Genomic DNA, 57,025 nt, shown 5'->3' on the forward strand with positions numbered 1-57,025 from the left:
CTCGACTTCGCGCGGTTCTCCTCCGACGCGCTGAAAGACCACCTGCGCGCGGAGCGGGACATCCTGCGCGAGCTGACCCCGGACGTCCCCGTGACCACGAACTTCATGGTCATGGGCGAGACCAAGGGCATGGACTACGCCGACTGGGCCCGGGAGGTCGACTTCGTCTCCAACGACCACTACGTGCTGACCGGCCCCCAGGCTCAGGACGAGCTGTCCTTCTCGGCCAACCTCACCGGCTCGCTCGCCGGCGGCCGGCCGTGGTTCCTGATGGAGCACTCCACCAGCGCGGTCAACTGGCAGCCGGTCAACCTGGCGAAGCGGCCCGGCGGCATGGCCCGCGACTCGCTCACCCACGTCGGCTACGGCGCCGACGCGGTCTGCTTCTTCCAGTGGCGGCAGTCGGCGGGCGGGGCCGAGAAGTACCACTCGGCGATGGTGCCCCACGCCGGCACCGACAGCGAGGTGTTCCGTTCGGTCGCCGACCTGGGCGCCACGCTGGCCGCCCTCGCGCCGGTCGCGGGCACCCGGCGGCGGCGCGCCCCCGTGGCGATCGCGTTCGACTGGGACTCGTGGTGGGCCAGCGAGCTGGACTCCCACCCCACCTCGCTGCTGCGCTACCGCCAGGAGGCCCTCGACTGGTACACCGCGTTCCTCGACGCGGGCGTCCGCGCGGACGTGGTCGGCGTGGACGACGACCTCAGCGGCTATCGGCTGCTCGTGGCCCCGATCCTGCACGTCGTGCCCGCCGCCCTGGCCCGGCGGCTGGAGGGCTACGTCGCCTCCGGCGGCCACCTCGTCACCACGTACTTCTCCGGCATCGTCGACGAGAACGACCACGTGTGGCTCGGCGGCTACCCCGGCGCCCTGCGCGACCTGCTCGGCATCAGGATCGAGGAGTTCGGCCCCCTGCTGGACGGCGAGTCCGTCGAGCTCGACCTCGGCGTGTCCGGCACGCTGTGGACCGACCGGATCGACATCATCGACCCGGCCGCCGAGGTCGTGGCGACGTACAAGACCGGCGACCACGCGGGCCGCCCCGCCGTCACGACGCGCCGTACGGGAGCGGGCTCGGCGTCGTACGTCTCCACCCGCCTGGGCCCGGAGGGCCTGGGGGTCGTCCTTCCTCACCTGCTGGACGTCGCGGGGGTCTCCTCGGAGCTGCCGCCCGAGGCCCGCGGGCTCGTGGACGTCGCCGTCCGCACCGACGGGACGGACGACTACTGGTTCGTGATCAACCGCACCGACCGGCACGTCGACGTGTCCGCGATCCCCGGCGACCCCCTCCGCGGCCCGGCCCTGGCTCAGGACGCGACCCTGGCTCCCCGGCAGGTCCGCATCCTGCGGCGGCCCCGCGCGTAGCCACCGGCCTCCCCCGGCGAGGCGGCTCGCCGGGGGCGCGATCAGCGGGGCGCGATCAGCAGGGCACGATCAGTGGGGGGCGATCAGCAGGGCACGATCAGTGGGGGGCGATCAGCAGGGGGCGATCAGCGGGACGGGATCAGCGGGGCGCGTCGAGGACGACGACGTACACGCCGCGGGCCTCGGTCTCGTCGTGCAGCCGCCAGCCGGCCGTGACGTGACCCCGGGTTCTCCCGGCGTCCGCTTCGCCGGGCCGCATGACGCGGGTGAAGCGCAGGGTCAGCCGTCCGCCGCCGTCGCCGTCCACGACGATGTCGGTGGCGTGCGGCCCGTCGGCCACGCCGGTCAGCCGGACAGGGCCCGGCACCGGGGCTCCCGTGAGGCTCGCGACGACCGAGGGGTCGGGGGTGTCGCTCACGCTCTGGTGCTGCGGCTCGGCGTCGCCGTGGAGCAGGGCGTGGAGCTGCGCGACGAGGACCGGGTCGTGGGTGCCGTCGTAGACCCACCGCGGTCCCAGCACGCCGTGCTCCGCCGTACCGATGAGGGCGTGGGCGGTGTCCTCCAGCGGCGCCCCTCGATAGGTGAGCGGCACGTGATAGGAGACCGGCCGGTCGCCGGACACGTCGGTGACCACCATGAAGTCGATGCCGACCTCGCCCTTCGGGTCGTCGAGCCGGAAGCCGCCGCCCTTCAGCAGCTCCGGCCGCCCCTCGCCTTCGTACCAGGGCCGGGTGGGAAGCCAGGACGTGAGCAGCTCCAGCTTGGTGGGCGTCAAAGTGGTGCGATGGATGACTGCCATAGCGTGAAGCCCCTTCGTCGACGTCCTGTGTCTCGTGCTCCCCGGCGTCACGGCCGGGGCGGATCATCGTCTCACACGCCCCCTCGGCGGCTCTCCGTGTGCTTCCCCGACCAGTACGGACCCGCGCGGGGGCGGGGTCGGGTGACCCACGCCCCCAGGCGGCCTTGCATGGTGCTATCCGGCGAAGTCCGCGACGTGGTCGCGGACCCAGGTGGCGAAGGTGCGGGGAGCGCGGCCGGTGACCTGTTCGACGGTGCCGGTCAGGTGTACGGGCCTGCCGTCTTTGGCCTGCCAGTAGTCCAGCAGGGCGTCCGCGTAGGGAGCGGGGATGTAGTCGGCCATCTCCCGCTTCCAGTCCTCCCGGGTGACGTGGCGGACGGCGATCGGCCGGCCGGTGATCTCGGCGAGCCGCTCGATCTGTTCGGTGAACGTGAGGCTCTCCGGTCCGGTCAGATGGAGGCGCCGGCCCTGGTGGCGTGGGTCGGTGAGCACGGTGAAGGCCACTTCGGCGAGGTCGCGTTCGTGGATGGGGTCGGTGTGTGAGCCCGGATAGGGCAGGCTTACCGGGCGTCCGGCCCTGATGGGCCAGGCCCAGGCGCCCGCGTTGCCGGCGAAGGAGCCGGGGCGCAGGATCGTGGTGGTGAGCGGTGCGGCGAGCAGCGCGGTCTCGACGTCGAGATGCGACCTGGCCAGCGGATCGCGGGCCGCGCCGGGCTCCAGGACGCCGGCGGACGACAGCAGGACGACGTGCTCGACCCCCGCGGTGACGGCGGCGTCGGCGAACTCGGCGATGTGCGAAGGCTCCGCGTACAGGAAGACCTCGGTGACACCGTCGAGTGCGGCCGAAAAGGTGGCGGGATCCCGCAGATTGCAGGTGACGGCCGTGACGCCGTCGGGGACCCGCAGCCGTCCGGGGTCGCTGGAGGCCACGCGCACGGGGCGACCGGCCTCGACCAGCAGGGTCAGCAGGTGGGTGGCGACCGCGCCGCGGCCTCCGGTGACGAGAATCATGGAAACACTCCGGTGATCGGTACGGATTCGACTGCGGCCGCCTTCCGGCAACGTGGAAGGCTCTGTGGGCCTGCGGTCATGCCGGTTGCCGCCACCGGGGGCGGGATGACCCTCGGCCTCGCCGCGAGCATCGACCGGACCGATGTCCAGGCGTCCGCCGAGGATCACGAGGTCCGATGCGCGTGGGGACAAGGATGCGGGCATGGCAGGGCACACTCTCCGCTGAGAGATCCAGACAGCCTGTGCTGAGGCTGTCGTGCCGGCCGGATGTCCCGGCACGCTCGTGAACGAGCGCCGCACCTTACGATCAGGAAATTAGCACGAACCGCCGGACGCTCAGTCCGCGCGTTCGCTGATGGTGACGTCTCCGGCGGCCCAGTGGGTGGCCGGGACCTCGCGCCGCCCGGGATGCTCGCCTCGACACGACGAACGAACGCACGCGGACGCAGTCCGTGGGTTTCCAGCACGCCACCGAACGGCTGCGCATGGCTCAGCCGCCGTTGAGCCGGCAGATCGCGGAGCTGGAACGGCATCTCGGGGTCCGGCTGTTCGAGCGACGCCCGACCCGGCTGTTCACCCTGGTCCGCGAGTCGGCCGGCACCCGGGTGGGGCCGGCCGACTCGCTCTGCCGCTCCTGGATCGGCTGCCCGCTGTCGACGTGCGGATCGTCTGGCGGACCTCCGACGTGCCACTGCCCGCCCAGACCCTTCTCCACGCCGCGTACGAGCCGGCCGGAGGCCGGAGCTGGGGGAACCGGCCGGCGACGAGCTCAGTCGCCGTCGCGGACCTTGTCGTACAGCAGGCACAGCGCCCCGCTCGCGGCCTGCGTGGCGGAGACGAGCCGCCAGCCGGTGGCGGGAAGGCCGTCGGCGAACAGGCGGGGCCCGTCGCCGACCAGCTCGGGCGCGAGCGTGATGCTCAGCCGGTCGAGCTCTCCGGCCCGCAGCAGGGCCTGGATGACGCTGGTGCTGGCCGGCACGACGATGTCGCCGCCGTCCTGCTGCCGCAGCTCCTTCACGACCTCGGCGGGGCCGGCGGCGGCGATGCGGGAGTTCTGCCATGGCGCCTCGGTGAGCGTGGTGGAGAAGACGATCTTCTCGACGGTGTTCAGCCACCGGGAGAAGGCCCGGTCGCGGGGGTCGGCCGACTCGTCGTCGGCCACGGCGGGCCAGAAGCCGCCGAAGCCCTGGTAGTTCCTGCGGCCCAGCAGCGCGGTGGTGGCCCCGGAGGTCACCTTCACCATGTGGTCGCGGGCCGCGTCGCTGACGGCGTGGGGGACGATCCAGCCCATGTCGTACTCGCCGCCGGGGCCGTGGATCCGGCCGTCGAGCGAGAGGGTGATGTTGCCGATTACGGTGCGGTTCGCTGTCATGAGGCGAGTCTCGCCGGGGCGGCAGTGGCTAACATCGGCCAGATGGCCGATATGCCCGACGCGAACCTGGCCGACGACGGCGCTCCGCCGCCGGAGCTGACCTCGTTCGTCGGCCGCCGGGCCGAGCTGCACGTGATCGGGAAGGCCCTGGGCGAGTCGCGGCTGGTCACCCTGACCGGCGCGGGCGGCTGCGGCAAGACCCGGCTGGCGGCCCGGCTCGCCGCGCGGCCGGCGCGCCCGCCGCGCGACGGCGTGTGGTGGGCGGACCTCGCGCAGGAGACCGACCCGGCGGCGGTGCCGCGCCTCGTCGCGACGGTCCTGCGGGTGCTCCTGGCCGGCGACTCGGACGAGACCGCCGCGCTGTCCAGGCAGCTGCGCGAGCGCGAGCTGCTCCTGGTGCTGGACAACTGCGAGCACCTGCTGGACGGCGTCGCCGGGGTGGTGGCGGGCCTGCTGCGCCACTGCCCGCACGTCACCGTCCTGGCGACCAGCCGGGAGCCGCTCGGCCTGCCCGGCGAGCTGGTCTGGCGGGTCCCGCCCCTGGACGCCAACGACGCGGTCGCCCTCTTCCTCGACCGGGGCCACGACGTGCCGCGCACCGAGGAGGCCCTGACCGCGGTGCGCGACATCTGCGCCCGCCTGGACGGCATCCCTCTCGCGGTGGAGCTGGCCGCCGCCTGGACCGGCACGCTGACGCCACAGGAGATCCACGCCGAGCTGGACGACCGGTTCGCGATCCTGGTCACCGGCCACCAGGGGGCGCCGCTGCGGCACCGTACGCTGGCGGCGTCCATGGCCTGGAGCCACGACCTGCTTGAGGAGCGCGACCAGGTGCTGTTTCGCCGGCTGGGCGTGTTCGAGCCGGGCTTCACCCTCGCCGCCGCCGAGGGCGTGCTGGACGGCCATGGCCGGGTGGAGTTGCTCACGGGCCTGCGCCGGCTGATCGGCAAATCGCTGCTGCTGGCCGAGACCCGCATGGGCGTCACCCGCTATCGGATGCTGTCCTCGGTCAGGCGGTACGCGTGGGAGCGGCTCGCCGAGGCGGGCGAGCTCGACGCCGTACGCGACCGGCACCTGACCGTCTGCCTGGCCCTGGTGCGGGAGGCCGCCCCGTTGCTGGACGGCGACAAGGACACCTGGCGCGCCAGGATGCGCGAGGAGTATCCCAACCTGCGCGCGGCGATCGAATGGGGTCTGTCCGGCGACCGTACGGACCGGGCTCGCCACCTGGCGGCCGAGCTGGCCTGGCTGTGGCACCTGGAAGGCCGGCTCGTGGAGGGCCTGGGGCTGCTCCGGCTGGCGGCCGAGCGGGGCGCCGGCGAGCACAGCGCGCTGCAGGCCCGCGTGCTCACCGGCCTGGCGCTCGTCGCCGACACCACGCACCCGGCCGGGCTGGAGTTCGACGCGGCCGACGCCGCCCGGGCCATGGCGCTCGACCACGGCGACCCGCGGACCGCCTGCCTGGCGGGGTCGCTCAGCGCCATCGGCATGCTGCTCACCTCTCCGGACGAGGCGCGGCTGCGGGCCGCCGCCGTCCGCGAGGAGGCCGTCGCGGCCGGCGACGCCTTCGTGGCCGACGCCGCGCAGGTCCTCGTCGGCCTGGTCCACCACATGAGGGAGGAGCATCGCCAGGCGCTGGCGGCGATGGAGACGCCAGTCCGCGGCCTGCTGCGGCGCGGCGACCGTGGCGTGGCGGCGCTGGCGCTCGGCCTGATGGCCCTCGGCAGCGCCTTTCTCGGCGAGCTGCGCCGGGCCAGGACACTGGCGGAGCAGGCGGTCGAGGTCGCCGCCCCTCTCGCCGACTACCACCGTGCCGGTACGGCGCGCGCCGTCCTCGCCCGCGTGTGCCACCTGCAGGGCGACGACAAGGCCGCCGAGCTCGCCCTCGACCCGGTCATCCGGCTGGTGGACCAGGCGCCCTCGGCGCCTTTCGTGCCGGGGCTCGCGCTGACGATCGGGCGGCTCTGCCTGAGCAGGCGCGAACCGGTGCGGGCGGCCGAGTGGTTCAGGAGCGAGACGGCCTGGCGCGGCGGCGAACAGCCGGACGAGCTGCTGACCCCGGAGACCCGCATCGCTCTGGCGGCGGCGCTGCGGCAGGCCGGCGACCCGGAGGGCGCGGCCCGCGCCTGCGCGGCCGGTCTCGACGCCGCCGAGGCCCTGGGGATGCCGCGCCTGATCGCCGACGCCCTGGAGCAGCAGGCGTTCCTCGACGAGGCGCGCGCCGTCGCTCTGCATCTGGAGGCCCTGCGCCTACGCGCCGCCAACGGCCTCCGCCTGGCCTGCGTGGACAGCCTGGAGGCCCTGGCGGCGCTGACCGACGCCACCACCGGCGCCCGGATCATGGGCGCGTGCGATCGGGCCAGGGAGGAGCTCGGCTACCCCCGGCCGCACCGGCCGGGCGTCGCGTCCGATCCGGAAGGCCGCCGGATGGAGCTGGAGGAAGCCGTCGCCTTCATCCGCCGCGCGCACGGCGGACGCCGCCGTCCCGCCACCGGCTGGGCCGGCCTCACCCCCGCGGAGCAGGAGGTCGTACGGCTGGCCGTGGCGGGCCTGTCCAACCCCGAGATCGGCGGCCGGCTGTTCATGAGCCGCAGCACGGTCAAGACCCACCTGGCGCACGTGTACGCGAAGCTCGGCGTGGCCAACCGCACCGAGCTGGCGGCGCTGCACCGCGAACACGACCGCTGAGACACCGGACCACTGAGACACCGGCCGGCGCGGGCCCGGCGACGCAGAGACGCGGAGACCCGGAGACCCGGAGACGCGGAGACCCGGAGACGCGGAGACCCGGAGACGCGGCGACACGGAGGCGCGGGCCGGGCCGAGGCCGCCGCTCCCCCGTCACTCGCCGTGAGTGCCCGCTCTCCGTGGCACGACATCCGCGGCGGAGGTCTGGCACGCCGACGCACATCGTGTGCACCTCAGTGTCAATTTGTCTGACTTACAGACCCAATATCACTTATTTTCCCTTTATGTGGAGAACATGACTTAACTCCTTAGTGGGCGAAAAGATTTCGTTGACAGGGGGTCACTGTAAACGTTTAATGTGGGCGATCTTGCGGATTTTCGTACGGGAGATAACCCATGTTTAGGTTTCCCGGACTGCGGAGTTGGCGTGCGCTCACTGCCGTGGTCGTGGCGGGTGTACTGGTGGGAACCGGGGCACCCCCGGCCGCGATGGCGGCACAGGAGGAAGGTCGGACGGGATCCGACGCGGGCTCGCTCAACGGCTGGCAGCAGGCGCTGAAGCGCGCGGCCGAGGTCCGGGAACCGGTCGAGGTGACCGAGGCCCGGACCGAGTTCACCACCACGTATGCCAATCCGGACGGCGAGTCGTTCCGGCTGGAGCAGTCGACCACCCCCGTCCGGGTCAAGGGGCCGGACGGCGCGTGGGTGTCCCCCGACGCGACGCTCGCCCGGCGCGCCGACGGAAGCGTGGGGCCGGTCGCCGCCGCCGTGGGCATCTCCTTCTCCGGAGGCGGTGACGGCGGGAACCTCGTCACCATGAACCGGGACGGCCGCACCCTCGCGCTGGGCTGGCCGGGAACCCTGCCCGAGCCGGTGCTGGACGGCCCGAACGCCACCTACCCGAACGTGCTGCCGGACGTCGACCTCAGGATGACCGCGACGACCGAGGGCTTCCGCCAGGTCCTGATCGTCAAGACTCCGCAGGCCGCGGCCAATCCCGCGCTGGCGAAGATCCGGTATGCCGTGAAGTCGTCCGGGCTCAAGGTGGAGGAGACCGCGGACGGCGGCATGTCCGCGACCGACGGCAACGCCACCGAGGTCTTCACCTCGCCTCCCGCCGCGATGTGGGACTCCACAGGGAACCCCGCCGCCGGGCAGGTCGCGGCGGAGGACGCCCCCGCCGCCGCGTCCTCCCCAGTGCCGTCCGACTCGGCCCCGGCCGCAGCCTCCACTCCGGCCGCGAAGGGCGGCGCTCCTCAGGGCGCGCCCGCGGACGGCTCGCCGGAGCCGGCGACGCCGCAGCCCTCGGAAGGCGCTCCGGACGAGGGGCAGGCGGCCGACGGCCCCGCTCCCGGGGCGGGGCACGCCGAGCTGCCCATCCAGGTCGGCGCGGACTCGCTCACCCTCGTGCCCGACGCCGGTCTGCTGCGGCAGAAGGACGAGTCGGCCTACCCCGTCTACATCGACCCCACCGTGACCTGGGGAGAGACCGACCGGACGCTGCTGCGCTCGGACGGCTACAAGTCGTACAACTGGGGCAACGGCAGCAATAACCAGGGTGAGGGCGTCGGCCACTGCGGCACCTGGAACGGCTACTACTGCGGGCCCGGATACACCCAGCGGCTGTACTTCCAGTTCTCCCCCGCGAGTCTCAAGGGCAAGCAGGTGCTCAGCGCCGCGTTCCGCGTCACCGAGCCCTGGGCCTTCCAGTGCAGCCCCCGGTGGGTGGACCTCGTCCGTACGAACAACTTCACCTCCTCCACCACCTGGTCGGGCCGGCCCAAGGAGCTCGACTGGATGGTGGACCGCAACGTGTCGGCGGGCCGCGGCTCGGCCTGCGACCCCGACCAGCCGACCGCGCCGATCGAGTTCAAGGACAACCCGGACGAGACCAACGAGAACCTGACCCCGACCGTGAAGGACTTCGCGGCGGGCAAGTTCTCCAAGCTCACGCTGGAGCTGCGGGCACACGACGAGGGCGACACCTCCGCCTGGAAGCGGTTCAGGAACGACGCCGTGCTCGTCGTCGACTATGTCGGCATGCCGGGAGTGCCGACCGGCGTCGGCCTCGTCACCGGCTCGGGCACCGTCTGCGAGACGAAGGAGTCGGCGCCCGCGATCGTCTCCGACCCCACCCCGACCATGGCGAACACGCCGCAGACCCTCGCGGGCGGCGAGTCCGGCGCGATGCTGCGGGGCGCGTTCTACGTGCAGAAGAAGAACGCCGACGGCACGTGGACACAGGCGTTCTCCACCATCGAGCGGCCGACGAGCGGGCACGTCGGCGACAACGTGAAGGTGACCGCCGACGCCCCGACACTGTCGGAGGGCGTGCTCTACCGCTACGACTCGTGGACGCGGTCCTACTACAGCAACTACACCAAGTGGCTGGCCGGGACCAGCAGCTACCTGAGCGCCGGATGGTGCTACTTCAAGGTCGACCCGACCGCGCCCAAGGCGCCCGTGGTCGCGCTCGGCGCGCCCTATACGCCGTGCACGACCACGAGCTGCACGCCGGCCGGCGGACCCGGGCAGAGCACCACCGTCACCTTCGGCCCGGCGTCCGGCGACACCAACAACGTCGCCTACCAATACCGCGCGTCCACCAGCTCGGCCTGGTCGTCCGACATCACCGGGGCCACCGCCAAGGTGGTGATCACCCCACCGGCCGCCGGGACGTACAGCCTGTACGTGCGGGCCAAGGACAACGTCGGCAGATACGGCGCGACCACGGTCGTCGACTTCCTGGTCGCCGCGGGCGCGGGCCCGGTCGGCAGGTGGCACTTCGACGAGGACTCCGGCGTCGCCGTCGACAAGGGCAGCGGGCACCACGACGCCACGCTCTACGGCGGCGCCGTACGGGACGCCCGGGGACGCCGCGGCGAGGTCTGGTATGACGACGCCGGCAACGCACTGGCCACCCCCAAGGTCGACAAGGGGCTGGGCCTGAACGGCACGTCGGCGTACGCCGCGACGTCCGGGCCCGTGCTGGAGACCAGGTCGGCCTACACGGTCGCCGCCTGGGTGCGGCTCGACAAGGTGAGCGACGACGGCATCGTCCTGTCGCAGGACGGCTCGGGCTACAGCCCCTTCCTGCTCTTCCACGAGAAGGACTACGGCGCCTTCTGCTTCGGCGTGAAGGAGAAGGACGAGGCGACGGGTGGGGCCTACCCCTCGGTCTGTGGCAAGAACGGCACCTCCCGGGTGAACGTCTGGACCCACCTCGCCGGCACCTACGACCCGGCGACGCAGCAGCTGAGCTTCTACATCAACGGCGTGCCGCAGGGCAGCAAGACCGCGCCGGCCCTGTGGTCGGCCCCCGGACCGTTCGAGATCGGCCGCTACAAGTGGGCCAACATCTTCCAGCACTACTTCCCCGGTTCGATCGACGAGGTCGCCGCCTGGCAGCGCGTCCTGACCCCGGAGGAGGTGGCGGCGGAGGCGCGGTCGGAGTCGCCGGCGTCCGGCCGCAACGACGTGGAGCTGGTGGCCGACTGGGACCCGGCGGGCGCCGCCGGGACGCAGCTGCCCGACTCGCTGTCGGGGTACGGCCGGGCGCTGGCGCTGGCCGGCGGGGCGTCGCTGGACGGCGAGGGCCTGGTGCTCGACGGCGTGGACGACGCCGCCACCACCGCGGGCCCGGTCGTGGACGACACCGGGTCGTTCACGGTCACCGTGAAGGTCGAGCTCGACCGAGACAAGATCGTGTCGAAGCCGATCGGGACCATCGGCCAGGTGGCCGGGCAGCGCACCGCCGACGGATCGTCGTGGGGCCTGTGGTTCGAGCTGACCGGCAAGGAGACGCAGCTCGACGACGACGGCAACGAGGTCAGCGTGCCGGTCGGCTACTGGCGCTTCGGCCGGGTCAACAAGGACGGCACGAAGACCTGGGTGAGCTCCGACACCACGGCCAGCCTGGACAGCCCGGTGCGCCTGACCGGCGTGTACGACGCCCTGGCGGCGAACGGGCGCGTGGTGCGGCTCTACGTGGGCCACGAGCAGAACGACCTCGACATGGCCTACACCGCCGTGCCCGGGTCGGGCGACTTCGCCGCAGGCAAGGGCTTCAGCGCGACCTCCTGGGGTCACTTCCTCCCCGCGAGGATCACCGATCTGCGGCTGTGGGCGGGCGCCATGGCCGATTCCGACCAGTTGGACGCCGTCATCGGCGACTGACGAAAGCCGCGGGGACCGGCCGGCCGCCGGTCCCCGCGGCTCCCGCATCTTCCCCCGGTTGGTCCGCGGGTTCTCTCGTTTCCTCTTGAGGAGGTTGGGTCATGCGACGGCCCTCAATTCGTGCTGCCCTGGTGGCCGCGTTGACGGTGGTGATCTCGTTACCCGTCGGGGTGACGACGGCCTCGGCGGCCGTCGTCTCCGCGGAACACGGCCCGCCCGGCGCCCCTCCCGTGCAGAAGCAACGGTCCAGCAAGGTCAGGGCCATGGACGCGAGCGGGGCGAAGGAGGCCAGGGAGCTGGTCGCCGCGTCCCGGGCGCGCAACGACGCCGCCGCCGACCGGGCCGCCAAGGAGCGCGAGGCCGCCCGGTGGCCGGGCGCGGGCGAGGCCGACGTGCCGATCGGCGGCGGGCAGACCGTCAGCGTGGGCGGGCTCCCGGTGGGCCTGGACAGCGCCCCCACTGACAGCGCCCCCACTGACAGCGCCGCCACTGACAGCGCCGCCCCCGGCAGCGCCCCCACTGACAGCGCCGCCCCCGGCAGCGCCGCCCCCGCTCCGGACGCGCAGGCCGCGGGTGCGCGGACGGCCCGGGTGCGGGTGCTCGACCGCGCCGCCGCCGAGGCCGCCGGTGTGGACGGCGTGCTGCTGACCGCGGAGGCGCAGGCCCCGGGCACCGCGACGCTGCGCGTCGGCTACGCCGCCTTCGCCTCCGCGTACGGCGGCGGGTGGAGCGGCCGGCTGCGCCTGGTGCGGCTGCCCGCCTGCGCCGCCACCACCCCGGAGCGGGAGGAGTGCCGCACCCGGACCCCGCTCGACACCGGCAACTCGGCCACGGCGCAGACCCTCTCGGCGCAGGTCGCGTTCGACGCGGCCCCGGCCGTGCTGGCCGTGACCGCCGACGCCCCCGGTGAGGGCGGCGAGGCGGCCGACGGCAGCGGCAACTACGCCGCCACCCCGCTCTCCGCGTCGTCCACCTGGCAGGCGGGCGGCAACTCCGGCTCCTTCTCCTGGTCCTATCCGATCGCCCCGGTGGAGCCTGCGGCGGGTCCGGCGCCCGCGCTCGACCTGTCGTACGACTCGGGCAGCGTGGACGGGCGCACCTCGACCAGCAACAACCAGGGCACCTCGCTCGGGGAGGGCTTCGAGACCGCGGCGACCTCCTACATCGACCGTCAGTTCGGCACCTGCGACGAGGACGGCCACGACAAGCAGTACGACCTGTGCTGGAAGTACGACAACGCCTCGCTCGTGCTCAACGGCAAGTCCACCGAGCTGGTCAAGGACGACACCAGCGGCAAGTGGCGGCTGAAGAACGACGACGCCTCCACGGTCATCCACTCCACGGGCGCCGACAACGGCGACGACGACGGCGAATACTGGACCGTCATCACCGGCGACGGCACCAGGTACGTCTTCGGCCTCAACAAGCTGAGCGGCGCGGGCAGCCAGCGGACCAACTCGGTCTTCACCGTCCCGGTGTACGGCGACGACTCCGGCGAGCCCGGCTACAGCAAGGGCGGCTCCTTCGCCGACCGCTGGGTCACCCAGGCATGGCGGTGGAACCTCGACTACGTCGAGGACACCCACGGCAACGCCATGACGTACTGGTACACGGCGGAGACCAACTACTACCGGAAGAACAAGTCGAACACCGCGACCACCTCCTACGTCCGCGGCGGCTACCTCGACAAGATCCTCTACGGGCAGCGGTCCGACACGCTGTTCACGGTGGACGCGCCCTACAAGGTGGCCTTCTCCTACGCCGAGCGCTGCACGGCGTCCGACTGCGGCAGCCTCACCAAGGACACCGCCGAGAACTGGCCGGACGTCCCCTTCGACGCCATCTGCAAGAAGGACGCCGACAAGGACGACTGCCACGCCGAGAGCCCGGCCTTCTTCAGCCGCAAGCGCCTGGTGAAGATCGAGACGAGCGTCCTGTCCGGCACCGCGTACAAGCCGGTCGACTCGTGGGCGTTCACCCAGAAGTACCTGGACGGCGGCGACATCGGCAGCTCCGTCGACCAGACGCTGTCGCTGATGTCGATCGTCCGGACCGGCTCCACCGCCGACACGCCGCTGACGCTGGACCCCGTCTCGTTCACCTACACCATGCGGCCCAACCGGGTCGACGGCGGCACCCAGCCGGGCGGCGGCAACATCCTGCCGCTGACCAGGCCGCGCATCGAGACGATCACCTCGGAGACCGGCGCGATCACCACGGTCAGCTACAACGAGCCCGAGTGCGTGCGCGGCTCGAAGATGCCGAAGGCCGAGGACGACAACTCCCTGTCGTGCTATCCGCAGTTCTGGCACATCAACGGCGCCACCGAGGCCTCCATCGACTGGTTCAACAAATACCGCGTGCTCGCGGTGAACATCGCCGACCCGGCCGGGCACAACCCGCTCGTCGAGTACGCCTACGAATACTCCACCCCCGGCTGGCGCTACAACGACAGCCCGTTCACCCCGAGCGACGAGCGCACCTGGTCGCTGTGGCGCGGCTACCAGAAGGTCACGACGTACGTCGGCGACGCCGACGGCACCCGCACCAAGATGGTGTCGGTCTACCTGCAGGGCATGAACGGCGACCGGCTGCTGAAGTCGGCCAGCCCGCGGACGGTCGACCCCGACAAGCGGCGCTCCGCCACCGTGCCGGGCCTCGACGTCGCCGGACTCGACGTGCCCGACATCACCGACTCCGAGCAGTACGCCGGATTCACCCGTGAGGAGATCAGCTACGACGGGTCCACTCCGGTCGACGTGACGGTCAACGACCCCTGGTCGGCGAAGACCGCCACCCAGCACAAGTCGTACGCCGACACCGAGGCCTACTACGTGCGCACGGGCAAGACCTCCGAGCACACCTACCTGACCATCCCCAAGACCTGGCGCACCGTCACCACCTCCACGACGTACGACTCGTACGGCATGGCGGTCACGCAGGACAGCACGGGCGACATCGCCAAGAGCGGCGACGAGACCTGCACCCGCACCTGGTATGCCCGCGACGACGCCAAGGGCCTGAACTCGCTCGTCTCCCGCACCCGGGTGGTCGGCCGCGCCTGCTCGGTGAAGGAGGCCGACCTGTCGCTGCCCGCCGACTCCGCCACCAGCGGCGACGTGCTGTCCGACACGGCCACCGTGTATGACGACACCGCCGCGACCGGGTGGTCGGCGAGCCAGAAGCCGGTGAAGGGCGACGCCACCTGGACGGGCCGGGCCACCGGCTATCCGTCGGCCGTCACCGGCGACGACCGCCCGCCGACCGGCTGGCAGCGCACCGAGTCGACGACCTACGACACGCTGGGCAGGCCGCTGACCGTGACCGACGCGGGCGGCAACGCCACCACCACGGCGTACACGCCGGCCGGCGCCGGGGTCCTCACCAAGACGGTGGAGACCAACGCCAAGCAGCAGAAGGTGACGACGTTCCTCGACGGCACGCGCGGCCTTCCGGTGCGCACCTACGACCCCAACAACGGCAAGACCGAGCAGACCTACGACGCCCTCGGGCGGCTGACCGGCGTGTGGCTGCCCGACCGCAGCAAGGACGGCGGGCAGACCCCCACCTACGCCTTCTCCTACGTCTACCAGCGGGGCAAGGCGCCCGCCATCGGCACCTCGGTCGTCAAGTCGTCCACCACGGCGAGCTGGTCGTACGAGATCTTCGACTCGCTGTTGCGGCCGATGCAGACGCAGAGGCCGACGCCGAACGGCGGACGGCTGCTGACCGACACCCGTTATGACTCGCGTGGCCTCGCCTACGAGACCTACGCCGACATCTTCGACTCGAAGCAGACGCCGAACGCCACCTACACCCGGGAGGAGTACGGCGAGGCGCCCAAGCAGACGAACCTCGTCTTCGACGGCGCAGAACGGCAGATCCGCAGCACGTTCCTGTCGTACGGCGTGGAGAAGTGGACGACCACCACGACCTACACCGGCGACTCCACCGCCGCGAGCACGGTGACCGGCGGCTCGGCGGTCCGCACCATCGCCGACGCCCTCGGCCGCACGGTGGAACGGCGCGAGTACAACTCGCCCTCCCCCGCCGACACCCAGTTCGGCGGGATGGCATCCAGCGGGTACACCTCCACGTCCTTCACCTACCGGCCCGACGGCAAGGAGCTGACCGTCACCGCCCCCGACGGCGCGAAGTGGTCCTACACCTACGACCTGTTCGGGCGGCAGACCGGCATCAGCGACCCCGACAAGGGCGCGAGCACCCTCCGCTACACCCCGCTCGACCAGATCGACACGGTGACCGGTGCGAACGGCACGGTCCTGCTGTACGGCTACGACGAGCTCGGCCGTAAGACCGGGCTGTGGTCGGGGTCGCGGACCGACGCGAACAAGCTGGCCGCCTGGACCTACGACACCGTGGCCAAGGGCCAGCTCGCCTCGTCCACCAGCTACGACGGCGGCGTCTCCGGCAAGGCGTACACGAAGAAGATCCTCGCGTACGACGGCCAGTATCGGGCCACAAGCACCGAGATCGACATCGACCCGAACGACCCGATGGTGCTGTCCGGAGCGGCGAAGACCCGCTACGTCTTCGGCAGCGACTACAACCTCGACGGCACGCTGAAGAGCTCCACCGAGCCCGCGGCGGGCGGCCTGGCCGAGGAGCGGATCAGCCTGAGCTACACCCCGACCGGACAGGTCAACGGGCTGACCGGCACCACCGACTATCTGCAGAAGGCCGACTACAACGCGCTCGGCCAGCCCCTGCAGTTCACCCTCGGCCTGTCCGGGGCCTCGCAGGCCAAGAAGACGTTCCTCAACAACACCTACGAGGAGGGCACCGACCGGCTGACGCGGTCCTTCGTCACCACCCAGTCCACACCGGTCAAGCCGCAGGACCTGACCTACCACTACGACGACGCGGGCAACGTCACCGAGATCGCCGACACCCCCACGCAGGACGGCGCCGGGCAGAGCGACATCCAGTGCTTCGCCTACGACGGGCAGCGGCGGCTGACCGAGGCGTGGACGCCGGCCACCGACGACTGCACCAGCAAGACGCTGGGCGGCGCCGCGCCGTACCGGACCGCCTACACCTACAACACCTCGGGCCTGCGGGCGACGGAGACGCGCTACAACGGCTCCACCGCGACCACCTCGGCGTACTGCTACGGCGACACCGCCAAGCGGCACGCCCTGACCGCGGTCGTGACCGGCTCCTGCACGGGTGCGACCGCCACCTACTCCTACGACAAGTCCGGCAACACCACCGGCCGCAACGGCCAGGTGCTGACCTGGGACGCACAGGGCCGCATCGCGACCCTGACCCAGGGCACGCAGAAGACGGCCTACCTGTACGACGCCGACGGGGCGCTGCTGATCCGCCGCGCGGTGGGCGACGGGGAGAGCGTGCTCTACCTGGGCGCCACCGAGATCCACTCGAAGAAGACCGGCGGCACCGTCACGACCTGGGCCAGCCGCTTCTACGCCGCCGACACGCAGGTGATCGCGGTGCGGACGACGGAGGCCGGGAAGAACGCGGTCTCCTTCCTCGCCGGCGACCAGCACGGCACGTCCTCGCTGGCGGTCGACGCGGCCGGGCAGGCGATCAGCAAGCGGTTCACGACGCCGTTCGGCGCGCCGCGCGGGGACACGGTCGGCGGCGCGTGGCCCGACGACAAGGGGTTCCTCGGCAAGCCCGCCGACGCCGCCACCGGGCTCACCTACGTCGGGGCCCGCATGTACGACCCGGTCGTCGGCAGGTTCCTGAGCGTCGACCCGGTGCTGTCCACCGACCAGGCCCAGTCGCTCAACGGCTACTCGTACGGGAACAACAACCCCGCCACGTTCAGCGACCCGACGGGCGAGGAGATCGGCTCGCGGCCCAACTCGTGCCAGTACGACCTCAAGTACTGCGACAAGGAGACGCAGAAGAGCGTCGGGTACAACCCGAAGACGGGCAAGGTCGACCCCGCCAAGGGCGCCGCGTACCGCAAGAAGAAGCAGTCCGGGAAGAAGAGCTACCCGACGCCGAGCCCGTCCCCGGGCCCGTCGCCCAAGCCGCCGGCCGGGGGCTGCCACTGCAAGCCGGTCAAGCACGACAACGGCGTCAACCTGCTGAAGGCGCTGCTCACCCACCCGTTCCACTGGAACAACAACTTCAACGGCGCGAACGCGCTGGCGGTGACGTACGAGACGTTCGCCAGCGAGGGATGCGAACGGCGGGCCCGGCAGTACGTCTGCTACGGCGGCTCCCCGGGCGGCGACCAGCCGATGACGGTCGGCGACGTGCACTTCTTCCCATATTCGAAGAAGGAGTTCGAGAGCCGGCTGCGGGACGAGAAGCAGGCGCGGGAGGACATCGCGAAGGTCGCCGGGCGGGAGGCGGCGAAGAAGTACGGGCCCGACATCGAAAGACACGAGGCCGTGCACTCCGCGCAGTGGGCGCGTTACAAGAACGCCACCGAGTTCATCGCGGCCTACGGGGCTGCCACCCTGTATTCGCGACACACCACCGGCACCCCGTACGCCACCAACAGCTTCGAAGTCGAGGCCAACCTGTGGTGGGGCGGCTACGTCAGATGGCAACCGCTGCAATGGGGTCCGGCGAACTAGAGACCACCCGAGCCCGGTGACTCCGGGACGACAGGAGGGAAGGACGACGATGACACGCAGAAGAAGGCCGGGGCCGGGGTACGCGGCCGCCGCCCTGACCGCCCTGGCCTTCTTCGCCGCGGCCTGCGACGGCACCCCCCAGCCCAAGGGCGTCCTCGCCGTCGAACGCGCCGAGGACGGCGGCGTCAGGCTGCTGCTCGCCGACTGCCCCGGCTACGCTGCCCAGGACTTCACGGTCCTGGAGGACACCCAGGGCGGCCGGACGCTCGCCTGGAGCGTGCACAACGGCGGCACCGGCGCGGCGGTGCGGGACATCCGGGCGTTCCAGGCACCGCCCGAGGGCTGGCGGCGTACCGACGACAGCCTCACCGCGCTGCGGGAGGGCGTGCCCTATGTCGCGACCGTCAACGGCTACGCGGACGGCGTGAACCTGCGGGGCAGGGTGCCGTTCACCACGGCCGACCTGTCCGGTCTCGGCGACGGGCAGGTGCTGGCCTGGGCGGGCGGCGACGAAACCGTGCGGACGGGCCGGGACGCCTTCCTGCGCACCGACCCCGACCGCTGCCGTCCGTGACCATGCCCTCGTGACTGCCGCCCGCGCCCGGCGAGACCGGGCGCGGGCGGCGTCCGTCAGCTCATGCGGAAGACCGGGCAGCGTGTGGCGAACGGCAGGAACGCGCCGGGGCGACGTCCTCCACCGGCAGATATCCCGCGTCGTAGGCGACGGCGTCGCAGAACACGACCCGGGTGCGCGGCACGTCGCGCGCGGTCGCGTACGACGCGATGGCCCCCACGGATACGTGGCACCGGCAAGGGCGGTCAGACAGGAAAGCGATCCACTCGCAGTACGGCCACCTCACCCTGCTCGGCGAGCAGGATGTAGGTCACCGAGATCCCCTTGTAGTCCCACACGTACATGTTGCCTCTGGGGCTGAGCATGCGGCCGTTGCCGGGAGTCAGCCGTAGAACCTCGTAGATCTCCAGCAGGACATCGACTTCGGGATCGGAGAGGTCATCGATCTGGGCTTCAGCGACCTCGCTGCCCACGTGGACGGCGTACACCTACAGTTGGACTCCGCGTCGGGCCAAGACCTCGGCCAGGGTGGGGCCCGACGATCGTCTTCCGGATCGGATCTGGTCGGCTTCGTCGTTCATCCGCTGCCAGTCCTGGGGATCGCGAGCGGCGCGCGTGGCGATGCGCCACCACCCGCTCAGGAAGTCATCCAGCGCGGCCAGGTCGACGACGGGTGCGTGGGTGATCGCTTCGAGCTCGGCGTCGAACGCGGCGACGTTGACGGCAGGCAGGGCCGCCCGCACGGCGGTGAAGGTCCGCTCGATCTCCTGACCGAATGCGTCGTCTCGCTGAACGGTCATGACGACGCCTCACCTCCTGCCGATCCACCGGGTGCACCCCAGCTTAGACGAGCGGGCGGGCCCTGGCGTGGCCCGCGTGCAGCGTCGATCCGGCCAGGCCGGCTGACCACACCACCGGTCGAACGCGGGGCGGCCCGGCCGGTGGGGGGAAGGCGGGGGCCGGGTCAGGCGTTGCTCGCCACGTTCTGGATCGCACGGGCGAGGCGGGCGAGATCGACGCCTTCGAGATGGTCGAGGAAGTGCCGGCGCACGCTGGCCAGGTTGCTCGGCCACACCTCTTCCAGGCGGGCGAGGCCGGCGTCGGTGAGGACGGCGTTGAACCCGCGGGCGTCGTCGTCGCACCTGACCCGTTCGACCAGGCCCTGCCGTTCCAGGACGGTGACGATGCGTGTCATGCCGCTCAGGGAGAGCTCGCAGGCGACGGCGAGCTCCCCCATCCGCATCCGCCGCCGCGGCGCCTCCGACAACCGCATCAGGGCGATCCACTCGATGAGCGGCATCCGGTGTTCCCGCACCATGTCGGCGTCGATCGCGCGGGGCAGCGCGTAGATCAGGCGAGGCAACGCCCGGATCAACGCCTCCTCCTCGGAGGTCAGCGACTGCACCGGCGGCACTGGCTGCGATGTGGTCATGGCCACATTCTACTTGCTTCACGAACGAAGTACCCCATATGTTTTCTTCGCGAAGCAATCATCTCTCGCAGAAGTGGAGATCGTCATGACCAGGATCGGGATCATCCTCGGCAGCACCCGCCCCGGACGGAACGGCGAGGCCGTCGCCCGCTGGGTGCACCAGGTCGCGGGACAGCGGGCCGACGCGGAGTTCGAGCTCGTCGACCTGCTCGATTACAAGCTCCCCCACCTCGACGAGACCCTGCCGCCGTCGCTGGGCCAGTACACCCAGCCGCACACCATGGCGTGGGCCGACAAGGTCGCCTCGTTCGACGGGTTCGTCATGGTGACGCCCGAATACAACCACTCGACATCGGGCGCGCTGAAGAACGCCATCGACTTCCTGTACAGCGAGTGGAACAACAAGGCCGTCGGTTTCGTCAGCTACGGCTCGGTCGGCGGCACCCGTGCGGTGGAGCACCTCCGCCTGATCGCCGCGGAGCTCCAGATGGCCGACGTGCGGGCTCAGGTGGCGCTGTCGCTCTTCACCGACTTCAAGGACTTCAGCGTGTTCACGCCCAACGATTTCCAGCGTGACTCGCTCACCGCGATGTTGGACCAGGTCGTGGCGTGGAGCAGGGCGCTCGCGCCGCTGCGCGCCAGCTGAGTTCGCACTGACTCGGGGATCAGGAGGAACTCATGGGAACGCTTGACGGCAAGGTGGTGCTGATCACCGGCACCGCCGGAGGTCAGGGCCGGACCGCGTCGCTGGTCTTCGCACGAGAGGGCGCGAAGATCGTCGGGTGCGACATCCAGGTCGAGGCCAACGACGAGACGGTGGAACTCGTCCGCCGTGCCGGAGGTGACATGACGGGCATCGCGCCCGTCGACCTCACCGACCCGGAACAGGCGCGGCGGCTGGTGCAGGACGCCGTGGCTGCGTACGGCGGGCTCGACATCGTCTACAACAACGCGGCCAGGCCCCGCTTCGGGCCGGTGCCGGACTTCTCGGTGGAGGACTGGCGGGCGACCATCGCCAGCGAACTCGACAATCCCTTCTTCGTGTCGAAGTTCGCGTGGCCGCATCTGGTGCGGCGGGGCGGCGGCGTCATCATCAACGTCGCCTCCATGGCCGGCATGATCGCCGGTGAGGTCCCCCCGATGGTCGCGCACAGCGCGGCGAACGCCGGAGTCATCGGCATGACCCGGCAGTTCGCGCTCGAAGGCGCGCGCCACGGGATCCGCGCGGTGGCGATCAGCCCGGGGCCGATCCTCACCCCGGCCAGCGACCGCGATCTCGGCAACAACAAGGCGGCCAGGGACGCGATCACGCGCAAGACGCTCCTCAAGCGTTTCGGCCGGCCTGAGGAGATCGTCGAGCTGGCGGCCTTCCTCGCCTCCGACCGGGCGGCGTACATCACGGGCGCCAACTACGCGGTCGACGGCGGCGCGACCGCCTGGTAACGCCACTCGATCCCCCTGACGTCCGCGCGCCGGGCGTCAGGGGGATCAGCCGCGCATGAAGGTCCACTCACTTTCCAGGCGCGCTGAGCGCGCCGGTGGAACGCCCGGCGAGCGCCTCGCGTCCGTGCGCCTCGTCCCAGTCGGCCTGATGCGGCTCGACCGCGATCCGCACCGGCCCGTCGCCCGGGTGAGCGGGCCCGGCGGTGAGCCGCAACGCGGCGAAGTCGGTGGTCTCGCGGAACGCGGGGATCCGGTAGAGGTCGCGGGCGTACGCCCAGAGGTGGGGGTAGGAGGTCAGCGGACGCCTGGTGATCCGGGCGAGCGGATTGTGCAGCAGGTCGTATCTGACCAGGAACACCCACAGCTGCACGTCGGACTCGGTGAGGCGCTCCCCGAACAGGTATCGCCGTCCGGCCAGGCGGGCGTCGTAGCGGTCCAGCGCCGCGGCCACCGCGGCGCGCCGCCGCTCGTACTCCTCCTGGGTGGCCGCTCCGGCGACCTGCCGTACGCCCTGGGCGAGGTCGCGCGCGATCTCCTCGTCCAGGGACTCGATCTCGTCGCGCAGGTCCGGGGGGTAGAGGTCCGTGGTGGCCCATTCGGCGAACGCGGTGCCGAGGTCGAAGGGGATCCGCGCGAAGTCGTTGCTGACGATCCGGCTCGTCCGCCGGTCCCACAGCACCGGCACCGAGATGTGGCCGGGATATCCGGGCTCGGTGGCGTCGTACGCCTCGCTGAGGAGCGTGAAGCCGTTGACCGGGTCGGGCCCGCGACGTTCGCGGAAGGCCCAGCCGCGGCCGTCCCGGTCGTCGTCCACGTAGGACACCGACACGACGTCACGCAGCCCGGCGAGGTCGCGCACGATGACGGCGCGCTGCGCCCACGGACAGGTGAAGGAGGCGTAGAGGTGATAGCGGCCGGGCTCGGCGGGGTGGCCGCTGGAGCCGTCGGCGGTGATCCTGCCCTGGAAGGGATACAGAGGTCCCGGACGGTCGGTCCTGCCCGGCCCGTACGGGCCGTAGGCGGCGACGTCCGCGGGACTGGCGTACGCGGGCGCCTGGGTGGTCATGAAGTCTCCTTGCGGTCGGCCGATGGTTGTCGAAGGGTCAGGTCGGCTCGACGAGACGACCGTGCGGCTGCCCCAGTGCCGACCCCAATGCCGACCCCAGTGCCGCGGTCACCTGCGGGACGACGCGCTCCGTCCAGTCGGCGAGGACCCGGTCGAGGTCGGGGATCTCGGCCTCCAGCAGGGCCAGGCCGGGAGTGGGCACGAGCGCGCCCAGCTCGACCAGCACGGGACGCAGGTGCAGCTCGACGGCCAGGGCGTGCCGGGGGGATCCCATGACCAGCAGCGGCAGGGCCACCGTCCCGGTCAGCGCGCCGCCGGGCAGGCGGTCGAGGAACGCCTTGAGCAGGCCGGTGTAGGTGGCCTTGTAGGTGGGGCTCGCCACCAGGAGCACCTGCGCTCCGGCGACCAGTTCCAGCGCCACCTCGACGGTCGGCGAGGGCCCGGGGGCGAACAGGTGCGGCCCGATCGCGGACAGGTCCACGACCTCGGGGGCCGTCTCGTGCCCGATCCGGCGTCCCACCGCCTCGGCCGCCGCCACGGCCGCGAGGTGGGTCCGGGAACCACCGCGCGGATTGCCGACCAGCACCACGAGAGAACTCACGAGACCATCCCCTCGTGCCGTTCGGCGTGTCCTGAGTCCGCGTCGGAATGCGTACGAATGGTCAACAGACGGTCCTCCAGATCGGGACGGGTGTTCGTGCGAAGCGGGGTCACGCGTGGGCGATGAACCGGCCGAAGCGGCCCTGGTGGTAGAGCAAGGGACGCCCCGGCCCGCGCACCTCGGCCTCGGTGACCAGCCCCACGACGAGGACGTGGTCGCCCACGCCGACCCGCTCGTACGGCAGGCAGATCAGATGCGCGGACACGTCTTCGAGCAGCGGCGCCCCGAGCGGGCCGGGCCGCCATCGGGTGGGCTCGGCGAACCGGTCGATTCCCTTGCGGGCGAACCGGGCGGCGAGATCGGCCTGGTCGCTGGCCAGGACGTTGACGGCGAAGTGGTCCGCCTCGCGCAACGACGGCCAGGTGGTGGACGACTGGTCGACATAAAAGGAGACGAGGGGCGGGTCAAGGCTGACCGAGGAGAACGAGGTCGCGGTCAACCCCACCGGCACTCCCCCACTCTGCGCGGTGATCACGACGACTCCCGCCGCGTGCACCGCGAGGGCACGTCTGTAGCCGTCGGCGTCCAGCGCACGCTTGTAGTCGTCGGCGTCGAGGCCGGGGCCGAGCAGAGTCTCCGTCATGGCAAACCTCCGGAAAGTCGCGGCTGCTCACAAGGTCGATCCCGCCCGCCGCGGGCACCGCGGCGCGCGGGATCAGGGATTCGGATGGAGGCGGGACCGTACGTGACGTGGTCGCGTACGGCTCGCGAAGGGGGCGGCCGACGCTCTCGGCCGGCCCCTCATCGACTCGAAGACGACGGAAGATTCACGATCAACGACACTGCGCGCTGGCGACGTGGCCGAAGTCCACGCTCGAACGCCGGGTCAGACGAACGCCCTGGCTCATACCACCGAACGTACGATCATCGGACCGAAAAGTCAATATTTCCTACTCGCTTTACCGGAAAATCCTCGACCAGGGCCCCATCCGGCCAAGCCGGGAGCATTCTGCTCATGGCATGCCGAACCGGCCGGCGGGGGTCAGCTCACGACGACGGGGTGGCGCACCACGGCGTCGAAGCCGTAGCCGAGGAGGTTGTACGCCGCGTGGTCGGGCTGCACCGCGCCGCTCTCGTCGGCGGCCCGGACGAGCAGCCGGAGGTTTCCCGTCTCCCGCGGGGTCCAGGGGAAGGTCCAGCGGACCCAGCCGCGCGGGTGGCGGTCGTCGCGCAGGCGGGCCGGCCGCCACGACACGCCCTCGTCGTCGCTGACCTCGACCCGGACGACGCGCCCGCCACCCGACCACGAACGGCCGCGCAGCAGATGCTCGCGCCCCGCCTCCAGGCGGGCCGGCCAGGGCAGTTCGAAGGCGCTCTTCACCCCCACCCCGGTCAGCGGCGGGCCGCCGCCGGGCGGGTGACCGGGGCCGTGCATGCGGTAGAGCCGCGTGCTCCACGGCGACTCCAGCGGCGCCGCCGACACCTCGATGTCACCCAGCCACTTGATCGAGGCGATGCCCACCCAGCCCGGCACCACCAGCCGGGCCGGATGGCCGTGGTCGGGCGGCAGCGGCTTCCCGTTCATCTCGTAGGCCACGAGCACGTCGTCCAGCGCCTTGGCCACGGGAAGCGGGCGGCGCACCCTGCCCAGGTTCTCCCCCGCCTCGACGTAGTCGGCGTCGAGCCCGCGGGGCATCAGCGCGACGGCCCTGTCGCTCATCCCCGCCCTCTCCAGGAGCGTCGCGAGCCGCACGCCCCGCCAGCGCGCCACCCCGACCGCGCCCAGCCGCCAGGCGGTGCCCGACACCTCCTGGTTCTGCTGTTCGCCGTACAGGCGGCGGCCGTTGCCCGCGCACTCGATGAACGCGGTCACGGTCTCGGCAGGCATGCCGAGGAGGTCCCGGTAGGTGAACGCGACGGGCCCGCCGCGCAGGGCGTCGCCCCACAACGTGAGCCGCCAGGTGGCCGCGTCGATCAGCGGCGTCGCGGTGTGGTTGCGGACGAAGAAGAGGTCGTCCGGCGTCAGGTAGTCGTCGCCGCGCAGCGCCTCCCAGCGGGTCTCCGCGTTGGTGCCGCGTACAGCGAACAGGCGGGGCGGCAGGGGCTTGCGGATGCCGGGCGGGGGTGCCGCCTCCGGCGCCGTACGCCGGGTCTCAAGGCCGTCCTTCATGGAAGTCATGCGCCTCCTCACCTGCCGCTGGTCAGCCGGCCGGCCTCCGCAGGGCGACGGCCGGCACGGGAATGGGCGGGAAAGGGTTGTCGGGCAGCAGGATCACGCGGCGCGGCCGGTCCGCCTGTCCCGCCGCGTCCAGGTGCAGCAGAGCCGCCCCTATCCCCGCCGCCCCGGTCAGGTAGCCGGTGTCGGCCGACACCTCGCCGGGGCGCTGCCGCCGGTACGCCTGATACCAGCGGTATCCCCTGTCGTCGTAGCCGGTCGCCCGGCCGATCAGGTGGTCGGCGAGCCTGCGGGCGAACTCCAGATGCTCCTGCTCCCCCGTCGCCGCCCATAACCCCACGTACAGCTCGATCAGCCCGGCGGTGCCGCAGCACTGGCAGGCGATGTTCCACAGCCCCGCCGTCTGCCGGAAGGGCGCGCCGGACTCCCGCACTCCCTTGGCCAGCCGCCGCACCCACTCCAGGTCGGCAGTGTCGCCGCTCACCCGATACAGCTCGTAGAACATGCGCGCGATCCCGGCGGAGCCGGAGCAGTAGCCCAGGTGGTCGGTGACGGCCGCGCTCTCCCCGGTCAGCACGGCGGCCCTCCTGACGAGGTGCGCCCCGCGGCGGGCCGCGTCGAGGAACGCCTCCTCGCCCGTCGCGCCGTACAGGCGGGCGAGGAGGAAGGCGGTGCCGGCCGTTCCGGCCAGGAAGCCGGGCGGGGCCGCCTCCGCGGACAGGGCCGGGCACGCGGCGGGCCGCTCCCGGGGCAGGGTCAGCCGCGCGATCCGCCGTCCGGCCTCGACGGCCATCTCCTCGTAGGCCGGCACGCCGAGCGCCGCCGCGGCGCGCAGCAGCCCCAGCACGACGCCGCCGTCACCGCGCAGCGTGACGTCTCCCGACCAGCCGATGCCGCCGTCGTCGAACGCGCGGGCGCTCCTGACGATCCTGTCGGCCGCCGCGACCGCCATGCTCTCGAAACGCTCCTCGCCGAGCGCCCATCCGGCCTCGGTCAGCGCGAGGACGCTACCGGCGAGGCCGTGGTGGAGCGACACGTCGGACTGCCGCCGCCAGGCCGACGCGAGGTAGCGGGCCCCGGCGCGGGCGTCCTCCAGGTAGGCGTCGTGCCCGGTCCCCGCGGCGAGTTCCAGGAAGAACAGCACGATCCCGGCCGCGCCGGAGTGGAGGGACGCGGGCTCGCCGGGCGTCGCGTGCCGGCCGTACGGGTCGGGGTTGGCCCGCCATCGCCTGCCGTCCTCGTCGTCGACGGCGGCCGTACGGATCCACCGTCCTGCCATGATGGCGGCCGTCAGCGGAGTCTCTGCACGCTCACCGGATGAGCGGATCGGGTCCGGGCCCATGCGCCTACTATCCCACAAACCTGGTAGGTAATAGCAACTATCCGATGTGCTTTCCCGTATTTCCTATTGACTTGCTGGGGATGAGCGCTTCACAGTCGAGCCGAACACCTCGCACTCCCGAGAAAGGCGTCCGGTGTGAGCAACGAACACCCCCCGACCGTCGCCGAGCACACCCGCACCGCTTTCAACGAGGACTGGGCCGCCACCATCGTCGGCCTCGTCCTCCTCGCGCTGGTCCTCATCGGCGTGATCCCGACGGGACTGGTGCCGTGATGAGCAGCGAAGCGGCCGTCCCCACCACGACGAGGGCCACGGGCTGGCAGTGGCCCGCCCTGGGCGTCCTCACCGTCCTCGTCCTCGCCGCCGGCACCAGAGCTCTGGACAAGGGCGTGCCCCAGTGGTTCGCGGGCTCCGACCTGGCCAAGGCCATCGAATTCCCCGTCTACGCGATCGCCCTCGGCCTGCTGGGCAACGTGGTGCTCACCGTGACCGGGCTGCGCGACCGCCTGGCCGGCGGCTTCCGCACCGAGTTCTTCATCAAGACCGGCCTCGTGCTGCTCGGGGCGTCGATCAACCTGAAGGTGATCGTCACGGCGGCCGGGCCGGCGATCGTCCAGGCCATCGTGCTGATCAGCGCGGTGTTCCTGTTCACCTGGTGGCTCGGCGGACGCTTCGGGCTCGACGACAGGCTGCGGGCGCTGCTGTCCACCGCGGTGTCCATCTGCGGCGTCAGCGCCGCGATCGCCGCCGCGGGAGCCGTGCAGGCCAAGCGTGAGCAGCTCGCCTACAGCGCGAGCCTGGTGGTCGTGTTCGCCCTGCCGTCCATCTTCATCCTCCCCGCGCTCGCCTCGGCCCTGGGCCTGAGCCCGGAGGTCGCCGGCGCGTGGATCGGCGGCAACATCGACACGACGGCGGCGGTCACCGCCGCGGGCACCATCGTGGGCGACAACGCGCTTGCCGTCGCGACCATCGTCAAGGTCACCCAGAACGCCCTGATCGGCATCGTGGTCGTCTTGCTGACCGCCTGGTTCGCGTTCCGGATCGAGCGCCGCCCCGGCGCCGAGCGCCCGGCCCTGGGAGAGCTGTGGCGGCGGTTCCCGAAGTTCGTGATCGGCTTCGTGGCGTCCTCCGTGGTGGCCACGTGGTATCTCACCACGGTCGGCGCGGCCGAGGGCAAGGCCGTCATCGGCGTCGCCAACGACCTGCGCACCTGGTTCCTCATCCTCGCCTTCGTGAGCATCGGCCTGGAGTTCCGGGTGGCCTCGCTCAAGGAGGCGGGCTGGCGGCCGGTCGCCGTCTTCGCCGCCGCCACCGTGGCCAACGTGGTGCTGGCCCTGGGCCTCGCCTCGGTGCTGTTCAGCGGCTTCACGGTCGCCTGAACGGCCCGGCCGGGCCGCGCTGCCCGGTGGCGGTCTTCAGCGGCGCCGCATGCGGCGCCACGGCCGCCACCGGGCCTCGTTCTCGGTCTCGCCCTCCTCCGGCGCGGCGTCGTCGTCCGGCAGGTCGTACCAGTGCGTGTCCCCGGGATAGGCGTCGTGCCACGCGCCGGGCGCCTCCGCGGCGCCCCTGGGGGCGGGGACGGCGGCCCCGGCCAGGTCCACGGATGGCGCACCACGGTCGGAATCGGTCACGGGCTTCATCCTGACACAGATTCTCCACACTTTCGATATGCAATAGAGGGATTGCCCGCGCATCCCTCCGCGGTCAGACCCCCGCCGGCACCCCGGCGGCCTCGGCCCGGGCGGCGTCCAGCGCCCTGCGGGCGTAGGCCCGGACGTCGGCGTCGGAGTCGCCGAGAGCGGTGTGCAGAGCCGCGGCGACCTCCGGCCGCGCCGCCCACCCGGACAGCGAGAGGACCGCGGCCTTGCGCACGTCGAGGTGCGGGTCGGCCAGCGCCGCCACCAGCGGTCCCCCTGCCCGCTCCGGATCGGCGGCGGCCAGTCCCCGCGCCGCCCCGACCCGCACCTGCCAGGCCGGATCCGCCAGGGCCCGTACGGCCGCCTCCGCGAGGCCCGGCTCCTCGCGAAGAGCCTGGCCGAGCCCGGCGAACGCCTCCAGGGCCGCCGCCCGGACGAGCGGGTCCGGGTCGGCGGCGAGCCGCGCCACGGCGGGGACGCCGGCCGGCAGGCCGACCACGCCCAGCCCCCTGGCCGCCCAGACGCGTACCTCCCGGTCACGGTCGCCGGCGGCGAGCGCCACCCGCTCCGCGTCGTCGAGCGCGACCAGCCCCCTGACCGCCTCGATCCGCACCCGCGTGTCGGCGTCGGCGAGCGCCGCCTCGAACAACGCGGCGTCACCGAGGCGCAGCGCCCGCAGGACGTCGAGCACCGCCGCCCGGACGACCGGGTCCGCCGCTCCGTCCTGGCCCGCTTGGGTGTCACCGGAGAGCGCGCGGAGCGACGCGCCGAACTCGCCGGTCGCGGGCAGCACCTCGACGAGCTCGCGCAGGCCGGTGGCGGCGGCGCGCCGCACGGTGCCGTGCGGGTCGGCGAGGGCCCGGGTGAGCGCGGTCTCCACGCCACGCGGCGCGGTCTCGGTCAGCGTCGCGACGGCCGCCCTGCGGACCTTGGGATCGGCGTCCGCCAGATAAGGGGTGATCTGGTCGAGCGCAGGCTCGCCGTCGGTCAGGCGCAGCAGTTCGAGGATGCGGGGCGAACGCCCGATCGCCTCCACCGCGAGCCGGCCGCCCGCCCTGCGCCGCGCGGGGCCCGCCGTGCCGTACGCGCCGAGCAGGACGGGCTCGGCCGGGCGGGGCGTGAAGCCCTCGACGGGCACGAGGTAGGGCTCGACCGGGCGCTTGACGAACTCCATCGCCCCGGCGGCGTTCTTGCGCAGGTTGAGGTGGTAGAGCCACTCGTCGTCGTCCCGCTCCGGCAGGTCGGCGCGGTCGTGATAGAGGCCCCACCTGCTCTCGGTGCGCAGCAGCGACGACCTGGCGGCCATCTCGGCGCAGTCCCTGATGAACGTCACCTCGGCGCAGCGCATCAGCTCGTGCGGGGTCCTCGCGCCCATGGACGCGATCTCGTCGCGCATCCGCTCGAACGTCTCCAGCGCGATGTCGAGCTTCCGCGCGGTCTTCGGCGGGGCGACGTAGTCGTTGACGAACCGGCGCAGCTTGTATTCGACCTGCTGCTGCGGCGGGCCGTCGGGGTTGCGGAGCGGCCGGTAGATCAGCTCGTGCGCGTCGGCGATCTGGTCCTCCGGCAGGCCGTCCGGCGTGCGGTGGTGCTCGGCGGCGTGGGCGCCGGCGAGGTCGCCGAACACGAACGCCCCGATCATGTAGTTGTGCGGCACGCAGGCCAGGTCGCCCGCGGCGTACAGGCCGGGCACCGTGGTGGCGCCGTTCTCGTCCACCCACACGCCCGAGGCGGAGTGGCCGCCGCACAGGCCGATCTCGGAGATGTGCATCTCGACGTCGTGGGTGCGGTAGTCGTGCCCGCGTCCCGCGTGGAAGGTGCCCCGGGTGGGGCGCTCGGTCGTGTGGAGGATGTTCTCCAGCGCGGTGAGCGTCTCGTCGGGCAGATGGCTGGTCTTGAGGTAGATCGGGCCGCGGGCCGAGGCGATCTCCCTGGCCACCTCGGCCATCATCTGGCCCGACCAGTAGTCGCAGTCGACGAACCGCTCCCCCTCGGCGTTCACCTGGTAGCCGCCGAACGGGTTGGCGACGTACGCGCAGGCCGGGCCGTTGTAGTCCTTGATCAGCGGGTTGATCTGGAAACACTCGATGCCGGACAGCTCGGCGCCCGCGTGGTAGGCCATCGCGTAGCCGTCCCCGGCGTTGGTCGGGTTCTCGTAGGTGCCGTAGAGGTAGCCGCTGGCGGGCAGGCCGAGCCGCCCGCAGGCGCCGGTGGCGAGGATCACCGCCCCGGCGGCGACCGTGACGAACCCGCCCGAGCGGGTGTCGAACCCGGCGACGCCGACGGCCCTGCCCTCGCTTGTCAGCACCCGGACCGGCATCACGCGGTTCTCGATGCGCACCTTCTCGCGGATGTCGCGGCGGCGCAGCACGCGGTAGAGCACCTTCTTGACGTCCTTGCCCTCCGGCATGGGCAGGACGTAGCTGCCCGAGCGGTGGACCCGGCGCACCGCGTAGTCGCCGTGCTCGTTCTTCTCGAACTTCACGCCGTAGCGCTCCAGCCGGCGGACCATGTCGTAGCCGCGCGTGGCCGTCTGAAAGATGGTGCGCTGGTTGACCACGCCGTCGTTGGCCCTGGTGATCTCGGCGACGTAGTCCTCGGGGGTGGCCTTGCCGGGGATGACCGCGTTGTTCACGCCGTCCATGCCCATCGCCAGCGCGCCGCTGTGCCGCACGTGCGCCTTCTCCAGCAGGATGACGTCGGCGCCGCGCTCGGCGGCGGTGATCGCGGCCATGGTCCCGGCGGTGCCGCCGCCGACCACCAGGACCTGGCATTCCAGATGCGTACGGTCGGCCGGGGCAGGGATGTCCACTTTCACAGCTCCTCGATGATGCGGGCACGCAGCCCGGCGCGGTCGATGTCGGGGGTGCGCGGGTGCGGCACGCTCAGGACGGTCGCGATGTCGCCGTGTCCTTCTCGACGCCCGAGCACGACGACCCGGTCGGCGAGCAGCAGCGCCTCGTCCACGTCGTGGGTGACGAAGACGACCGTGGCGAGCGTGTCGCGGAGCACGTCGAGCAGCAGGCGCTGCATCCCGGCCCGGGTCTGCGCGTCGAGCGCGCCGAAGGGCTCGTCCATGAGCACCGCGCGCGGTGCGCCCGCCAGCGACCGGGCGAGCTGCACCCGCTGCCGCATGCCGCCGGACAGTTCCCGGGGCAGCCGGTCCTCGCAGCCGGCGAGGCCGACGCGGGCGATCCAGCTCTCGGCGGCCGCCCTGCGCTCCCGCCTCGGCACGCCGCGGATGCGCAGCGGCAGCTCGACGTTGCGCAGGACCGTGCGCCAGGGCAGCAGCGCGTCGTCCTGGAAGACCATGGCGCGGTCGGACGAGGGCCCGGTGACCTCCACGCCCTCGGCCAGGACCCGCCCCGCGCGCGGCGCCAGCAGGCCGGCGATCGCGCGGAGCACGGTGGACTTGCCCGAACCGGACGGGCCGACGATCACCAGGACCTCGCCGGGGGCGATGTCGAGGCGCAGGTCCTCCAGCACGGCGTGCCGCCCGTAGCCGAGCGACACGCCCTCCAGCCGGATGGCGAGCCCGGCGTCCACGCGGGCGGCCTCCACGGTGGGAGCGCTCATCGGGCACCCCCTTCCCCGCGCGGCAGCCAGCGGGTGAGGCGCCGGCCGAGCAGTTCGATCGAGGCGGAGGCGACCCAGCCGAGCACGCCGATCGAGGCCATGCCGACGAGCACCGCCGGATAGTCGACCACCGTGTAGGCGTGCCAGGTGCGGTAGCCGACGCCGAACTCCCCGGAGATCATCTCGGCGGAGATCACGCAGATCCAGGCGACGCCCATGCCGACGGACAGCCCGCCGAAGACGCCCGGCAGCGTGCCCGGGAGCACGACGTTCCACAGCACGTGCACGCGCCCGCCGCCCATCGTGCGGACCGCGTCCTCCCACAGCGTCGGCAGTGCCCGTACGGCGTGCCGCGTGCTCACCATGATCGGGAAGAACGCGGCGGCGAACGTGATGAACACGATGCCCTGCTCGTCGGTCGGGAACACCAGGATCGCGATCGGGACGAGCGCGATCGCCGGGATCGGCCGGACGACCTCGATCGGCGGCAGCAGCAGGTCGCCGGCCCACCGGGACCGCGCGACCAGCACGCCCAGGGCGATGCCCACGACGGCCGCCAGCGCGAACCCGGTGAGGATGCGGATCAGGCTCTGGGCCAGGTCGAGGTAGTAGATCCCGGTGCCGAGCTGCCGGCCGAACTCCGCCGCGACCTCGGTGGGCGAGGGCAGCCGGTCGAACCGCAGCCCGACCCGGGCGTCCGTGGCCGTCAGCCACTGCCACACCGCGACGACGGCCGCCAGGGAGGCCAGCCTGACCGCCCACCCGCGCAGGCCGGCCGCCGTTCTCGTGCGGCCCGTTCCCGGCGGTGCGGCGTCCGCGCTTTCGACGGCGGGGGCGCCGGGGCCGAGCGTCGCGTCCAACGCCGGAGTGCTCATCGCGACGCGCCTCCCTCTGCCGCCTTCAGCGCCTCGTCGTAGCCGACGATCTCGGCCTTGGGGTGCTCCTTCACGTACGCCTGCGCGCCGTCGTGGGTGGTGAACGGCGTGAACCGCTCGTCGTCGCCCGCCGAGGGGTCGCGCACCCAGACCGACTTGTCCGCGAACCAGTGCGTTCCGGTGGCCGCGTCGGGCACGTACGCGGCCCGCACGGTCTTGCCCGCGGAGACGGCGGCGGCGATCTGGCGCAGCAGGCAGGTGGGGGTGGCCGCGGGGTGGAGCCGGTCCTCCCCGGCGAGCCAGAGCTCGCCCGCCTTCGCCGGGTCGCTCACGGCGGTCCCGCAGGCCTCGTCGGTCCCGGTGATCTTCGCCGGGTTGGCGGTGCTCGCCGTGTCGGCGTCGTAGGACGCGCCGTACGCCTTCCTGATGTAGGAGTCGTTGGCGAACTTCGTCACGTCGACATCGGTGAAGTCGGTACCGATGATCTTCAGGTACTTCTCGTCGTGCTGCAGGGCGGAAAGCAGCTGCGGCTTCACGGTCACGTCGAACGACGCGATGCCGTCGCGGCCGTTGTAGAGATAGACCACCTCGGGCGGCAGCCCGGTGGCCTTGGCGACCGCCTCGGCCGCCTCCACCGGGTGCTCGTGGAGGTAGTTCGTCGCGTCGATCTGGGCCTGGAGGAAGGCCTGGAGCACGTCGGGGTGCTCCTTCGCGTAGGCCTGCCGTACGACGACGCCGTGGAACGTCGGCACGCCGAGCGCCGAGCCGTCGTAGACGAGCCGGGCCTGGTCCTGGAAGACGAGCAGGCCCGGCCAGGCCACGAACTGGGCGTATCCCTGCACGTTGCCCGACTGCAGCGCGGACGCGCCGACCGGCGGCTGCTGGTTGACGACCTCGACGTCCGTCGCGGGGTCGAGCCCGGCCTGCTCCAGCGCCTGGACGAGCGTGCCGTGCCCGGCCGACCCGGAGCTGGCCGAGACCTTCTTCCCCTTGAGGTCGGCCAGCGTCTCCACGCCGGACGAGGGGGGCACGACGACCGCGTTCAGCCCGCCCCGCAGGTTGTAGCCGGTCACCGAGACGAGCTCGGTGCGCGCGCCGTCCACGCCCTGGGTGCGCGAGGCGTTGATGAGGAGCGGGTAGTCGCCCATCGACCCGATGTCGATCTTCCCGGCCACCATCTTGGCGGTGATCGGGGCGCCGGTGTCGTAGTCCTGCCACTCGACGCGATATTTGTCGCCGAGGCGCTTTTCGAGGTAGCCGAGGTCGCGCAGCAGCGTTCCTGCCGTCACCGTGTTGATGGTCTTCGACTGATATCCGACGACCACCGTCTGCCGGCCGTCGTCGGCGCCGGCGGACACGGAGCACCCGGCCGCGGCCAGCAGCGCCACGGCGGCGAAGATCTTACGCATAGGGGGTGTCCTTCTATCGAAGCAGGTAGGGGATGTTCACCGTGACCGCGTCCGCGGGGCACCGGTCGGCGCAGGGGCCGCAATACCAGCACTCGTCCACGTGCATGTACGCCTTGCCGCTGACCTCGTGGATGGCCAGCGAGTCGAGCGGGCACACGTCCACGCACAACGTGCAGCCCTCGATGCACAGCGACTCGTCGATCGTGACGGGCACGTCGACGCGGCTATTGACCAGGGTCATCGGTGTTCCTCCAGAGATGGCCACGCATGGTGAGGCGGTCGCCGCGGAACCTGACGAACTCCAGGTCGACCGGGCGGCCGTCGGACAGGTGGGTGAGGCGCTCGACCATCAGCAGCGCCGCGCCGCGCGGCGCGTCGAGCACGGCCGCGGTGTGGGGGTCGGCGTTCACGGCCTCGATCGTCAGCTCCGCCACGCCGAGCGGCTGACCCGCGATGCGTTCCAGCAGCACGAACACGTCGTTGTGCACGAGATCGGCGTCGAAGAGCGGCTCCCCCACCTCGCGGACGAGGTAGGTCAGGTCGAGCGAGAGCGGCAGCCCGTTGAGCCTGCGCAGCCGCTCCACGTAGACGACGGACTCGCCGGGCGGCAGGCCGAGCCGCCCGCGTACGGCGGCGGGGGGCGGGATCAGCCCCATCGCGCGGACCTCGTTGGTGACCTCGCCGTGCTCCCTGAGGGTCTCGGCGAGGCCGAGCAGCCGGTGCAGGCCGTGGGGGTACTTCTCCGCGGCCACCGTGGTGCCGACTCCCGGGCACCGCTCGATGAGGCCCTCGTCACGCAGCAGGTCGAGGGCGTCCCTGATCGTGTTGCGCGAGGTCCCGAACTCCCGTGCGAGGGCCGACTCCAGCGGCAGGTGACCACCGCCGAAACCGCCGTGCACGACCTCCCGCCGCAGCAGGTCGGCGACCTGGCGGGCCCTGTCCGCCCGACGCCGTCTCGCGTCCGCCAACTCCATGGAGCCAAAGGCTACTCTCCAGGTAGGAATATCTGGATAACGGCGGGATTACGCCACTCAGGAGGGTCGGCAAACGTCGCTGATCTGCGATTTTCCGGCGATGGGGCCGACAACCGCCACCCGCAGGCGACCTCGGACGGCGGCCCGGGCAGCGCCCTCGGACGGCGACCTCGGACGGCGACCTCGGACGGCGACCTCGGACGGCGACCTCGGACGGCGACCTCGGACGGCGACCTCAGACGGCGAAGAAGCGGTCGGCGAACGCCTCCCACTGGGCGAGGAAGTCGATGCCGTCGTCACGCAGCCAGTTGAGCTGCAGCCCGTCGAGGAAGGCGAGCAGGTCCACGGCGGCCGCCTCCGGATGGGGATGCCAGGCCAGCAGGTAGCGCTCCAGCATGGCCCGGCCCTCGCGGAGCCGCGTACGGAAATAGGCGTGCGCGGGGTGCGCGGGGTCCAGCGCCTCGGCCGACAGCACTGTGTAGAGCTGCACGAGCGAGCGCTGAGCGAGGTTGCGCCGGACGAATCCCGACATGACGGCACGGGCGGTGGCCGCGTCGGGCGCCGGTTCCAGTGCCCCGGCCACGGTGGTGAGGTCGAGCGTGTCCCGGCGTTCGAGCACCGCGATGAGCAGTTCCTCGCGCGAGCGGAAGTGGTGCAGCAGCCCCGCCTTGGTCATGCCGCAGGCCGCGGCGAACGCCTCAAGGGTCACGCCCTTGAACCCGGAGGCCGCGATCAGCTCGGTGGCCGCCTTGAGGATCTCCTCTCGGCGTTCGGCGAGCGGCAGCCGGCGCCGTCCCGGCGAGGGGGTCATGCCGTCCAGGCTCCTCGGAGGCGGGGGTTGATTTCGATCACGATACCAGCCTAGGTTATCTACCGTTTGGTAGATAGCGCTGTCGCGCCTGTTCAGAGAGTTGTGTGCGCATGTCGACGCCCTCTTCTCCGACCCCCTTCTCCGCCGCCGTCGCCGCAGTGCGCGACGGCCGCCCCTTGGACGAGGCGGTCGACGAGCTGCTGTCGCAGCTGACCCGGGAAGAACGCCTGTGGCTGCTGGACGGGGACCTGCCGTTCTGGCCGGGCATGGCCGACATGCTGACCAACGGATACAACCTCACCCCCATCCCGATGGGCCGGATCGAGCGGCTGGGCATCCCCGGCCTGCTGTTCTCCGACGGCCCGCGCGGCGTCGTGATGGGCAAGTCGACCGCGTTCCCGGTCTCCATGGCCCGCGGCGCGACCTGGGACGTGGCGCTGGAGGAGCGCGTCGGCACCGTCATCGGGCGCGAGCTGCGCGCCCAGGGCGCCAACTTCTTCGGCGGCGTGTGCGTCAACCTGCCCCGCCACCCCGCCTGGGGCCGGGCCCAGGAGACGTACGGCGAGGACCCCGTCCTGCTCGGCGAGTTCGGCGCGGCGCTGACCCGGGGGGTGCAGCGCAACGCCATGGCCGTCGTCAAGCACTACGCGCTCAACAGCATGGAGAACGCCCGCTTCAAGGTGGACGTCACCGCCGACGAGGCGGCCCTGCACGAGGTCTACCTGGCGCACTTCCGCAGGATCGTGGAAGAGGGCGTGTCGGGCGTCATGACCGCCTACAACTCGGTCAACGGCGAGTGGGCCGGGCAGAACGAGCACCTGATGGAGGGCGTGCTCCGCGGCATGTGGGGCTTCGAGGGCGTCACCGTCTCCGACTTCATCTGGGGCCTGCGCGACGCCGCCGCCTCGCTGCGCGCCGGTCTGGACGTGGAGGAGCCCTTCCGCCAGCAGCGCGGCGAGCACCTGCCCGCCGACCTGGAGGCGGGCCGGGCGCGCTGGGACGACGTCGACCGGGCGGCCCGCCGCGTCCTGCGCACCCAGGTGCGCCACTACGCCTCCCTCGCCGAGCCCGAGCCCTCGCTCGACGTGGTGTTCAGCCCCGAGCACCGCGCGCTGGCACGCGAGGTCGCCGCCCGCGGCATGGTGCTGCTCAAGAACGACCCGGTCGGCGATGCGCCCGTGCTCCCCCTGCGGCGGGACGCCCTCGCCTCCCTGGCGGTCGTCGGGCGCCTGGCGGACATGCCCAACACCGGCGACAACGGCTCCTCCGACGTACGCGCCCCGGAGGTGATCACCGCGCTGCGGGGGCTGACCGAGGCGCTCCCCGGGGTGCGGATCACCCATGTCGCCGACGACGACCCGGCCGCTGCCGCCGCCGCTGCCGGGCAGGCCGACGTCGCCGTCGTCGTCGCCGGATACACGGCCGCCGACGAGGGCGAGTGGGTAGGCGGCGACGTGCTGACCGATCCCGAGCTGCTGGCGTTGTTCCCGCCTCCCGGCGACGACCCGGCGGGACAGTCGTTCGCTGCCTTCATGGCCGAACCCGGCGCGGTCGACTCCATCAGCGGGGGAAGCGCGGGCGGCGACCGCGCGAGCCTGCGGCTCCGGCCCGTCGACGCCGAGATCATCCGGGCCGTGGCGGCGGCCAACCCGCGCACCGTCGTGGTGATCGTCACTGCCGGGGCCGTCATCACCGAGGAGTGGCGCGACGCCGTGCCGGCCGTGCTGGTCTCCTGGTATTCCGGCTGCGAGGGCGGCCGGGCCCTGACCGACGTGCTGCTCGGCGACGTCGACGCCGCCGGGCGGCTGCCGTACTCGATCCCGGTCACCGAGGAGCACCTGCCGCACTTCGACCGCGACGCCACCGCCATCACGTACGACAAGTGGTTCGGCCAGCGGCTGCTGGACCGGGACGGCCACGCGCCGGCCTTCCCGCTCGGGTTCGGGCTGTCCTACACCAGCTTCGCCCTCACCGACCTCGCCGTCAGCGCGTCCGGCGGCGACTCCCTCACGGGCACCGTGACCGTGACCAACACCGGCTCGCGCGCGGGCCGCCACGTCGTGCAGCTCTACGGGCGGCCCACCGGGATCGACGCGACCGCCGACGACTTCCCCACCCGGGTGCTGCTCGGTTTCGCCACCGTCGAGCTCCCGGCCGGCGCGTCGGCCCGGGTCACCGTGCCCGCATCGACCCGGCCGCTGCTGAGGTGGACGCCCAGCGGCTTCGTCCCGGCCGCCCCGACGGCCGTGATCGAGGCGGCCTCCTACGCGGGCGACCCCGGCGCCGCCGTCTCGACCGTCACGCTGTGACGGCCATGCCGGGTGATCGCAGCGCTGTTCACCACTCGCGTGCCGTCAGCGCTTCTTCACCAGAAGCTCGGTGTTGCGGTCACCCGGCAGGCCCGCCAGCCCGCTCCGCAGGCCCGGCGAGTTGAACGAGAGCTCCCGATAGAGCGCGGCCAGGCCGCTCTGGGACAGGTCGGTGAAGTCGGTGCGGTGCGGCGCGGCCGACTCCACCAGCGTGGTGAACAGCGACAGCGTGCCGTCGTGGTTGTCGGCCAGCTCGACCACCCGCGCCAGCTGCGGATAGTCGACGTGTGAGGCGGTGGAGATCTCCCAGAAGCCGTCATGCGGGACGATCCTGTTCAGATGGGAGTGACCGTTGATCCACGCGGCCACGTTGCGGTGCTTGCGCAGCACCGCCAGCAGCTCCTGCCCGCCGTGGCGCTTCTCGTCCGGCCGGGCGGGATCGGGCACGAGGTTGGTCATGGCCCAGCTCGGGTGGTGACTGAAGATCAACCCTATGTCGTCGGCGTGGGTCTTCAACGTCCGCTCCAGCCAGGCGAGCTGCCGGGTGCCGACCGATCCGCGGTAGTCGCCGCCGCGGTCGGTGGTGTCCAGGCTGATGCCGACGACCCCGTCGGCGATCCGGAAGGCGTAGTCGAGGCGGCCGCTGTCGAGATTGTCCCGGGTGTAGCCGTGGCCGGCCGGTCCCGGCCCCGCGTACGCCGGGTCGAGATGAGCGGCGATGTACGCGTGCGGGCTCACGGGGGCGCGGCGCTCGTCGGCGGTGACCGTGCGGGCCCTGCGCCGGTAGTGCTGCCACGCGGCACGGAACCGGGCCCCCGTGGGGTCGCCGTGGCGCAGCGCCCGATAGACGGCGCCCGCCTCGGAGGCGGGCAGGTCGAACAGCTTGCGCGAGCCGGTGGCCAGGTCGGCGAAGAAGCCGCCGGCCGAGGAGAAGGCGCCGCCGAAGAGCTGGTCGTGGTTGCCGATGGTGGAATACCACGGCATGGCCAGGCCGGGGCTGCTCACCTCGCGGACGGCCGCCTCCAGGAAGCCCTCCAGCCGCGGGAACCCCGCCCGCTTGTCGATGTCGCGTACGCCTGACTCGGGCTGCCAGTAGAGGCCCAGGCCGGAGCCCTGCACACCCTCGTACGCGCCCGGGTCGCCGGTGTCAGGAGTGAAGCGCCCGCCGCTCATGGCGGTGAGGAACCACTCCAGCTCGATCCGGGAGTTGTTGTCGGTGTTGTCGCCGGTGGTCATGACGAAGCCGATCGGCGCCCGGGTGGCCGGGCCGTACCGCAGGGCGTTGACCTGCTCGATCAGCGAGACGGCTCCGACGGCGGTCAGCGCCTCCTGCGGGCGCCAGGAGCCCATGTCGGCGGCGCGCAGGAACTCGTAGCGCTGCGGGCTCTGCACGTCGGTGATGTGCAGGTCGGTGAACTGGACGAAGCAGGCGAGCACCGTGCGGCGATCGGCCCTGTCCTTCTTGGCCGCGGCCAGTTCGGTGCGGGTCACCCGCCGCCAGCCGGGGCCGTCGGACAGCCGGCGATACCCACTGGCGCCGCGCGGTCGCGCGACGGTGTGGACCGTCGTCATGAGCGCGGCCGTCGACGGTGTCACGGCCGAGGAGGCGGCCGGGACGGAGGAAAGCGCGATGTCCAGCGCGACCCCGGAGGCGGTCATTCCGGAGGTGAGGAGGAAGGCACGGCGGCTGAGGGCGGGATCCATGATGCTCCCCGGTGGCGGCGAGGCGAACGTCCACCGGGAATGGTCGACAGCCGGAATGACTGCCGCGCTAACACGACCGAAACGCCGTCCAGCCATATGCGGCCGAGAAATAGCCGTACGCGAGCCGGACGCCTGACGGCAGCGGACCGGAAGCCCGCCGCTTTCCCGCCGTTCAGAAGTGTGTGAGCGAGGCCATGACCGTCGCCGCCGGGCAGGTCGTTTCGCTGCCGCAGAGCGGGATCACGTTGAAGACCACCTCGTCCAGGGCGGGCACGGCGCAGGTGCGGCCGGCCGCCGTCAACATCGGGCCCTCCCCCACCGCGCCGATCATCGAGTGCGAGGTGCGCCGCCTGTGCCGGGCTCCTGTCACGCCGCCGTCTCCGGTCACGGTGAGCAGGCCGGCCACGACGGCGCGGGGGGTGATCAGTCCTTGCTGTGCCCGGGGTTGCGGCGGGCGACGTACAGACGGTCGCCCTCGGGGCCGGTCCACTCCAGCCGTACGACGCCCGGCACGGCGGCCTCGTCGATGCGCGACGGGTCGGCCCAGTAGCCGGCGTTGGGGTTGCGGAAGAACGTCGCCCACAACTGGCCGCTGCGGTCCGCGAAGATGTTGTTGTGGCCGGCGCCGACGCCCAGGGTCCACCGCTTGGAGTAGGGCCCCTCGAACCTGTCGGCGACGGCGACGATCGCGTCGTACTGGTACTGCACGCGGCCGGCGGCCGCCGTGTCGTAGGCGTAGCGCGTGCCGCCGTCGGGGCCGGCCGACGACCGGTCCCACGCGGCGTGGACGAGGTAGTACTTGCCGCCGTACTTGAACACGTACGCGCCTTCGAGATAGGGCTCGGGCGCGTAGGGCGTCTGCTGGAACTGCGGCAGGTTCGTCGTCGGGATGATGTCCTCCATGTCATCCCGGAACTTCGCGTACAGGTTGTTGTGCAGCACGAGCCACGCCTCGTCGCCCTCGCTGAACATGCCGCCGTCAATGTGGTGGTAGGCGCCGGGCTTGATGAAGGCAGGCCCGCCGATGAAGGAGTCCCCGAAGGGCTTGTCGTAGTTGCCCTGGATGAGCCGGTAAGGACCCTCCACCCCGCCTTCGCTCACGAGCATGAACGAGCCGACCTTCTGGGAGTGGTCGCCCATGCACGCGACGATGTACCACTTCCCGCGGAAGTAGTGCACCTCGGGCGCCCACGCGTTGCCGCGCTTGCCGAACTGGTCGTCATACCAATATTCCTGCCAGGGAGCGACGACCGTGCGCCCGGGCCGGTTCTCGCCGACGAACTCGGGCGACCATACCTTGCCCTTCTCGGCGTCCGGCCGGATGCCGGTGGTGTCGGCCAGCTTCCACGGCCCGTGCAGCGACGTGGCCGTCCACACGAAGATGCCGTCGTTCCACGGGCCCGCCGCCGCCAGCCCGGGCACCCGGGTGGTGCCGGTGGCGACGTAGACCGGACGACCGCCGACGTCGAAGCAGTTGACGTAGGTGTCCCGCATCCAGACCCGGCCGAGCTCCTCGTCGCGGGGGCGCAGCTCCAGCGGGAGGATGAAGGAGTTGTCGTCGCGCGGCCACAGGTCCGCCCGCGTGTCCGCCAGGCCGTACGGCGTGGGCTCGGGCCAGTTCGACGGGTAACGCCCCTTCGGCCCGCCCCCGTGCGGCAGTTCCTTCGGGTCCGCGTGCGCGGCGGCCGCGGGCAGCGCCGCCGCTCCCAGCAGGCCCGCGACACCGGCCAGCACGGACCGCCGGCCCACATGAAACCCGTTCTCGGCACCAGTCATCGGTAAGGGTCCTCCTTTTCCACGAAGGGCGCGGGCGCCCTGCCGGGAGGACACGGTAGTAAGACTCATTTCGACAGTGAACAGACGACAAAAAGGTTCTCGGCGCACCGGTCGGCCTGGCGTCGCGCCGAGACCTCCAGCCGCCGTGAACGAGGACCGAGACGGCGCCGAGACCGCGACCACCGCAATCGAATTCGCTTTTCCGCGCGGCGAAGCGCGGAAAAAGAAGCAGCCGGAAAAACGGAAAGCCCGCAATCGGAGAATCGTTCTCCGTGATTTCGCGACGCCGTCTCGCGGGGGCCGAAAACCGGTTGCGGGAGACGACCCGAACGCGGAACCCTCACCGGCGTGAAGATGCATGCCGGCCAGCTGACGGTGACACCGGAGACCGTGCGCGCCTTGATAGCCGAGCAGTTCCCGCAGTGGCGGGGCCTGCCCGTCACGGGCGTCGCCTCCCACGGAACGGTCAACGCCATCTTCCGGATCGGCGACCACCTCGCCGCCCGCTTCCCCCTGCAGCCGGGGCCGGTCGACGAGACGCGCCGTTGGCTGGAGTCCGAAGCGGAGGCGGCCCGTGAACTGGCGGGCGCCACCCGCTTCCCCACCCCCGAGCCGGTCGCGCTCGGCGAGCCGGGTGCGGGATATCCGCTTCCGTGGTCGGTGCAGACATGGCTGCCCGGCACCGTGGCGACCGACGAGGACCCGGGCGAGTCGGTCGCGTTCGCCCACGACCTCGCCGATCTCATCACCGACCTGCGCGCGGTCGGCACGCGGGGCCGTACGTTCTCCGGCAACGGCCGGGGAGGCGACCTCAAGGCCCACGACGCGTGGATGGAGACCTGCTTCGGGCGAAGCGAGGGACTGCTGGACGTTCCCCGGCTGCGCCGCATGTGGGACGCGTTCCGCAGCCTGCCGCGCGAAGCGGCCGACGTGATGAACCACGGTGATCTCATCCCCGGCAACGTGCTCGTGTCCGCCGGCCGGCTTGCCGGGATTCTCGACGGCGGCGGGTTCGGGCCGGCCGATCCCGCCCTCGATCTCGTGAGCGCCTGGCATCTGCTGGAGGCCGGGCCGCGCGAAGTGCTCCGTCTCGACCTGGGGTGCGACGACGTCGAGTGGGAGCGGGGCAAGGCGTGGGCCTTCGCACAGGCGATGGGACTCGTCTGGTACTACCTGGAGACCAACCCGGCCATGAGCCGGATGGGCCGCCGCACCCTGGATCGCATCATGGGGACCGCATCATGGGGACCGCATCATGGGGACCGCATCAGGGGGACCGCATCAGGGCGGACGGCGGCCCCGCTGACTCGGACGAGGCTCAGCCGCGGGTGATGTCGACACCGCCGATGACGCTGTAGTTGCGGACGCGGACGACACGGCCGGAGGCGTCCGGCGTGTCCGGGGGTCCCGGCTCCACCGAGCGGCCGCCGATCAGGCTGAAGCCCTCGACCTCCACCGTGACGTCGGCGGGCACCCGCAGGCGCACGCCGCCCAGAAGCGAGATCTTCGTCACCGAGGTGACCTCCTCGATCCGTGCGTCGCGCAGGTCGAGGTCGGCTCCCCCGACGGGCGTGATGACGACCGTGTCCGCGGGCATCCGCTCCGCGCCCCTTCGCTTCAGGCCGCCGATGAGGGAGACGTGCCAGTCCGTACGCTGCGATGATGTCGTGTTCGTCATGACCTTTACGGTACGGATCGGCCGGTGCGGCGATCAGTGCCGCACGTCGCGTCCTGACCATGACACCCGTCATATCCGCGGCTCGGCCGTCGTCGGCCGGGATGGCCGGCTCCACGGCGGACCAGGTGTGCGGCGGACCAGGTGTGCGGCGGACCAGATACGCGGCGGACCAGTGCGCGCGGAGAGTGGGGCCGACCTGCGGTGACGCCGTGTCCAGGCGCGATAATGGTTGGGCTCACGCGGAAGGGGGCCGCACCGATGAACGACGACGCCGTGCCCGCGATCCCCGCCGGCGAGCCGTCGATCCTGGTGTTCGACGTCAACGAGACGCTGATCGACTTCGAGTCGATGAACCCGCTTTTCCAACGCGTATTCGGCGACGCCCGGGTGATGCGCGAATGGCTCGGCCACCTTTTCCTGTATTCGATGGCCATCACCGCGGCCGGCCTCTACGAGCAGTTCTTCACGCTGGGACAGGGGTTGCTCAGAATGCTCGGCGACATCCACGGGGTGACGGTCACCGACGCCGACATCGAGCAGATCAGGCGGGCCATGCTGGCCATGCCACCCCATCCCGACGTGGAAGCCGGCCTGACCCGGCTCGCGGACGCCGGTTTTCGCCTGGTGACGCTCACGAACTCGCCCTTCGACGCCGACGGCCGGAGCCCGCTGGAGCACGCCGGTCTCGCGCACCACTTCGAGCGGCAGTTCAGCGTCGACACGGTTCGCGCCTTCAAACCGGCACCCCGGGCCTATCACCTGGTCACGCAGTCTCTGCGGGTTCCCCCGGCCTCGTGCTTCCTGGTCGCCGCGCATCTGTGGGACACGATGGGCGCGCAGAGCTGCGGCTACACCGCCGGACTGATCACCCGGCCGGGGCACGCCCCGCTGCCCGTCGAGTCGCTGCCGAGGCCGAACCTGGTCGCGCCGGACCTGCCCGGCCTGGCCGATCAGCTCATCCGGTTCCGGCGCTGACGGCGAGTTCCGCGCGCCGGGATGATGCCGGGATCACGCCGGGATCACTGCGGGATCACCGCGGCACGCATGGCGGCCCCGGACATCGCAGGTCGAGACCCGGGCCGCCCGGAAAGGACCGGCCCGTTATTGCGTACGTAACCTTGACGTTACCTGTGGCCGATGCCATAGTGTGGGCAGTTGATCAAGGTCGACCCCGCTCCCGACTCCCTCTCCATTGACGAACCCGTTGACGCGATCGCTTTTGTTAGCGCTAACAGAGCGCGGTCAGCGGAGACCTGCCGAGTGCCGACCGAGACGTCCGGCGCGGGATCGTCCATGCCCGCGCGACGGTGTCCGCGGTCGCGTAACCGGACATCGGCAGGCCACGCCCCCGCACGTCGGCTCAGTCGAGCGAGACGCATGGAGGAGTTGATCCGACATGTTCAGACCCCCCATCGAACGCGGACGCCTGAGAACCCTGGCCGGTCGTACGGCGACCGCACTGGCGCTGATCGGCGGCGCGCTCGCGGTGACGCCGCAGGCGCATGCGGCGCCGCCCGCCGCCCCGGGCCGGCCGCAGGGCCCCTGTGACATCTACGCCGCCGGCGGCACGCCCTGCGTCGCCGCCCACAGCACCACGCGCGCGCTGTACTCGTCCTACAACGGCCCGCTCTACCAGGTCATGCGCACCTCGGACAACGCGACCAGGGATATCGGCGTCGTCCGCCCCGCCGCCCACCCCTCCCCGGACTCCGGCGGATACGCCGACGCGGCCGCCCAGGACGCGTTCTGCCATGACGTGGTCTGCGTGATCACCAAGATTTACGACCAGTCCGGCACCGGCAACGACCTCTACCAGGCTCCGCCCGGCACGTTCCGGGGCCCGGCCGCCGGCGGCTACGACACCCTCGCGATCGCGGACATGGCGCCGATCACGATCGGCGGCCACAAGGCCTACGGCGTGTACATCATGCCGGGCATGGGGTACCGCAACAACAACGCCACCGGCCTCGCGAAGGGCGACGAGCCGGAGGGCATCTACTACGTCATCGACGGCACCCACTATGACAGCGGCTGCTGCTTCGACTACGGCAACTCCTCGACGAACAGCCGCGCCGTGGGCACCGGCACCATGGAGACCACGTACTTCGGCACCGCCACCGCCTGGGGCAGCGGCAGCGGCCCCGGCCCGTGGATCATGGCCGACATGGAGGCGGGCCTGTTCTCCGGGTACAACGCGAAGCAGAACCCGGCGGATCCGACCATCGACTCCTGGCGATTCGTCACCGCGGTCGTCGACGGCGGCGGCGGGAACCAGTGGGATCTGCGCGGCGGCAACGCCCAGGACGGCCCTCTGACGACCTTCTACAGCGGGATCCGTCCCGGCTCGCTGACCAACAGCAACTACTACCCCATGCACAAGAAGGGCGCCGTCCTCCTCGGCACCGGCGGCGACAACGGCAACGGTTCGTCGGGCACCTTCTACGAGGGAGTGATGACGAAGGGCTACCCGTCGGAGGCCACCACCGACGCGGTGCAGGCCAACATCGTGGCCGCCAAGTATGACGTGACACGTCTGGCGCTGTCGCGGGCCACCACGTTCACCCCGCGCTCCGCGCAGGACGTCACCGAGACGTTCACGAACACCACGGGCTCCGCCGCGGTGGGCGTCAAGCTGAGCCTGTCCGCCCCCGGGGGATGGACCGCCTCGGTCAAGGACACCCGCGACAAGTCGGCGACGTTCCCGTCGGTCGCACCGGGTGAGACCGTGAGCGCGACCTTCACGGTCACCTCCGCGGACAGGACCGGCGCCGGCTACCTGACCGGCAGGGCCGAGTGGACGAACCCCGCAGGCCCGGTGAAGGGCCGCCAGTCCACGGAAAGCGCGCAAGCCGTACGCAACGCCCTCCCCATCAAGATCAATGAGGTCCGGTTCCGTACGAGCAGCAACGCGACCGACCAGTTCGTGGAGCTCTACAACCCCTCCGCGAACGACGTCGACATCTCCGGCTGGACCCTGACCACCACCCCGAGCGGCTCGCCCGGCACCACGCTGGCCAAGATCCCTGCCGGGACGCGGCTCGCGAGCGGCGCCTACTACCTGCTCGGCCTCGCCGGCTCCGGGCTGGCGGCCCCCGCGGACCACAAGGACACCACGATCAACCTGAGGAGCACGACCGGCTTCGCGGCCGGCCAGCAGATCGACATCGACACCGGGCGCGAGCGGGAGACCCGCACGATCCAGTCGGTCGGGACGGCCGCCAGCCCGGCGACGACTCTGTTCGTTCCCGTCTCCACCGGGCCGTGGATCACGGTCCCCGCCCACTCGACCAACGTGCCCGTCACGAACGCGACCGGTTTCACCGTCGGGGACAGGATCGGCATCGGTTCGGGCGACGACTACGAGCCTGCCACGGTCACCGCGGTCGGCAAGGCGGCCACACAGACGACCCTGTCGGCCGACGCCGCCGAGGGCGCGACCAACATCAAGGTCGCGGCCGACGCCAACATGACCGTCGGCGACACCCTGACGGTGGACACCGGCGAGAGCAAGGAGACCGTCACGGTCGCGAACGTCGGCACCACCGGCGCGAACGGCACGGGCGTCGACCTGGCCGCGCCGTTGCGGCTTGCCCACGCGTCGGGCGTCGACGTGTCCGACCCCGGCACCGGGATCAGCTTCTCGCCGCCGACCCGTCACCCGCACACGAGCGGCGAGCCGGTGCAGGCGCTGGGCGGCGGTCTCACGCTCGACAAGCCGCTCAAGGCCCACCCGATCGGCGCGGCCGTGGTCAACCCCCTGGTCACGACGGCGGGCTACCAGGGAACCCCGGCACCTGACCAGTGGTTCGGGAGCGCCCTGTCCACCAGCGCCGGTTCCATCGCGCTCCTCGACGAACGAGGCGGCGTGGTCGTCGACGCCGTCGTCTACGGCTCTCAGCAGAGCAGTTCGAGCGGCAACGGAACCATCGCCACCCCCGAACTCGCCGTCATGGAGGCCGACCAGGGCCAGGGCGGCTGCATCGCCGTTGTGCCCGGCGCGGCCGCCGGCGCGGGCCGGAGCAACGCCCGCTGGCCCGACGGCACCGACGCCGACAGCCTCTGCCACGACTTCGTCACGTCCAACGCGCCCACACCGGGCGGGCCCAACTCCAGGTAGCCCGATCGGTCCCTCGCCTCCTGTGGTGCCCGCGGTTTCCCGCGGGCACCACAGGAGTCCGGCGCGGCGGGCGTGTCTTCTCGACCGGTGCGGCCCGTGCCCGATAGGAGTAGGGATCTCTCCCCCTTCCTGATCGAGATCGGTGATCGATTGTGCCAGGGGCGGGGACGCGCAGAGGGCTTCTGGTCTCCAGGCGCTGGATCCAGGCGGCGGCGCTGGTGTCGGTGTTCGGGTTCTTCGTCATGGGCGTGCTCGCCCTCCGTACGTACGCCGCGAAGCCGCCCGTGCCGCGGCTGGTGGCGAGCGAGTCCGGGCAGGAGGTGTTCACTGGCCGCGACGTCGCCGACGGGCAGCAGGTCTTCCTCGCCAACGGGCTCATGCAGTACGGGTCGGTGCTCGGGCACGGGGGCTATCTCGGGCCGGACTACACGGCCGACTACCTGCGCCGGGCCGCCACCATCGCCCTGCGGGCCCACGGCGGCGGCGACCGTGCCCGTGAGCAGGTCAGGCAGGAGTTCCGCGCCAACCGTTACGACCCCCGCTCAGGGGTGCTGACCTACACGCCGGCGCAGGCGGACGCCTTCACCGCCCTCGTCGGCCACTATCGCGGCTACTTCGCCGACCCCCACACCGGCAAGGGACTGCGTCCGTACGCGATCACCGACCCGCGGCAGATCCACCAGCTCACCGCGTTCCTGTCCTGGACGGCCTGGATCGCCGCGGCAGAACGCCCCGGCGCGGGCTACTCCTACACCAACAACTGGCCCGGCGAGCCGCTGGTGGGCAACGCGCCCACCGCCGACGCCGTGCTGTGGAGCGTGGTGTCGCTGATCGCCCTGCTGGCCGGCATCGGGGCGCTGTTCGGGGCCGTCGGCCGGTGGGGCGCCCATCTGGGCTGGCGCGGCCGTCAGGCGGAGGCCGTCGACTTCCGCTCCCCCGACCAGGTGGCGCTCACGCCCGCGCAGCGGGTCACCGCGTTCTTCTTCCTCGTCGTCGCGCTGCTCTTCCTCGCCCAGGTGCTGCTCGGCGGTGCGACGGAGCACTACCGGGCCGACCTCACGAGCTTCTTCGGCTTCGACCTGGCCGGGTTGCTGCCGTTCAACCTGGCCCGCACCTGGCACCTGCAACTGTCGCTGTTCTGGGTGGTGGCCGCCTTCCTCGCGGCCGGCATCTTCCTGGCTCCGCTCATGGCCGGGGGCGAGCCACGCGGGCAGGGGCGGCTCGCCTGGACGCTCCTGATCGCCCTGGTGGTCGTGGCGTCCGGCTCCCTCGTCGCGGAGGGGCTGAGCATCCACGGACTCGTCCCGCCGGGCAGCTTCTGGGGCAGCCAGCAGTTCGAATGGCTCGATCTCCCCCGCGTCTGGCAGATCCTGCTGGCCGCCGGCATGGCGCTGTGGGCGGTGATGATGTGGCGGGTGCTGCGCGGGACCCTGGCGAGGGACAGCCGCGGCAACCTGCCCTGGTTGTTCTTCCTGGCCGGCCTGGCGATCCCCGGCGTCTACGCGGTCGGGCTGCTGGCCCGACCGGGCGACACCTTCACCGTCACCGACTTCTGGCGGTTCTGGGTGGTGCACCTGTGGGTGGAGGACTTCCTCGAACTGTTCACCACCGTCATGGTCGCCTACATGTTCGTCCAGCTCGGCGTGGTGCGGGAGCGGGTCGCCCTCGTGGTGATCTATCTGGACGTCATCCTCTATTCGGCGGGCGGCGTGATCGGCACCATGCACCACCTGTACTTCAGCGGCGAGCCCGTGGAGCATCTCGCGCTGGGCGCGTTCTTCTCCGCGATGGAGGTCGTCCCCCTGACCTTCCTGACCGTGGAGGCGTGGTCGTTCGTGCAGCTCGGAGCGCGTCAGCACATGGAGTCGCGCACGCCGTTCCCGCATCGCTGGGCCGTGATGTTCCTGGTCGCCGTCGGCTTCTGGAACTTCCTCGGCGCGGGCGTCTTCGGCTTCCTGATCAACCTCCCGATCGTGTCCTACTACGAGATCGGCACCGGCCTGACGGCCAACCACGCGCACGGCTCGATGATGGGCGTCTACGGCATGCTCGCCGTCGCCCTGGGACTGTTCGTGCTGCGCTACCTGATCCCCGCCGGCCGGTGGCCGGAGAAGTGGGCCAGGGTCTCCTTCTTGTCCCTCAACATCGGCCTGGCCTGGATGTGCTTCGCCACCCTGCTGCCGCTCGGGTTCCTGCAACTGCACGAGTCGGTGGCCTCCGGCTACTTCGAGGCGCGCTCGCTCGGCTACCTCACCGGCAGCACCACCACGCTTCTGGAGTGGCTGCGGCTGCCCGGCGACGCGCTGTTCATCGTCGGCGGCGTGCTGCCCTTCTGCTGGATCGCCTGGCTCGGCGTACGCCACAGGGGCCGCCAGGCCGCGGCCGACCCGGCCACCGGGCTCACCCCCGCGCCCCGGCTGTCGGACGTCCGGGAGCCGGTGGACAGCGCATGATCGGTCCCTTCGTCACGGAGTCCGTCCTCGCGTACGGCTACGCGGCCGGGCTGCTCGTCACCGCCGCCGGGCTGGACCTCCTGGCCCGCCGCGTCGCCGGGCGTTCCGAACGCCATCGCGAGCCCGGCCACGCTCCCTCGCACGACGGACACGAGATCGTCCGGGGGCCGCGGCCCTGGCCGCACTCCGAGGCGGGGCGCTTCCACCGTGGGCTCGCCCTCGTGCTGGTCGTCCTGGCCGCCTCGCTGACGCTCGTCGAGGCGGTGCGTCACCCCGCCTGGCCCGACCTCGCCCTGGCCGCCGCCGCGCTCGCGGCCATCGCCGTCACGGGACGATGGCTGACCGGCCACCTGCGCGCCACCCCCGCGGACTTCCCCGAACCCGGGCAGAAAGCCGCGAATCACGACCGGTAGTGCCTTTCCGGGGCGTCAACTGACGGCGTACTCGCTGAAGCCGCCGCAGGGGATGAAACCAAGACGGCGATAGACGGGTTCCCCGGCCGACGACGCCTGGAGGACCACGGTGCGGTGCCCCTCGTCGTACGCGACGCGCAGGGCCGCCGAGGTGACGGCACCGCCGTGTCCGCGCCGGCGGTCCGGCGCCACGGTGGCGATGTTGTAGATTCCGGCGACTCCCGCGTGGCGGAAGACCTCGGCGGAGCAGACGGGGCGGCCTCCCACGTAGCCCACCAGATAGCGGGCCGGGCAGCCGGGGGCGAGCGCCCGTGTGGCGGCATCCCCGAAGAACCGGCGCACCGTGACGGCGGGCGGGTTCCAGTTCGCCGCCAGGACGCTCGCGTAGTCGGCCAGTTGCCCGGGAGTGGTGACGCGGCGGATGTCGAGTTCCCCGGCCCGGGGCACGGACGGCGCCGCGTGCAGGTCCTTCCACATGCCCGTCTCGGTCTCGGAGGGCCGAAGGCCGGCGTCTTCCAGGAGCGAGGCGAGGTTCGGCGGTTCGGGGCCCGCGTGCGAACAGCGCGCCGTCCCCCGAGCAGCGCGGTGCCTCTGCTCAGGGGACGGCGTGGTCGGCGGCCGGAAGGCTCCGGGGCGGGGTTCACGCGCTCTTGACGGTGCGGTTCAGACGCAGGGCGGAGACGAGGAAGAAGATGCCGCCGAAGAGCGCATAGCCGGCGAGGTTGGTCAGCGACGCGGCCGGGGTGCCGGCCTGGACGATGAACGCGGTGCCGGCGACCGCGGAGATCCCTCCGCAGAGGATCATCGCCCACTGGCCGCCGAGGCTGCGCCGGCTGACGCCCACGATGAGCTGCACGATTCCGGCGGTGATCGCCCACGCGCCCCAGACCCGCAGCGCCGCGGGCACGCCCGAGGACGCCGTGACGGCCAGGCCGACGGCGGTCAGCAGGCTGAGGACCAGGTTGACGTACAGGGCCGCGGTGGGGCGCGCGGTCGTGGAGCGCAGATCGACGAGCGCCGCGGCGACGTCGAACAGCGGATAGATCACGAGCAGGGCCGTGCCCAGCGGGCTGGTGGCCGGTTGCGTCAGGAACAGCAGGATCGCCCAGACGAGGGCGAACGCGAAGCGCACGACGTAGAGGTTCCGCAACGCCATGGCGGTGCGGCCGGCGCTTCTGTCGGCGACGGTGGTCATGGTCTCCCCTTTTCGGCAGGCAAGCTAGGTAGAATGACTAGTAACTCTACTTGGCAGACGGTAGCCCGCCGGCGAGTCCGGCGCAAGGGAGGAATGCGTATGATCTCGAGCATGAGCAGCAGCCCCATGCGTGAGCGCCTCGTCGACGCGGCGACCGAGCTGTTCTACGCGCATGGGCTCCGCGCGGTGAGCGTCGACAAGGTCATCGACCTCGCCGGCACGACGAAGGTCACGTTCTACCGGCACTTCAAGAGCAAGGACGACCTCGTCGTCGCCTACCTCGAACGCCGCGCCGCCCTGGAGCGGGACGGCATCTGCGCGGCCGTCAAGCAGGGCGACGGCGATGTCGACGCCACCCTGCGGGCGATCGCGGAGGCGATCGGGACGATCGCCTGCACGCCCGGCTTCCGCGGCTGTCCCTTCATCAACGCCGCCGCCGAATACCCCGACGCGGACAGCCCGATCCGCAAGGCCGTCGAGGCGCATCGCCGCTGGAACAGGACGGCGTTCGAGCAGCTCGTCGCCCCGCTCGGGGTCACGAACGCCGCCGAGGTCGCCGACGACCTGATGCTGATCCGCGACGGCGCCATGGTCGCCGGATATCTCGACCAGCCGGCCACCGTCGCCGCCTCGTTCCTCCGCAGCAGCCGGGCCGTCATCGGCATCGGCGACTCGCCCCGGAGCTGATCGGGCCACCCCCCGGCCGAGCCGATCCTCCCGTCTGACCGGCTCGGACCGAAGGTCCCACGATCAGGGGACTTCACGCCGGTCTGAGCGTGCCGTACGGCACCTGTGGCGCGGCTGGTGATCGCGGTTTCCTTGAGATGTCGAGAAAAGAGATAAGACGTCGAAAGGGGCCGGTCATGGCCACCGTCGAAAGGCGCGAGCAGAGGAATCACCACCTCCACGCCGCCGCTCCCACCGTCCCCGCCCCCCGCACGCCCGGCGAGACGCCCGCCACCACGGGAACCGGTCCGGTCCGGTACGTGTGGGCCGCCGCCCGCATCGCCATCGGCTGGGTGTTCCTGTGGGCCTTCCTGGACAAGCTGTTCGGCTGGGGCTTCGCCACCCCCGCCGCCAAGGCGTGGATCAACGGCGGCAGCCCGACCACCGGCTTCCTCAAGGGCACCGCCGAGCACACGTTCGGCGGCCTGTTCGGCGCCCTCGCGGGTCAGGCCTGGGTCGACTGGCTGTTCATGACCGGCCTCGCCGGCATCGGCACCGCACTCGTCCTCGGCATCGGCATGCGCATCGCCGCCGGGGCGGGAGGGCTGCTCCTGCTGATGATGTGGGCCGCCGAACTGCCGCTGACCACCAACCCCTTCATGGACGAGCACATCGTCTACGCCATCGTCCTGGCGGGCCTCGCCCTCGCGGGCGCCGGCACCACCCTCGGGCTCGGCACCCGGTGGGCCGCCATCCCGCTCGTCCGCCGCTTCCCGATCCTCAAGTAGACCCGCGGCCCGTCGGCTCCGGCGCCCACCCCCGCCCCCAGGGGTGGGCGCCTGCTTTACCGGGCCGACCCGCCGCCGAACTGGCGGGTGCCTCTTCGCGGAGACGGCCTACTGACGGCCTACTGCTCGCGGGGCAGGCCGGGCGGGTTGATCAGGGATTCGGGGACGGCCTCGTTGGACAGGCCCCAGCGGGCGAGCACCTTGCCGTAGGTGCCGTCCTTGATGAGCGCGTTGAGGGCGTCGGCGATCGGCTTGGCAAGGCCGTTGCCCTTCTGCGTCATCGCGGCGATGAGGCCCTGGAGCGTGGGACCGGCGCCGGAGAAGGTGCCGACGATCTTCGTGTCTCCGCTCACCGCGGCGTGATACGCGGAGGTCGGGTTGGGCCCGAAGTACGCCTGGATCCGGCCCGACTTGAGCGCCAGGTAGGTGTCGGCCGCCTGCTTGTAGTACTGGATCCGGACGGGCTTCAGCCCGGCGGCCTGGTTCTGCTTGTCCCAGCCCAACAGGATCTTCTCCTGGTTGGTGCCGGAGCCCACGGCCACGCTGAGCCCGGCGACGTCGGCGGGCTTGGCGATCGAGGTGATCGTGCTGTCCTTCGGCACCTCCCAGGCGAGCTGGTCCAGCCGGTAGGTGGCGAAGTCGTAGATGTCCTTGCGTTCCTCGGTGACGGTGATGTTGGAGAAGCCGGCGGCGTACTTGCCGGACCGCACCGCGAGGAACAGGTTCTCCCACGACGTGGCCTCGATGCGCAGCTTGAGGCCGAGCACGTCGGCGACGAGGGAGGCGATGTCCTCCTCCACCCCGATCGGGGTGACGTTGTCGTCGGCGACGAACGACAGCGGCGGCTCGAACGTGGAGGTGCCGATCAGGAACTCCCCCTTGTCCCGGATCGCGGCGGGCACCTCGGCGGCGATCGCCTCCACCTTCGCGGCCCGGATCCGGTTCTGCTCCGGACTCGTGTTGATCTTCAAGACGCCGGGCGGGACGGCCTCGGCCTCCACAGCGACGGTGCCGTCGTCGGGAACCGTGCCGCAGGCGGCGAGCAGCAGCAGCAGCGCGGACGCGCCCAGCACGGACAACCGGGATAGGGATGGCATGCGATTCCTTGGGGGGTCAGAGCACCTTGCTGAGGAAGGCGCGTGTGCGGTCGTGCGCCGGCCGGTCGAGCACCTGCCCGGGCGGGCCGTGCTCGATGATCTGACCGGCGTCCATGAAGACCACGGTGTCGGCGACCTCGCGGGCGAAACCGATCTCGTGGGTGACGACGATCATGGTGGTGCCGCTGCGGGCGAGCGCCTTCATCACTTCCAGCACCTCGCCCACCAGCTCGGGGTCGAGTGCCGAGGTGGGCTCGTCGAACAGCACGACCTTGGGCCGCAGCGCCAGGGCCCGGGCGATCGCGACCCGTTGCTGCTGTCCCCCGGACAGCTGCCGCGGATATGCGTCGGCCTTGTCCGACAGGCCCACCTGCTCCAGCAGCTCGGCCGCCAGCGCCTCGGCCTCCTCGCGAGGGCGGCCCTGGGCCGAGATGGGGGCCTCGGTCACGTTCTCCCTGACGGTGAGATGGGGGAACAGGTGGAAGTTCTGGAAGACGAAGCCGATCTGGGTGCGCCTGCGCAGGATGTCGCGTTCCCGCAGCTCGTACAGCCGGTCTCCGGACCGCCGGTAGCCGACGAGCTCGCCGTCGATGGCGACGTAGCCGCGATCGATCTTCTCCAGGTGGTTGATGCTGCGCAGCAGCGTCGACTTGCCCGATCCGGACGGACCGATGATCACCGTCACCTCGCCGGGCCGGACCGTCAGGTCCACCCCGCGCAGGACCTCCAGCGGGCCGTAGCTCTTGTGCACGCCGCGCACGTCGACCATGGGGGTGCTCATCGCCGCCCGCCTCCGTCCCAGGCCGGGCCCTGCCGCCGGGCGGCCCGCCGTACGGCGAGGATCCGGCGCGCCCGCTCCAGCGGCGTGGGCGGCAGTGCCCGCGCGAGGCCACGGCCGAACCTGCGTTCCACGTGGTGCTGCACGACCGACAGCACCGTGGTGAGGACGAGATACCAGATCGCGGCCACGAGCAGCATCGCGATCACCCGGCCGTTGCGGTTGTAGATCACCTGGACCTGGTAGAAGAGCTCGGGCAGCGCCATGATGTAGACGACCGAGGTGCCCTTGACCAGGCCGATGATCTCGTTTCCGGCCGCCGGGACGATCGACCGCATGGCCTGCGGAAGCTGGATCCGGAAGATCTGCCTGGCCCTCGGGATGCCGAGCGCGGCGGCCGCCTCCAGCTGGCCAGGGTCGACCGAGAGGAAACCGCCCCGCACGATCTCCGCGGCGTACGCCGCCTGGTGCAGCGCCAGGCCGAGCGCGGCGGCCGTCACCGGCCCGATCAGGTCCATCGAGTCGACGGAGAAGAACGCGGGCCCGAACGGCACCCCGAACGAGATCTGCTTGTACAGCGCGGCGAGGTTGTACCAGAACAGCAGTTGCAGGATGAGCGGCACCGACCGGAACAGCCACACGTAGCCCCAGGCCGCCGACGCGAGCAGCGGGACGCGCGACAGCCGCATCAGCGCGAGCACGGTGCCCAGCAGGAAGCCGAGCACGATGCCGAGCGCGGTCAGCTCCACCGTGAACAGCACCGCGCGCAGCACCGAGGGGTGGAACAGGTACGCGCCGACGACCGGCCAGTCCCAGGCCGGGTTGGTGATCAGTGCGTTGACCGCCATCGCCAGCAGCACCGCGACCACCGCGCCGGCGATCCAGCGCCCTGGGTGGCGTGCCTTGACGACGGTCAGGGAGCCGGCGGACTCGGCCGCCGTCTCCTCCAGCACGGCGGGCGCGGTCACCGCGCCCCGGACGTCTGACATGTCTTCATCTTCAGCACATAGACGCAATACCGTCAACACCTACTTGTTTAGTAGGTTTTTATCTAGGATACGTGGCAGGCGGACGAACGACAGGAGGTCCGATGCCGAAGGCATATGTGTTCACCCGATACGGAGGCCCGGAGGTCGAGGCGTTCGCGGACGTCGAACGGCCGGTGCCCGGTCCCGGGCAGGTGCTCGTGGCGGTGCGCGCCGCCGGAGTCAACCCCGTGGACTGGAAACAGCGCGAGGGTCACCTCGCGCAGATCGTCCCGGTCGAGTTCCCGGCCGTGTTCGGCCGCGAGGTGTCCGGAGTGGTCGAGCAGACGGGGGACGGCGTCACCGAGTTCGCGGCCGGTGACGCGGTGTTCGGCAACACGGTCGCCGGCGGATTCGCCAGGTACGCGCTGCTCCCCCGCGAGCTGACCGCGCGCAAGCCCGACGGCCTGTCGTTCGCCGACGCGGCGACCCTGCCCGTGGCGGCCGCCACCGCCTACGACGGCGTGCGCCAGCTCGGACTGCCGGCCGGCGCCACCCTGCTGATCACCGGCGTCGGCGGCGGGGTCGGAGTGGCGGCGGCGCAGATCGCCAGGCACACCGGCGTCACCGTGATCGGCACGGCCGGCCCCGGCAAGAAGGACTTCGTGGAGTCGCTCGGCGTCGTCCACGTCGAGCCGGGGCCCGGCGTGGCCGACCGGATCCGCGCGGCCGCGCCGGACGGCGTCGACGCGGTTTACGACCTGGTCGGCGGCGCCGCGCTGGAGGAGGCGGCCGAGGTGCTGAAGGACCGGTCGAAGCTGATCAGCGCGGCCGACGGGGAGACGGTCACGCGGCTCGGCGGTTCCCTCGTCCTGCGAGCGCGTGACAGGGCGACGCTCGAAGCGGTGGCCGACCTCGCCGCGAGCGGCGCCCTCCGGCCGTACGTCACGCGGACCTTCCCCCTCGCGCAGGCTCCCGAGGCCCTGCGCGCGGTGGAGGACGGCCACGCCCGCGGCAAGATCGTGATCGAGGTGGACGCGTGAGCGCCGGCCGCGGCGAGGCGCCCCGAGGGGAGCCGAAGTGAGCGACCGGCACCTCCTGGACAACCCCGCGTGGGCGTCGCTGACCGGCCCGCACGCGCGCTTCGCCGAACGGTGCGGCGGCGCGCTGCGCTACCCGGACGA

Annotated in this window: 47 protein-coding genes and 1 pseudogene (2 of these 48 only partly in view); 20 read left to right on the forward strand and 28 right to left on the reverse strand. The window is 71.7% G+C overall.

Features of this window, described 5'->3' with window-relative positions; genetic code table 11:
- Positions 1-1,362 carry the 3' portion of a beta-galactosidase gene (locus tag HCK04_RS24185; protein WP_142649680.1) on the forward strand. It extends 678 nt beyond the left edge of the window, so the window shows 1,362 of its 2,040 coding nt (coding positions 679-2,040); the start codon falls outside the window, past its left edge; it ends in the stop codon at positions 1,360-1,362.
- Positions 1,363-1,501: 139 nt separating this feature from the next.
- Here the strand turns inward: HCK04_RS24185 and HCK04_RS24190 are convergent, their stop codons facing one another.
- Positions 1,502-2,161: a 1,4-alpha-glucan branching protein gene (locus HCK04_RS24190; RefSeq protein WP_142649681.1), complete on the reverse strand. Its 660-nt coding sequence runs from the start codon at positions 2,159-2,161 to the stop codon at positions 1,502-1,504.
- A gap of 174 nt (positions 2,162-2,335) precedes the next feature.
- The gene (locus HCK04_RS24195) at positions 2,336-3,172 is read right to left on the reverse strand and encodes an NAD(P)H-binding protein (protein WP_142649682.1); all 837 of its coding nucleotides are present in this window, start codon (positions 3,170-3,172) and stop codon (positions 2,336-2,338) included.
- Positions 3,173-3,624: 452 nt separating this feature from the next.
- Here HCK04_RS24195 and HCK04_RS24200 point away from each other — a divergent pair.
- Positions 3,625-3,729 (forward strand): annotated as a pseudogene (locus HCK04_RS24200) (LysR family transcriptional regulator); the annotation flags it as partial.
- A 212-nt stretch (positions 3,730-3,941) separates the two neighbouring features.
- Here HCK04_RS24200 and HCK04_RS24205 read toward each other — a convergent pair.
- The gene (locus HCK04_RS24205) at positions 3,942-4,544 is read right to left on the reverse strand and encodes a dihydrofolate reductase family protein (RefSeq protein ID WP_142649683.1); all 603 of its coding nucleotides are present in this window, start codon (positions 4,542-4,544) and stop codon (positions 3,942-3,944) included.
- A 42-nt stretch (positions 4,545-4,586) separates the two neighbouring features.
- Between HCK04_RS24205 and HCK04_RS24210 the strand changes: the two genes are divergently transcribed.
- The 4 genes from HCK04_RS24210 to HCK04_RS24225 all read left to right on the forward strand — a co-directional run bounded on the left by HCK04_RS24210 (position 4,587) and on the right by HCK04_RS24225 (position 18,560).
- On the forward strand, positions 4,587-7,232 hold the full coding sequence (locus tag HCK04_RS24210) for a LuxR C-terminal-related transcriptional regulator (protein WP_142649684.1): 2,646 nt from the start codon (positions 4,587-4,589) through the stop codon (positions 7,230-7,232).
- A gap of 462 nt (positions 7,233-7,694) precedes the next feature.
- Entirely contained in the window at positions 7,695-11,408 is a 3,714-nt protein-coding gene (locus tag HCK04_RS44325) for a LamG-like jellyroll fold domain-containing protein (protein ID WP_205830649.1), read from the forward strand.
- Positions 11,409-11,509: 101 nt separating this feature from the next.
- Positions 11,510-17,986, forward strand: coding sequence for an RHS repeat-associated core domain-containing protein (locus tag HCK04_RS24220; RefSeq protein ID WP_142649685.1), 6,477 nt, complete (start codon positions 11,510-11,512; stop codon positions 17,984-17,986).
- A 49-nt stretch (positions 17,987-18,035) separates the two neighbouring features.
- A complete protein-coding gene (locus tag HCK04_RS24225; protein WP_142649686.1) occupies positions 18,036-18,560 on the forward strand; it encodes a hypothetical protein in 525 nt (174 codons plus the stop codon).
- Positions 18,561-18,805: 245 nt separating this feature from the next.
- Here HCK04_RS24225 and HCK04_RS24230 read toward each other — a convergent pair whose 3' ends face one another.
- The 3 genes from HCK04_RS24230 to HCK04_RS24240 all read right to left on the reverse strand — a co-directional run bounded on the left by HCK04_RS24230 (position 18,806) and on the right by HCK04_RS24240 (position 19,992).
- Complete coding sequence (locus tag HCK04_RS24230; protein ID WP_142649688.1) at positions 18,806-19,048, reverse strand: hypothetical protein; 243 nt, start codon at positions 19,046-19,048, stop codon at positions 18,806-18,808.
- The gene (locus HCK04_RS24235) at positions 19,049-19,360 is read right to left on the reverse strand and encodes a DUF6247 family protein (protein ID WP_142649689.1); all 312 of its coding nucleotides are present in this window, start codon (positions 19,358-19,360) and stop codon (positions 19,049-19,051) included. It abuts the gene before it with no gap.
- A gap of 164 nt (positions 19,361-19,524) precedes the next feature.
- Positions 19,525-19,992: a MarR family transcriptional regulator gene (locus HCK04_RS24240; protein ID WP_142649690.1), complete on the reverse strand. Its 468-nt coding sequence runs from the start codon at positions 19,990-19,992 to the stop codon at positions 19,525-19,527.
- 85 nt (positions 19,993-20,077) lie between these two features.
- Here HCK04_RS24240 and HCK04_RS24245 point away from each other — a divergent pair, with 85 nt between their 5' ends.
- A complete protein-coding gene (locus HCK04_RS24245; protein ID WP_142649691.1) occupies positions 20,078-20,638 on the forward strand; it encodes an NAD(P)H-dependent oxidoreductase in 561 nt (186 codons plus the stop codon).
- A gap of 32 nt (positions 20,639-20,670) precedes the next feature.
- Positions 20,671-21,435: an SDR family NAD(P)-dependent oxidoreductase gene (locus HCK04_RS24250; RefSeq protein ID WP_142649692.1), complete on the forward strand. Its 765-nt coding sequence runs from the start codon at positions 20,671-20,673 to the stop codon at positions 21,433-21,435.
- Between the two features lie 67 nt (positions 21,436-21,502).
- Here HCK04_RS24250 and HCK04_RS24255 read toward each other — a convergent pair whose 3' ends face one another.
- The 5 genes from HCK04_RS24255 to HCK04_RS24275 all read right to left on the reverse strand — a co-directional run bounded on the left by HCK04_RS24255 (position 21,503) and on the right by HCK04_RS24275 (position 26,557).
- Entirely contained in the window at positions 21,503-22,501 is a 999-nt protein-coding gene (locus HCK04_RS24255; RefSeq protein ID WP_142649693.1) for a glutathione S-transferase C-terminal domain-containing protein, read from the reverse strand.
- 37 nt (positions 22,502-22,538) lie between these two features.
- Complete coding sequence (locus HCK04_RS24260; protein ID WP_142649694.1) at positions 22,539-23,102, reverse strand: NAD(P)H-dependent oxidoreductase; 564 nt, start codon at positions 23,100-23,102, stop codon at positions 22,539-22,541.
- 109 nt (positions 23,103-23,211) lie between these two features.
- Complete coding sequence (locus HCK04_RS24265) at positions 23,212-23,745, reverse strand: flavin reductase family protein (protein ID WP_142649695.1); 534 nt, start codon at positions 23,743-23,745, stop codon at positions 23,212-23,214.
- 399 nt (positions 23,746-24,144) lie between these two features.
- A complete protein-coding gene (locus tag HCK04_RS24270; RefSeq protein ID WP_142649696.1) occupies positions 24,145-25,281 on the reverse strand; it encodes a sulfite oxidase in 1,137 nt (378 codons plus the stop codon).
- Between the two features lie 22 nt (positions 25,282-25,303).
- Positions 25,304-26,557 (reverse strand): lanthionine synthetase LanC family protein, encoded by a 1,254-nt coding sequence (locus HCK04_RS24275; protein ID WP_240971760.1) that lies wholly within the window; start codon positions 26,555-26,557, stop codon positions 25,304-25,306.
- Between the two features lie 198 nt (positions 26,558-26,755).
- Here HCK04_RS24275 and HCK04_RS24280 point away from each other — a divergent pair, with 198 nt between their 5' ends.
- Positions 26,756-26,893: a hypothetical protein gene (locus HCK04_RS24280; RefSeq protein WP_167530474.1), complete on the forward strand. Its 138-nt coding sequence runs from the start codon at positions 26,756-26,758 to the stop codon at positions 26,891-26,893.
- Positions 26,893-27,999: a putative sulfate exporter family transporter gene (locus HCK04_RS24285; RefSeq protein ID WP_142649698.1), complete on the forward strand. Its 1,107-nt coding sequence runs from the start codon at positions 26,893-26,895 to the stop codon at positions 27,997-27,999. Before HCK04_RS24280 ends, HCK04_RS24285 begins: the two co-directional genes overlap by 1 nt.
- Positions 28,000-28,035: 36 nt before the next feature.
- Here the strand turns inward: HCK04_RS24285 and HCK04_RS24290 are convergent, their stop codons facing one another.
- The 8 genes from HCK04_RS24290 to HCK04_RS24325 all read right to left on the reverse strand — a co-directional run bounded on the left by HCK04_RS24290 (position 28,036) and on the right by HCK04_RS24325 (position 35,902).
- Positions 28,036-28,251 (reverse strand): hypothetical protein, encoded by a 216-nt coding sequence (locus HCK04_RS24290; RefSeq protein WP_142649699.1) that lies wholly within the window; start codon positions 28,249-28,251, stop codon positions 28,036-28,038.
- Positions 28,252-28,324: 73 nt separating this feature from the next.
- The gene (locus HCK04_RS24295; RefSeq protein WP_142649700.1) at positions 28,325-31,069 is read right to left on the reverse strand and encodes a fumarate reductase/succinate dehydrogenase flavoprotein subunit; all 2,745 of its coding nucleotides are present in this window, start codon (positions 31,067-31,069) and stop codon (positions 28,325-28,327) included.
- Between the two features lie 2 nt (positions 31,070-31,071).
- Positions 31,072-31,833, reverse strand: coding sequence for an ABC transporter ATP-binding protein (locus HCK04_RS24300; RefSeq protein WP_142649701.1), 762 nt, complete (start codon positions 31,831-31,833; stop codon positions 31,072-31,074).
- Positions 31,830-32,708, reverse strand: a complete 879-nt coding sequence (locus tag HCK04_RS24305; protein WP_142649702.1) for an ABC transporter permease — start codon at positions 32,706-32,708, stop codon at positions 31,830-31,832. Before HCK04_RS24305 ends, HCK04_RS24300 begins: the two co-directional genes overlap by 4 nt.
- Complete coding sequence (locus HCK04_RS24310; protein WP_142649703.1) at positions 32,705-34,117, reverse strand: ABC transporter substrate-binding protein; 1,413 nt, start codon at positions 34,115-34,117, stop codon at positions 32,705-32,707. The genes HCK04_RS24305 and HCK04_RS24310 overlap by 4 nt, the downstream gene beginning before the upstream one ends.
- Before the next feature lie 13 nt (positions 34,118-34,130).
- The gene (locus HCK04_RS24315; protein WP_079312946.1) at positions 34,131-34,358 is read right to left on the reverse strand and encodes a 4Fe-4S dicluster domain-containing protein; all 228 of its coding nucleotides are present in this window, start codon (positions 34,356-34,358) and stop codon (positions 34,131-34,133) included.
- Entirely contained in the window at positions 34,342-35,091 is a 750-nt protein-coding gene (locus HCK04_RS24320) for a GntR family transcriptional regulator (RefSeq protein ID WP_142620033.1), read from the reverse strand. The genes HCK04_RS24315 and HCK04_RS24320 overlap by 17 nt, the downstream gene beginning before the upstream one ends.
- A gap of 235 nt (positions 35,092-35,326) precedes the next feature.
- Positions 35,327-35,902: a TetR/AcrR family transcriptional regulator gene (locus HCK04_RS24325; protein WP_142649704.1), complete on the reverse strand. Its 576-nt coding sequence runs from the start codon at positions 35,900-35,902 to the stop codon at positions 35,327-35,329.
- 110 nt (positions 35,903-36,012) lie between these two features.
- On the opposite strand from HCK04_RS24325, the gene HCK04_RS24330 reads away from it, so the two are divergent.
- Positions 36,013-38,211, forward strand: a complete 2,199-nt coding sequence (locus HCK04_RS24330; RefSeq protein ID WP_142649705.1) for a glycoside hydrolase family 3 C-terminal domain-containing protein — start codon at positions 36,013-36,015, stop codon at positions 38,209-38,211.
- Positions 38,212-38,256: 45 nt separating this feature from the next.
- Here HCK04_RS24330 and HCK04_RS24335 read toward each other — a convergent pair whose 3' ends face one another.
- The 3 genes from HCK04_RS24335 to HCK04_RS24345 all read right to left on the reverse strand — a co-directional run bounded on the left by HCK04_RS24335 (position 38,257) and on the right by HCK04_RS24345 (position 41,691).
- Positions 38,257-39,915 (reverse strand): TIGR03767 family metallophosphoesterase, encoded by a 1,659-nt coding sequence (locus tag HCK04_RS24335; RefSeq protein WP_142649706.1) that lies wholly within the window; start codon positions 39,913-39,915, stop codon positions 38,257-38,259.
- Between the two features lie 172 nt (positions 39,916-40,087).
- Entirely contained in the window at positions 40,088-40,321 is a 234-nt protein-coding gene (locus HCK04_RS24340; protein ID WP_142649707.1) for a hypothetical protein, read from the reverse strand.
- A gap of 17 nt (positions 40,322-40,338) precedes the next feature.
- A complete protein-coding gene (locus HCK04_RS24345) occupies positions 40,339-41,691 on the reverse strand; it encodes a family 43 glycosylhydrolase (RefSeq protein WP_142649708.1) in 1,353 nt (450 codons plus the stop codon).
- A gap of 354 nt (positions 41,692-42,045) precedes the next feature.
- Between HCK04_RS24345 and HCK04_RS24350 the strand changes: the two genes are divergently transcribed.
- Complete coding sequence (locus HCK04_RS24350) at positions 42,046-43,023, forward strand: aminoglycoside phosphotransferase family protein (RefSeq protein ID WP_142649742.1); 978 nt, start codon at positions 42,046-42,048, stop codon at positions 43,021-43,023.
- On the opposite strand, the gene HCK04_RS24355 is transcribed toward HCK04_RS24350, so the two are convergent.
- A complete protein-coding gene (locus tag HCK04_RS24355; protein ID WP_142649709.1) occupies positions 43,010-43,369 on the reverse strand; it encodes a hypothetical protein in 360 nt (119 codons plus the stop codon). The genes HCK04_RS24350 and HCK04_RS24355 overlap by 14 nt on opposite strands.
- Before the next feature lie 258 nt (positions 43,370-43,627).
- Between HCK04_RS24355 and HCK04_RS24360 the strand changes: the two genes are divergently transcribed.
- The 4 genes from HCK04_RS24360 to HCK04_RS24375 all read left to right on the forward strand — a co-directional run bounded on the left by HCK04_RS24360 (position 43,628) and on the right by HCK04_RS24375 (position 50,352).
- A complete protein-coding gene (locus HCK04_RS24360) occupies positions 43,628-44,344 on the forward strand; it encodes a haloacid dehalogenase type II (protein WP_142649710.1) in 717 nt (238 codons plus the stop codon).
- A gap of 421 nt (positions 44,345-44,765) precedes the next feature.
- Positions 44,766-47,486: an arabinofuranosidase catalytic domain-containing protein gene (locus tag HCK04_RS24365; RefSeq protein WP_142649711.1), complete on the forward strand. Its 2,721-nt coding sequence runs from the start codon at positions 44,766-44,768 to the stop codon at positions 47,484-47,486.
- Between the two features lie 152 nt (positions 47,487-47,638).
- The gene (locus HCK04_RS24370; RefSeq protein ID WP_205830651.1) at positions 47,639-49,939 is read left to right on the forward strand and encodes a cbb3-type cytochrome c oxidase subunit I; all 2,301 of its coding nucleotides are present in this window, start codon (positions 47,639-47,641) and stop codon (positions 49,937-49,939) included.
- Positions 49,936-50,352, forward strand: coding sequence for a hypothetical protein (locus HCK04_RS24375; protein WP_142649712.1), 417 nt, complete (start codon positions 49,936-49,938; stop codon positions 50,350-50,352). The genes HCK04_RS24370 and HCK04_RS24375 overlap by 4 nt, the downstream gene beginning before the upstream one ends.
- A 15-nt stretch (positions 50,353-50,367) precedes the next feature.
- Here the strand turns inward: HCK04_RS24375 and HCK04_RS24380 are convergent, their stop codons facing one another.
- Positions 50,368-50,829 (reverse strand): GNAT family N-acetyltransferase, encoded by a 462-nt coding sequence (locus tag HCK04_RS24380; RefSeq protein ID WP_142649713.1) that lies wholly within the window; start codon positions 50,827-50,829, stop codon positions 50,368-50,370.
- Between the two features lie 163 nt (positions 50,830-50,992).
- Entirely contained in the window at positions 50,993-51,547 is a 555-nt protein-coding gene (locus HCK04_RS24385) for a hypothetical protein (protein WP_142649714.1), read from the reverse strand.
- A 111-nt stretch (positions 51,548-51,658) separates the two neighbouring features.
- Between HCK04_RS24385 and HCK04_RS24390 the strand changes: the two genes are divergently transcribed.
- Together HCK04_RS24390 and HCK04_RS24395 are read left to right on the forward strand one after the other, a co-directional pair.
- Positions 51,659-52,234 (forward strand): TetR/AcrR family transcriptional regulator, encoded by a 576-nt coding sequence (locus tag HCK04_RS24390; RefSeq protein ID WP_240971761.1) that lies wholly within the window; start codon positions 51,659-51,661, stop codon positions 52,232-52,234.
- Positions 52,235-52,410: 176 nt separating this feature from the next.
- On the forward strand, positions 52,411-53,001 hold the full coding sequence (locus tag HCK04_RS24395) for a hypothetical protein (protein ID WP_240971762.1): 591 nt from the start codon (positions 52,411-52,413) through the stop codon (positions 52,999-53,001).
- 119 nt (positions 53,002-53,120) lie between these two features.
- On the opposite strand, the gene HCK04_RS24400 is transcribed toward HCK04_RS24395, so the two are convergent.
- Genes HCK04_RS24400 through HCK04_RS24410 form a run of 3 tightly spaced genes read right to left on the reverse strand, consistent with a single transcriptional unit; the run spans position 53,121 to position 55,865 of the window.
- On the reverse strand, positions 53,121-54,098 hold the full coding sequence (locus HCK04_RS24400; protein WP_142649716.1) for an ABC transporter substrate-binding protein: 978 nt from the start codon (positions 54,096-54,098) through the stop codon (positions 53,121-53,123).
- A 16-nt stretch (positions 54,099-54,114) separates the two neighbouring features.
- Complete coding sequence (locus tag HCK04_RS24405) at positions 54,115-54,879, reverse strand: amino acid ABC transporter ATP-binding protein (RefSeq protein WP_142649717.1); 765 nt, start codon at positions 54,877-54,879, stop codon at positions 54,115-54,117.
- On the reverse strand, positions 54,876-55,865 hold the full coding sequence (locus tag HCK04_RS24410; RefSeq protein WP_142649718.1) for an amino acid ABC transporter permease: 990 nt from the start codon (positions 55,863-55,865) through the stop codon (positions 54,876-54,878). The genes HCK04_RS24405 and HCK04_RS24410 overlap by 4 nt, the downstream gene beginning before the upstream one ends.
- Positions 55,866-55,966: 101 nt before the next feature.
- Here HCK04_RS24410 and HCK04_RS24415 point away from each other — a divergent pair, with 101 nt between their 5' ends.
- Both HCK04_RS24415 and HCK04_RS24420 read left to right on the forward strand, forming a co-directional pair.
- A complete protein-coding gene (locus HCK04_RS24415; protein WP_142649719.1) occupies positions 55,967-56,884 on the forward strand; it encodes an NADP-dependent oxidoreductase in 918 nt (305 codons plus the stop codon).
- A 37-nt stretch (positions 56,885-56,921) separates the two neighbouring features.
- Positions 56,922-57,025, forward strand: partial view of a GNAT family N-acetyltransferase gene (locus HCK04_RS24420; protein ID WP_142649720.1) — the start only. It continues 607 nt past the right edge of the window; only the first 104 of its 711 coding nucleotides appear in the window; the start codon lies at positions 56,922-56,924; the stop codon falls past the right edge of the window.

The organism is Microbispora sp. CL1-1 (assembly GCF_012034195.1).
Taxonomy (GTDB): domain Bacteria; phylum Actinomycetota; class Actinomycetes; order Streptosporangiales; family Streptosporangiaceae; genus Microbispora.

What these genes read in the sequence shown, in the direction of transcription:
- HCK04_RS24320 (WP_142620033.1), bottom strand. Translation starts at nt 35,091, where the DNA reads ATGGAGTTGGCGGACGCGAGACGGCGTCGGGCGGACAGGGCCCGCCAG.
- HCK04_RS24330 (WP_142649705.1), top strand. Translation starts at nt 36,013, where the DNA reads ATGTCGACGCCCTCTTCTCCGACCCCCTTCTCCGCCGCCGTCGCCGCA.
- HCK04_RS24395 (WP_240971762.1), top strand. Translation starts at nt 52,411, where the DNA reads ATGGCCACCGTCGAAAGGCGCGAGCAGAGGAATCACCACCTCCACGCC.
- HCK04_RS24275 (WP_240971760.1), bottom strand. Translation starts at nt 26,557, where the DNA reads ATGGCAGGACGGTGGATCCGTACGGCCGCCGTCGACGACGAGGACGGC.
- HCK04_RS24195 (WP_142649682.1), bottom strand. Translation starts at nt 3,172, where the DNA reads ATGATTCTCGTCACCGGAGGCCGCGGCGCGGTCGCCACCCACCTGCTG.
- HCK04_RS24210 (WP_142649684.1), top strand. Translation starts at nt 4,587, where the DNA reads ATGGCCGATATGCCCGACGCGAACCTGGCCGACGACGGCGCTCCGCCG.
- HCK04_RS24325 (WP_142649704.1), bottom strand. Translation starts at nt 35,902, where the DNA reads ATGACCCCCTCGCCGGGACGGCGCCGGCTGCCGCTCGCCGAACGCCGA.
- HCK04_RS24220 (WP_142649685.1), top strand. Translation starts at nt 11,510, where the DNA reads ATGCGACGGCCCTCAATTCGTGCTGCCCTGGTGGCCGCGTTGACGGTG.
- HCK04_RS24345 (WP_142649708.1), bottom strand. Translation starts at nt 41,691, where the DNA reads ATGACTGGTGCCGAGAACGGGTTTCATGTGGGCCGGCGGTCCGTGCTG.
- HCK04_RS24250 (WP_142649692.1), top strand. Translation starts at nt 20,671, where the DNA reads ATGGGAACGCTTGACGGCAAGGTGGTGCTGATCACCGGCACCGCCGGA.
- HCK04_RS24405 (WP_142649717.1), bottom strand. Translation starts at nt 54,879, where the DNA reads ATGAGCACCCCCATGGTCGACGTGCGCGGCGTGCACAAGAGCTACGGC.
- HCK04_RS24365 (WP_142649711.1), top strand. Translation starts at nt 44,766, where the DNA reads ATGTTCAGACCCCCCATCGAACGCGGACGCCTGAGAACCCTGGCCGGT.
- HCK04_RS24190 (WP_142649681.1), bottom strand. Translation starts at nt 2,161, where the DNA reads ATGGCAGTCATCCATCGCACCACTTTGACGCCCACCAAGCTGGAGCTG.
- HCK04_RS24390 (WP_240971761.1), top strand. Translation starts at nt 51,659, where the DNA reads ATGAGCAGCAGCCCCATGCGTGAGCGCCTCGTCGACGCGGCGACCGAG.
- HCK04_RS24255 (WP_142649693.1), bottom strand. Translation starts at nt 22,501, where the DNA reads ATGACCACCCAGGCGCCCGCGTACGCCAGTCCCGCGGACGTCGCCGCC.
- HCK04_RS24410 (WP_142649718.1), bottom strand. Translation starts at nt 55,865, where the DNA reads ATGTCAGACGTCCGGGGCGCGGTGACCGCGCCCGCCGTGCTGGAGGAG.
- HCK04_RS24285 (WP_142649698.1), top strand. Translation starts at nt 26,893, where the DNA reads ATGAGCAGCGAAGCGGCCGTCCCCACCACGACGAGGGCCACGGGCTGG.
- HCK04_RS24400 (WP_142649716.1), bottom strand. Translation starts at nt 54,098, where the DNA reads ATGCCATCCCTATCCCGGTTGTCCGTGCTGGGCGCGTCCGCGCTGCTG.
- HCK04_RS24335 (WP_142649706.1), bottom strand. Translation starts at nt 39,915, where the DNA reads ATGGATCCCGCCCTCAGCCGCCGTGCCTTCCTCCTCACCTCCGGAATG.
- HCK04_RS24360 (WP_142649710.1), top strand. Translation starts at nt 43,628, where the DNA reads ATGAACGACGACGCCGTGCCCGCGATCCCCGCCGGCGAGCCGTCGATC.
- HCK04_RS24270 (WP_142649696.1), bottom strand. Translation starts at nt 25,281, where the DNA reads ATGACTTCCATGAAGGACGGCCTTGAGACCCGGCGTACGGCGCCGGAG.
- HCK04_RS24305 (WP_142649702.1), bottom strand. Translation starts at nt 32,708, where the DNA reads ATGAGCACTCCGGCGTTGGACGCGACGCTCGGCCCCGGCGCCCCCGCC.
- HCK04_RS24235 (WP_142649689.1), bottom strand. Translation starts at nt 19,360, where the DNA reads ATGACCGTTCAGCGAGACGACGCATTCGGTCAGGAGATCGAGCGGACC.
- HCK04_RS24300 (WP_142649701.1), bottom strand. Translation starts at nt 31,833, where the DNA reads ATGAGCGCTCCCACCGTGGAGGCCGCCCGCGTGGACGCCGGGCTCGCC.
- HCK04_RS24245 (WP_142649691.1), top strand. Translation starts at nt 20,078, where the DNA reads ATGACCAGGATCGGGATCATCCTCGGCAGCACCCGCCCCGGACGGAAC.
- HCK04_RS24350 (WP_142649742.1), top strand. Translation starts at nt 42,046, where the DNA reads ATGCATGCCGGCCAGCTGACGGTGACACCGGAGACCGTGCGCGCCTTG.
- HCK04_RS24415 (WP_142649719.1), top strand. Translation starts at nt 55,967, where the DNA reads ATGCCGAAGGCATATGTGTTCACCCGATACGGAGGCCCGGAGGTCGAG.
- HCK04_RS24385 (WP_142649714.1), bottom strand. Translation starts at nt 51,547, where the DNA reads ATGACCACCGTCGCCGACAGAAGCGCCGGCCGCACCGCCATGGCGTTG.
- HCK04_RS24375 (WP_142649712.1), top strand. Translation starts at nt 49,936, where the DNA reads ATGATCGGTCCCTTCGTCACGGAGTCCGTCCTCGCGTACGGCTACGCG.
- HCK04_RS24225 (WP_142649686.1), top strand. Translation starts at nt 18,036, where the DNA reads ATGACACGCAGAAGAAGGCCGGGGCCGGGGTACGCGGCCGCCGCCCTG.
- HCK04_RS24240 (WP_142649690.1), bottom strand. Translation starts at nt 19,992, where the DNA reads ATGACCACATCGCAGCCAGTGCCGCCGGTGCAGTCGCTGACCTCCGAG.
- HCK04_RS24205 (WP_142649683.1), bottom strand. Translation starts at nt 4,544, where the DNA reads ATGACAGCGAACCGCACCGTAATCGGCAACATCACCCTCTCGCTCGAC.
- HCK04_RS24265 (WP_142649695.1), bottom strand. Translation starts at nt 23,745, where the DNA reads ATGACGGAGACTCTGCTCGGCCCCGGCCTCGACGCCGACGACTACAAG.
- HCK04_RS24380 (WP_142649713.1), bottom strand. Translation starts at nt 50,829, where the DNA reads ATGTGGAAGGACCTGCACGCGGCGCCGTCCGTGCCCCGGGCCGGGGAA.
- HCK04_RS24310 (WP_142649703.1), bottom strand. Translation starts at nt 34,117, where the DNA reads ATGCGTAAGATCTTCGCCGCCGTGGCGCTGCTGGCCGCGGCCGGGTGC.
- HCK04_RS24315 (WP_079312946.1), bottom strand. Translation starts at nt 34,358, where the DNA reads ATGACCCTGGTCAATAGCCGCGTCGACGTGCCCGTCACGATCGACGAG.
- HCK04_RS24355 (WP_142649709.1), bottom strand. Translation starts at nt 43,369, where the DNA reads ATGACGAACACGACATCATCGCAGCGTACGGACTGGCACGTCTCCCTC.